The following is a 57,671-nucleotide window of genomic DNA, read 5'->3' as shown; positions in this document are numbered from 1 at the left end:
ATTTTGCTGATCTAACTCTGGTAGCTGTTTGAATTTTTGCCAAATATTAATCGTATTGTATTCCTCCATGTAGGCTAAAAATTCTTTTTTGTATTTTTTCTCAAATTCATCTAGCAAATAGGTTTTTTTACCCGTATGATAATCCTTTCCTGCTGCTTGCCAATACAAATGTTCTAGTGCATGCTCATATGGGGTATCTCTATCTATTGTTCCTCTAAATCTATTATCAATAAGGTTAATTAAATCAGTGGATGAAAACTCAATTAATCTATATTGCGCACTTTGAAAACCACTAGCAGGAGTTAATGTATTTCTAAATTTCATGTATTGGTCTACCTCCATACCGTCACCCATAATACTGAAAGAAGTTGTAAGCATGTCAAAATACCTGCTAATTCTCATGACTCTTTCAGTAAAAAACTCAGCATCAATAGCTGGCTGATAGGCAATTTGCTTGATTTCCCAAAGAATCATTTTAAAAATTAACTCATTGACCTGGTGATACATGATGAACACCATTTCATCAGGAAGGGTGGTGCGCTGTGTTTGCAGGCCCAGCAAAGCATCTGTTTGAATATAATCCCAATACGTTATGGGTTTAGACCAAAGCAAACCTTCAAGTTGGGTTTCTACTTTTTGATTAATAGCCTGATATTTTTGCTCAATTTCTTTTAAAATAGTTTCAGAAACCTCTGTATTACTCATTATTTTTTTAATTTAAATGGGCTTTTTAACCCTTTATAAGCATCTAGATCTGCTTTTATAGACCCTACAGCTAAACTAGCTTTTATGCGTAACGGCACTTTATTATTATCATCTGATATCCAGACCGTAACACTTTCTTGTTCCTTAAACACACGTCCTGATTGCACTAAGGGACGAAATATCATGGAGGGAACAACGCCAAATTTAGTGGTTATATTTTCACGACCTATAAATTTTAGCTTGAATTTTGTGGTTTCATCATCAAAAAACATGTCTACAGCTATAGATTCTCCAACATTTAACTTATCAATATTAGGATGATTCCTAAGGTAGTAAAATGTTGACAATATATCCTGAGTGTTTTTCGGAATGTAAAGTGCCTTTTCTGTTTTATGTTTATAATCTTTTACAACTACTTTATTTGAGGATTGATTAAAAAAACCTTCTTGATTTTTTGTGTATCCGCCTTCATCAATTTTTCTAACAAACTGGTATGGATTTCTTGTTTCTTTATCAATATAGCTTTCGTATAAATCATCTACTTTAAAGAAAAATCGTGACATACCTGTAGTGTAGCCTTTCCCAACAATATGAAACGTTTTTTTATTGTTTACATTGGCATCTTTTACTTCAAGAGTAGCATAACCCGCATTGACAATGCCGTAGTGAATTCTGAATTTAAAAAACTCTCCTACTGCGTAGGCATCCTCTTGGGGTGAGGAAAAACCAAAGGTGATACCAATGATACAGAGTACAAGTAATTTTTTCATTTCTTAGTTTATAAATTTATATACTCGTATTACAATTTTTATTCCAAATATATTAAAACAAAAAAACTCAGTCAAATAATGACTGAGTTTTTATGCTATTAACTAACCAAAAAACTATAAACTATGAAATTTATATGAAATTAGGAAGGAAACCACCCCTTCCCTTTTTGCGAGTGCAAAGGTAGCTAACAAATCCAGTTTTATTTACAAAAAATAAAGTTTAACACAACATTTAATAAAAAATAGGTCGATGAATGGTTATTTTTTCACAATATGTAAAAATAATTAACTTTTATAACGTTCCTCGTAATTGCTGTTCTCTTTCAATTGATTCAAATAAGGCTTTAAAGTTTCCAGCACCAAAACCTTTGGCTCCCATTCTTTGAATAATCTCAAAAAACAAGGTTGGCCTATCTTGAACAGGTTTAGTAAAAATTTGCAACAAATATCCATCTTCATCGGCATCGACCATGATGGCTAGTTTTTCGATTTCGTTGATATCTTCTTTCATCATATCCATGTGAGCGCCTAAACGCTCTGGAATAGCTTCATAATAGGCGTGTGGCGGCGCTGATAAGAACTCTACACCTCTTGCTTTTAATTGGCTTACTGTTTTAATAATATCATCTGTTGCAATAGCAATGTGCTGAATTCCTGGCCCACCATAAAAATCAAGGTATTCCTCAATTTGTGATTTTTTCTTTCCTTCGGCAGGCTCGTTGATAGGGAATTTAATTCTTCCGTTTCCGTTTGACATTACTTTACTCATCAAGGCTGAATATTCAGTATTAATTTGTTTGTCATCAAATGAAAGGAAATTAACAAATCCCATCACCTCTTCATAAAACTTTACCCAAGTATTCATTTCGTTCCAACCTACATTTCCTACCATGTGATCTATGTATTTTAATCCTGTTGGTTCTGGGTTGTAATCTGATTTCCATTCTTTGTATCCTGGCAAGAAAATCCCGTTGTAATTTTTTCTTTCTACAAAAATGTGAACCGTTTCACCGTAAGTATAAATCCCTGAGCGAACTACTTGACCAAACTCATCTTCTTCGACAGTTGGCTCCATAAAAGAGCGCGCACCGCGTTTCATGGTTTCTTCGTAAGCACTTGTAGCATCTTCAACCCATAGGGCAGCTACTTTTACACCATCACCATGTTTTTTTAAATGATCATGTAAAGGTGAATCTTGCGTTAATGGCGTAGTTAAAACAATGCGGATTTTATCTTGTTTTAATACATAAGATGTTCTGTCTTTTACACCCGTTTCTAAACCAGCGTAAGCTAATGATTGATATCCAAAAGCTGTCTTGTAATAATGAGCAGATTGTTTTGCATTACCTACATAAAACTCTACGTAATCTGTTCCTAAAAGCGGCAAGAAATCTTGTGCTCCTTCAAATATTTTTTCTAGTCCGTATTCTACTGATTTTACTTCTTTTGACATGGTATTTATTTGTTTTTGAATTCTTTTTTAGATGTTATCAAATAAAAGAATCTGTTTGTTATTTTATTAAAATGGTTTTGAATGTTGTACTCCTAGCCCTGATGGAAGCGGCATCCTTTTTCTGGTCTCGTTTTTTTTACGAGACCAGAAAAAGATATAGCGTACAGCAGGAAATAGCTCCTGAAATCCAAGGTGAAAACTTATTTATTCGACCCAAGATTTATAATATTGACCATCGTCTAATCCCATGGCTTCCTCAGTAACCATCAACGGTCGGAAAGTATCTACCATTACGGCTAACTCTTCGGTTCCGGTATGACCAATACTGCGCTCCATAGCGCCTGGTGCTGGACCGTGCGGAATGCCTTTTGGGTGCAGCGTTATGTGTCCTTGCTCTATGTTATTACGGCTCATGAAATCACCATCTACATAATACAAGACCTCATCACTATCAATATTACTGTGATTGTAAGGTGCCGGAATTGATTTTGGGTGGTAATCATACAATCTTGGTACGAATGAACACACTACAAAAGTGGCAGTTTCAAAAGTTTGATGTACTGGTGGCGGTTGATGTACTCGTCCTGTAATGGGCTCGAAATTGTGAATGCTAAAGCCATACGGAAAATTATAACCGTCCCAACCTACTACGTCAAAAGGATGTGTGGCATACACTACTTCGTGCATCATACCTTCTTTTTTGATTTTGATAAGGAAATCTCCTTTTTCGTCATGCGTTTCTAACTCGTTAGGCAAAATAAAATCACGCTCGCAAAAAGGAGAATGCTCTAAGTGCTGACCCGATTCGTTTTTATAACGTTTTGGAGTATAAAATGGAGCAAATGATTCTACGTAGAACAAACGGTTATCATCGGTATCAAACTCAATTTGATATATAATTCCGCGTGGAATAATTAGATAATCTCCATACTCAAAAGGAATGTTTCCTAACATCGTACGCAATTTTCCTTTTCCTTTGTGGATGAAAATCATTTCATCGGCATCGGCATTTTTATAGAAATACGTTGTTAAAGATTTTTTGGGCGCTGCTAAACCGATGGTGCAATCTTTATTGACTAATAACGCTTTGCGGCTATCTAAAAAGTCATCTTCGGGTTTCAGTTCAAATCCTTTTAGCAACAACGATTTGATGTTTTTACCAATGGCTATTTTAGGTTCAACCGAATATGATTTGAGAATTTCTTTGACTTGTGTTGGACGGTGCACATGGTAAGATAAAGAGGCATGTCCATGAAAACCTTCGGTTCCAAACAATTGTTCGTAATAAAAACCTCCATTCGGTTTTTCGAATTGTATGTGTCTTTTTTGCGGGAAAGTCCCTAGTTTATGATATAGTGGCATAATTTTTTGTTTAAAAAAGGTGTAATTAATTACAGCGGTAACGCTTTGTTTTTTTTTCTAAATCAAAAATTGATTCGCTACTCCGGATTTCTCTTGATTAGGAATTGTAAATGCGCTAATAAACCTGTCCAATTTGCTTTCATTATCACAAATATCGTAATTATTTTTGAATTAATTTAAGTTTAAAATAAAAAGCCTATGCTAAACCAGGTAAAACCTTTAGCAAGCTCAGGAGACCATGTATACTTGATTTCTGCAGGACCTATGATTGTTTCCATACCATATCCAACTGCATATCCTGAATATTTTGGAATCGAAATCCAGTTGCCTGTTTCAAAGATACGATCACTAATATTAGCAAAATTTGCCGAAAAATTAAGGTGATTCTTTTTCAAGAACTCATAATCAATAGTAGCTGTAGATTTGATGTAACTATTTCCAGCAACACTCAAATGGTCGTACCCATACAAATATTTAAAATTATTTATCATATTGAAACCATAACCACCTAAAATAAAATTGAAAAAAGTAACGCTTTGTTGACCAAAAGAGAAACCAGCATCTGTTTGGAACTTTACAGTAGTGTTTTTAAACAAAGTCGCTGCTACTCCAAAATCACCTTTTGTAATAGAATAAGGTTGGAAATCCCCCGTATAGTTTGACGAAGCTACATAGGTTTGAATATCACCTGAAAAATACCAACCTTTTTTAGGGAAATATTTATTATCAAAAGAATCCGCTTTTAAATACCCAAAAAGACTTACGTAATTGCTATTGTCTATAATAGGGTCTACGTTAGCCAGTGTTTCTGATTTTATTTTTAAATATTTCAATTCTACACCACCACCAATCAAAAATTTTTGAACAAACAAAGATTGAAAATACACTTGATTTGTCAAGTCAGTAAAATCAACGTTGATGGAATTGAGACTAGGATTGTTTGCCGTAATTGGGCTTATTTCATTAGACACATTTCTACTAAATTGATTGTAAAAAGACTTAAATCCAAGACTTAAATTAAAACCATTCTCTATGTAGTAATCAAAATTATATCTAATATTATCTCCTAAAACAATGTCTAAAGATGCTACATCATTTTTTAAGAGGGCTTTTTTACGTGTTAAATTTATCAAGACACCACTCTTGAATAGATCATCATAATGCAAGCCGAACTTTAAATAGGTTTTAGTTGGATTTTCCTTTAGATCTAAATTCAAGTTTACTTTATCTTCATTAGCCTCTAAGGAATAGGATATCGCACTAAAATTTTGTGTGGCATTGATATTATTGATACCGCGTAACAAATCATTATAACACGTTTTTGCTCCTGGCTTAAAACGCAATTTTCCAATGACATACTCTTTTGTATAATTATCCAATTTACCGCTATTGATTTTGCCTATATACAAACTATCTGATTGTGGTACTAGCTTTGGTTTATAATAAGGCTTAGCTGGATTTACAAGTTTTTTAATTTGATCCAATACCACAATTGCAGCTTCTTCTCCTTTTCGAATAATCTCTTTTCCTTTATCAAAGGAGACTACTCCATATTGCGAAATATCCGGTTTTATATAAATATCTGTATCAGAAACACTTCTTTTCATCCTTTCAATAGACTGTAAACCTGTAATTTGAACCAGAATTTTTGTTGCGTCTTTAAGTTGGTTACGGTCCAGTAATCCATCCTGCACATCAACACCTATGACAATATCAGCACCTAATTTGCGTACTTCCTCAATAGGGTAATTATTAACCACACCACCATCTACAAGAATTTTTCCGTCAATTTCAACAGGAGCAAATAAGGATGGAAAAGCCGAGCTAGCGATCATGGCTTGCGCCAAATTGCCTTTGTTTAAGAGTACCTCTTCGCCAGTTTCAATGTTGGTCCCAATACATAAAAAAGGAATTGGCAGTTTGTTGAAATCTTGCACGTGTCGGACGTTTCTTGTGATTCTGCTCAATAAATTGTAATTGTACATTCCCTTTGACAAAGCTTCAGGAATTCCAATTTTCAATTTATTAAATGGCAAGATCAAAGCATATAATTCATTGTTTCGTCGTTCGTAAAAATTCTTTGAAGATCTGGGTATAAAATCATTGATCAGCTCATTGAAGTTTGTCGCCTGGAAGATAGAATCAATTTGAGTTGCCGTATATCCTGATGCATAAAGACCGCCTATTACTGCACCCATGCTGGTACCGCCAATGTAATCAATCTTAACCCCTGCTTCTTCGAGCACTTTTAAAACCCCAATATGAGCAAAACCTTTAGCGCCACCTCCACTTAAAACCAAACCTATTTTAGGTCTTTTTTGTTCTTGTGCAACTGTAGTTTGCGATCCTAATAAAAAAGAAAATAAACAAAAGAGTACTGCTGGAAGAACTGTTGCAGGTATTTCTTTAAAGCCCCAGATAGCAGTGAAAAGCCGAGATGCAAAAAAAGCTATTTTTTCATGAAAGGAAAGAGCGACCGCAGGAGCTCCTTTGCTTTTATTAGAAAAAAAGCTTTTTTGCGGAGCGCTTGAAACGGATAGCTGGAATTGGCTCATAGAAAAACACTATTTGTTGTTGTAAAATTCGGAAATTTTTTTGGCTTTTGAACTACCTACAACGTCTGAAATTTCTTTTTCTGTGGCTAATTTTAATCTTTTAACACTTTTAAAATGCTGAATCAAGGACAACATTGTTTTTTCGCCAATACCTGGTATGGATTCTATAGATGAATTGAGCGCTGCTTTACTGCGTTTGTCTCTATGATGCGTAATCCCAAAACGGTGGGCTTCGTTACGTAATTGTTGAATAACTTTGAGCGTTTCAGATTTTTTGTCTAGGTATAACGGAATAGAATCTCCGGGATAGAACAATTCTTCCAGCCTTTTGGCAATGCCAATAATAGCAATTTTACCGCGTAAACCCAACTCATCAATACTCTTTAAAGCTGATGACAACTGCCCTTTTCCACCATCAATAATGATTAAGTTAGGTAAGGGTTGATTTTCATCCAATAGTCGTTTGTAGCGTCTGTAAACCACCTCAGTCATAGAGGCAAAATCGTCAGGCCCTTCGACAGTTTTGATGTTAAAATGGCGGTAATCTTTTTTGCTAGGTTTACCATCTTTGAAAACTACGCATGCTGATACTGGATTTGTACCTTGAATATTAGAATTATCAAAACACTCAACATGCCTAGGTTCTACGGGCAAGCGTAAATCTTTTTGCATTTGTGCCATGATCCTATTGGTATGCCTGTCTGGATCTACAATTTGTAGTTGTTTGAGTTGTTCTATTCGATAAAACTTAGCGTTACGGATGGATAAATCTAAAATTTGCTTTTTATCCCCAAGTTGTGGAACGGTTATTTTTATGTTTTCACCCAGATCTACTGGAAACGGCACAATTATTTCACGAGATAACAACTGAAAACGCTCTCTTAATTCGATTATAGCCAATTCGAGTAGCTCTTCGTCAGGCTCATCTAATTTTTTCTTGATTTCCATGGTGTGTGACCTAATAATGGAGCCATGTGAAATTTGTAAAAAGTTGACATAAGCAGCCGCCTCATCAGACACAATAGAAAAAACATCAATATTGGTGATTTTAGGATTTACAACAGTAGAACGCGATTGATAATTTTCTAAAACCTCTATTTTTTCTTTGATTTTTTGCGCCTCTTCAAAATGCATTTCGGCAGCTAATTTTGTCATGACACGCTTGAAATCCTTCATGCTCTCCTTAAAATTTCCTTTCAGAATTTCACGAATGGCATCTACTTGTTTCTGGTAGTTTTCAATAGTTTCATGACCTTCACATGGCCCCATACAGTTGCCAATATGATACTCTAGACATACCTTAAATTTTCCACTCTCAATATTGTTCTTGCTTAAATCATAATTACAAGTACGCAGCGGATACAATTCTTTAATAAGCTCTAAAATCGTACTTACTGTTTTGAAACTGGTATATGGTCCAAAATATTCCGATCCATCTTTAACCATCCTACGTGTAGCAAAAATGCGTGAAAATGGTTCTTTCTTGATACACAACCACGGATAACTTTTATCATCACGAAGCAACACATTATAACGAGGTTGCAACGTTTTTATCAAATTATTTTCTAACAAAAGTGCATCCGTTTCAGTAGGAACCACAATATGTTTTATGGTCACAATCTTCTTTACCAACACATTGGTTTTAGCAGTATCGTGAATTTTATAAAAATAGGAAGAAACTCTTTTCTTTAGATTTTTGGCTTTGCCCACATACAAAATTTTTCCCTCTTTGTCGTAATATTGGTATACGCCGGGATTGTCTGGTAAGGTTTGTATTTGTAGGGCTAGAGCTGTTGGATTCATGTAACAAAGTTAACTTCTAAAATTACGAAATACAAATCAATGCTAGCGAATTGTTTCTTGCAAAATATTTAGCCTAATTCTTGGTTGTAATTCGTTATTATGCTTATTTTTATCTTTTCAAGAACTTATGATAAAAAGCAATACTACTCCTATTGTGCTTTTTGGCGAAAGCATATATCCTGGCGAAAGCAAAACAATAAATGTTGAAATTGCCCGACTGCACACCACTACAAAATTAACCATCCCTGTAATTGTAAGGCGTTCAAAAATAGAGGGTCCAGTAGTTTTATTCTCTGCTGGTATTCATGGTGACGAAATAAATGGTGTTGAAATCGTACGACAACTTATTCATAAAAAAATAAACAAACCAAAAAGAGGCACTATAATTTGTATTCCTATCATTAACGTGTACGGATTTGTTAATAAATCTAGAGAATTTCCAGATGGCAGGGATTTGAACCGTGTTTTTCCTGGAAGTAAAACGGGTTCTTTGGCCAGCCGATTTGCCTTTCATATTCTATCCCAAATCATGCCTGTTGTACAATATGCCGTTGATTTTCATGCTGGTGGAGCTAGTCGATTCAACGCACCACAAATTAGAATAGCACACAACAATGCTGATTTAAAAATTCTTGCCGATGTTTTTAATGCCCCTTTCACCTTATATTCCAGAAATATAATGGGATCTTTTAGGAGTTCCAGCGAAAGGATGGACGTAAAAATGTTACTATTTGAAGGTGGAAAATCACTAGATATTAATAATGATATTGCTGAAGAAGGCATCAATGGAGCGAAGAGACTGCTTAAACATCTCGACATGCTAGATTTAAAACATACAGCAATACAACAAAAAACCAACACGATTTATATTGAAAAATCGGGCTGGATACGTGCCAAATGTTCTGGTTTGTTGCATGATTATAATTCAATAGGTAAATTTGTAACAAAAGGAACCATTCTTGCCACAATAACTGATCCCTACGGAAAGTTTGAACGAAAAGTAAAAGCACCTAACGACGGTTATATTATCAATGCAAATCATTCCCCGATAGTTTACGAGGGCGATGCCATTTATCATTTGTCGAATGCTCTTGGCGAAGAAGGAGAATAAAATTATTAAAATGAATAAAACAGAGTTACGACAAAAATACAAAGCCTTACGAAATTCTTTATCTGAAAATGAAATAGAGGAAATGAGTTTGGCTGTTGCCAATAAAATAATCAAACTTCCTATTTGGGAGAAAAACTACTTCCATATTTTTTTACCCATAACTGAACAAAAAGAAATCAATACCGAATTCATTCTTCATATATTATCTGGAAAAGATAAGGAAATTATTGTGTCCAAAGCTGATTTCGAAACCCGCAAAATGACTCATTTTTTGCTTACTGACAATACAAAAATTAAGAAAAACAAATACAACATTCCAGAACCTGTAGATGGAATTGAAGTTCCCTCAACTAAAATTGATGTTGTTTTTGTACCGCTATTAGCTTTTGATAAAAGCGGGCATCGCGTAGGCTACGGAAAAGGATTTTATGATAAATTTCTCTCTGAATGCAAACCAGATGTAATCAAGATTGGACTGTCTTTTTTTGAACCTGAAGAAAGTATAGAAGGTGTTTTTGAAGGCGACATACAACTGGATTATTGTGTCACCCCAAATGAGGTGCACTCGTTTTAATTTTTAAATCGTTACTTTGCCAATAGATAAAAATCATAAATAAGTTATGAGAACATTTAAAAATTCAAGATTTGCCGTAAGCGTAATGGTTATTCTATTTGCAGTTTCATTTTCAAACTGTAGCATCCATACTGGAACCAGCAGATCAACATATAAAGCGAAAACCCTTCCACCAGGACAAGCTAAAAAAATATATGGCGGAAAAAGTGCTAAACGTTACGCACCCGGACAAAATAAAAATTAATAAAAAAGACCTGTTCAAAATTGAACAGGTCTTTTTTTATAGTGTGAATAACATTAAATCTAACTGTTATGAAATGCTTTTTTATTGAAAAAAATCAAGATTCCAACTCCTGTTGAAATTGCCATATCAGCAACATTGAATATAGCGTTGAAAAAAGTAAATTCTTTTCCGCCCCAAATTGGCAACCAATCAGGCAAATTTCCATGCCAAAAAGGGAAATAAAGCATGTCTACTACTTTTCCGTGAAACCAAGTTCCATAAGGTTGATCCGAAAACATAGTAGCCAATTGTTGTTGACTGTCATTGAAAATTACGCCATAAAAAACAGAGTCGATAATGTTTCCAAAAGCACCAACAAGAATTAAAGAAATGGCAACAATCAGATAATCTGAACTCTTCTTTTTTACAGAATCCCACAACCAATAGCCTATACCACCAACAGCACCAATTCTAAAAAGAGTTAAAAACAATTTTCCATACGCTCCTGGAATTTGAACTCCCCAAGCCATCCCTTCATTTTCAATGAATAGAATTTTGAACCAATTGAACACTTCCACTTCTTCCCCTAAAACAAAATTAGTTTTAATGTAAATTTTAGAAACTTGATCAACAATCAATAAGATAAAAATAAGGAGATACGCTTTTCGTAATGTCATTTTATAAATTTTAATGGCGCAAAAATAACAATTTAATCAAAAAAAACGCTCCCAATGGAGCGTTAAATCTTGTTTAACAAGAGGTTTATCGTTGCAAGTTCTTTGCTTCAATACTCATTGTTGCATGAGGAACGATTTTTAATCTTTCTTTCCCGATTAATTTACCAGTTACTTTACAAACTCCGTAAGTCTTATTTTCAACACGGAAAAGTGCGTTTTTTAAATCTCGAATAAATTTCTCTTGACGAATTGCCAATTGTGAATTTGCTTCTTTAGACATGGTTTCGCTTCCTTCTTCAAAAGCTTTGAATGTAGGCGAAGTATCATCTGTTCCGTTATTTAAATCATTCATGTAAGCACTTTTGATCAAATCTAAATCAGCTTGTGCTTTTTGAATTTTATTGAGTATTAACTCTTTGAACTCTGCTAAATCAGCGTCAGAGTATCGTGTAGCTTCATCTACCATCGTATTTTATTTTGAAATTAATATCATTGTTTTTATCTCGTCAAATTCTATTTCTGTACCTTCTTTTAAATCATCTACAAAAACTAAATCGTGTGTTAATGTTTCTGATTTTATGTATGCTTCATTTTTCAAGATAGCCTCTTCTAAAATTCCATTTCGCTTTAATTGCACTTTAATCGTATCCGTTACTTCAAATCCTGAATCTTTACGGATGTTTTGAATTCTGTTTACTAATTCTCTTGCAATCCCCTCTTGTCTTAATTCGTCTGATATTGTAATGTCAAGTGCAACAGTAATTCCATTTGAATTTGCTACTAACCAGCCCTCAATATCTTGTGAAGTAATCTCCACATCTTCTAAGGTTAAAGTTACGGAATTTCCTGCAATTACAATATCCAAGCTTCCTTCTTTATCTAACTGGGCAATTTGCTCTTTAGAAAAACCCTGTATCTCTTTGGAAATCAATCCCATATCTTTACCAAAACGAGGTCCAAGTGCCTTAAAATTTGGTTTAATTTGCTTCACCAAAACTCCTGAGGCATCATCAAGAAGTACAATTTCTTTCACGTTTACCTCTGCTTTTATTAGGTCAGATACGGCCTCAATTTCAGCTCTTTGATTATCGTCAAGTACTGGAATCATTACCTTTTGCAAAGGTTGACGCACCTTAATCATTTCCTTTTTACGTAGTGATAAAACTAAGGATGAAATGGTTTGTGCCTTCTGCATTTTACTCTCTAACGACTTATTAACAAAGTTTTCAACGTATTTTGGAAACTCCGCCAAATGTACACTCTCGAACGTTTCAGATTGTGTTGCCTGCGTTAAATCTCTGTAAAGTTTATCCATGAAAAATGGAGCAATAGCCGCACCTAATTTACTTACCGTTAACAAACAAGTGTATAATGTTTGGTAAGCAGCAATTTTATCTTGCGCGTACTCGCCTTTCCAGAAACGTCTTCTGCACAAACGAACGTACCAGTTACTCAAGTTTTCCTGAACAAATTCAGATATGGCTCTTGCTGCTTTAGTAGGCTCATAATCTGCATAAAAGCCATCCACTTCCTTAATTAAAGTATTCAGTTCCGATATAATCCATTGATCAATTTCAGGTCTTTCTTGTACTGGAATTTCCGCTTCAGCGTATGTAAAACCATCAATATTAGCATATAAACTAAAGAATGAATAGGTATTGTATAAAGTACCAAAGAATTTTCTTCGCACCTCAGCAATTCCTTCCAAGTCAAACTTCAAGTTATCCCAAGGATTAGCATTTGAGATCATGTACCAGCGCGTAGCATCTGGTCCGTACTCTTTTAAAGTTTCAAAAGGGTCTGCAGCATTGCCCAAACGTTTGGACATTTTTTGTCCGTTTTTGTCTAAAACCAATCCGTTTGAAACTACATTTTTATAGGCCACTTTATCAAAAACTAAAGTACCAATAGCGTGCAAAGTATAAAACCATCCACGGGTTTGATCCACACCTTCAGCAATAAAATCAGCTGGGAAATCTTGGTTTTGATCTATTTTTTCTTTGTTTTCAAAAGGATAATGCCATTGTGCATACGGCATAGAACCTGAATCGAACCAAACATCAATTAAGTCGGTTTCGCGTGTCATTGGTTTACCCGATGCCGAAACCAACGTAATTTCATCGACTACATTTTTATGTAAATCAATCAAATCATAGTTTTCCTCGCTCATGTTTCCAATTTCAAAACCTTTAAAAGGATTTTCTTTTTGAAAACCAGCAGCGATTGATTTTTCTATTTCGTTGTACAATTCTTCAACAGAACCGATTAAAACTTCCTCTAGTTTATCCTCAGTTCTCCAAATTGGTAATGGGATTCCCCAATATCTAGAACGGGATAAATTCCAGTCGTTAGCGTTTTTCAACCAGTTCCCAAAACGACCTTCTCCAGTTGCTTTTGGCTTCCAGTTGATGGTTTCGTTTAGGTCAAACATTCTGTCTTTAACCTCTGATATTTTGATAAACCAAGAATCCAAAGGATAGTACAAAATAGGCTTGTCGGTTCTCCAGCAATGTGGGTAACTGTGCACGTATTTCTCTACTTTGAACGCTTTGTTTTCTTCTTTTAATTGAATCGCAATTTCTACATCAACGGAACGCTCTGGAGCTTCACCTTCGTTGTAATATTCGTTTTTTACATACTTGCCTGAGTAACCACCAAGTCCTTGTACAAAACGTCCTTGCAAGTCTACTAATGGAACCGGAATTCCGTTTTCATCAAGCACTAATAATGGTGGCACTTCTGGTGTAGCTTCTTTGGCTACTTTAGCATCATCAGCACCAAAAGTTGGCGAAGTATGAACAATTCCAGTACCATCTTCGGTAGTAACAAAATCTCCTAAAATCACTCTAAAAGCGTTTTCAGCATTTTGATACGGCAATACCAATGGCATTAATTGTTCGTATTGAATGTTGACTAAATCAGCTCCTTTACACGTTGCAGTTATAAAGAATGGGATTTTTTTATCGTCTTCTTTGTAATTCAGTAATTCGCTTTCCTCTTGTACTTCTGTATATTTTCCAGCAAATTGTTTGTTTACCAATGCCTTTGCTAAAATTACATTGACAGGTTTAAACGTATATTGATTGTAGGTGCTTACTACAACATAGTCAATTTTAGGACCAACGGTAAGCGCGGTGTTACTTGGTAAAGTCCACGGTGTAGTGGTCCAAGCTAGGAAAAAAGTATCTTCAAAAAGATGCCCTATTTCAAAAATGCGTTGCAAGTCTGACAGGCTTTCTTCAAGAACTTTAAATTGTGCCACAACTGTAGTATCCGTTACATCACGGTAACTTCCTGGCTGATTGACCTCGTGTGAGGACAATCCTGTTCCTGCTTTTGGAGAATACGGCTGAATAGTATAGCCTTTGTACATCAAATCCTTGTTGTAGATTTGTTTTAAAATCCACCAAACGGTTTCCATGTATTTTGGTTTGTAGGTCACATACGGATCTTCCATATCTACCCAGTACCCCATTTTTTCGGTCAAATCATTCCATACATCCGTATAGCGCATAACAGTTCTTTTACACGCTTCGTTGTATTCTTCGATAGAAATGGTTTTTCCAATATCTTCTTTGGTAATTCCTAGTTCTTTCTCGGTACCTAATTCTACAGGTAAACCGTGCGTATCCCAACCGGCTTTACGCTTTACTTGGAACCCTTTTTGAGTTTTATAACGGCAAAAAATATCTTTAATAGCACGCGCCATCACGTGGTGAATTCCTGGTAATCCATTTGCTGAAGGCGGACCTTCAAAAAATACGAACGGTTGATTGCCTTCGCGAGTGGTTACACTCTTTTCAAATATAGTTTCTTTCTTCCAAAAAGCAAGTACTTCTGACGCCACTGTTGGCAAGTCAAGTCCTTTGTATTCAGTAAATTTTGTGCTCATTTTATCCTTTTCTTTAATCGAAATGCGAAAGTAGTAAATTAAAGTTGAAAGTTGAAAGTCGTAGGTCGAAAGTTACGCTTTAAGCCAAAATCGATTTACTAGCATTTTGTCAAAGAGATAAAAACACTTTTATTCATCTCCTTCTAATTCAAAAAAATCATTGACTGGTTTGCCAAACAATTTTGATAATTTCAGCGCTAAAACGGTTGAAGGCACAAACCGATTGGTCTCGATAGAATTGATAGTTTGCCTAGAAACGCCTATTCTTTCTGCTAATTCTTCTTGCGTAATATTCAGAATGGCTCGCTCTATTTTTAGTCTATTCTTCACTACAGCCCTTTTTTAAATTGTTACAATTCAACAATATGACAACGAAGAAAATTTCTAGAAAAGTGTTATTTTCTTGTGTTATTTATCAAGTTACGATATTCTAAAAATAACAGCATGACAAGAATTATGTATCCTACTGCTTTAATCCACTTGCTAATATTGTAATCCGTAAATAATTGTAACGAAAAAATAGTTATAGAGATCAAAATTAAAATTAGTTTCAGATACTTCATTTTTTTGTTTTTATATAGTTTAACACCTTCATTTTTATCATTTATTTTATGTCGCCTTACTGTTTCGTTTGTAGTACCATAAAATTTAGCGGTTATGTCTAGATTTACATAAAGAACAACAAACTATAATAAAAGTCAAATCTATTCGCATTTTGCAAAAGAGATAGAAACGCTTTTATTCATCTCCTTCTAATTCTAATTTTAGTAACTTTTTTAGCTTGTTTAAGTCAATTTCGTTACTGTTTCCAATTTCTACGAAATATTTTGTTTGCCACTTTTGAGTTTTTTGCGCTTGTTTATTTTCTGTTACGCTCCAATTTGGATAAACTCTAATTCCAAGTTTTCCTTTCCCTTTGGGGCTTGTCAAAATTCTATTTTCGCTCAAAACTGTTTTGTTGAAAATAAAAACTCCAAACCTTTCTGCTTGTCGCGTAGCAATGAAGTAAAATTCGAAATAATCGTCAACATTATGCGGTTCTGTTATACCCTTTTCATTTCGTTTCCAAATTGATACAAATTGCCCCGTTTTGGTTGGTGTAATTTTCGCCATTCTGAATTTCACTTTTTGTTTATTAAGTTCAAAATTATGAGCGAAATACTCTTGACTTTCTTTTTCAATTTCTAGGTTTTCAAGTTGGATTCCGCAAACTTTAAATATGGAATTATTTAAAAGTTGTATTTCAGAAAATATGTTACTGGAATTTGTCAATTTTGGTACTATTAATTTTCTATTAAGTTTTATTTTTCTTCGTAAAGAGGCAATGACAGTAATTTTCCTGGCACTGCAGCTGGCTGCAAATCATTGCTAATGGGCAAAGTAATCTCAACTGCACTCGATTGTACAAAGTAGCTAATTTTTGCGGGCACGGATTACAAATCCGCGCTAGCGGATCGATGCCTTTAAGCCTTTATTAATGGATAAATTGTCTTTAACTTTTTTATGTTTAGCTCTTTAAAATTTACTTCTAATACTTTATCAATTTTTGTAGAGAAAAAAGAACTTATAAAAATAACTTTTTTCTCTGTCGTTATGATTTCGGCATAGTAATAATCTTCAAATGGAAAGCTTCTAGTTGCACTATCTACGAACCTGTTAGGAGTCATAAAAAATGTTATTTCTTTTATGTTAGTTGTTGGTATAAACTCCTCTTCATTTTTAACAATCTTTGTTATTCCGGTTTCATCAATTTTATAAATAATTCCTTTGCTCTTGATATAATGGTTCAAATGGATAATAGCTATGGGAATAAAAAATAAAATTAAATATGGTAATGAGAATATTAATATCTCTCTTTTTTCGAGTGGTATTTCGGCATATATTAATAAACCAATATATAAAAAAGTTACTACTAGTAATGAAGACAATAACTTCAATTGATTCCAAAATGTTATCTTTAGGATCATATTTCTTCTTAGATTATTTCTTCTATTTCCTGAAAGTTTTTAGCGGTTTGGTTTTTTTTCTATCCAATCCTTTTTATAACAGTTACCAGTTGTTTCGTGTCTTTGTTTCAGTTATATGAGCAAGATGATGGTTGCAATGCCACGCATAAACCCCAATATTCTCGTCTATCCTGAACTCTTTTCCGTGTTCGGGATGAATAAATATTTTTGAATAGTCGCTTTCTGCTAAATTGTTTAATAAAACGGTCCATCTTTCGTGAATACCTTCAATCATTTTTAATGACGGTTCTATTTGCATCTTTTTGCTATCAAACAGTTCTGCCCAACGATCTTCATAATATGGTTTTATTGTTGGTTTATCCTCTGTCAATGCAAGTTTTAAACGAATTAAACTGTTCATATGACTGTCAGCACAGTGATGAATTACTTGCCTAATTGTCCAGCCATCAGGTCTGTAGGGAGTGTCAAGTTGCTCGTCAGTTAAATTTATGACTTCACTTGATAGTCTCTCTGGAAAGGTGGAAATATCAGAAATCCATTTTTTTAAAATGTCATTCGTTATTAATGTTGGTTTGATAAACTTACCTGTAGGGTATTTTAATAGCTCAATATTCATAAAGTTAATTTGTGTCTTTTTTTTAGTCTGAACGCCAAAGTTGCTGCGCTTCACGCGGTTTGGGTCTATATTATGCCCATTGTCCAAATTGATTGTAGTAAGTTTTGTAAGCAGTACTTATAATAAATTATTATAATCAATTTTTGCAAACTTTTCGGTTTCTGTTTTCAATTTCGACCAATCAAACTCATACAATTCTTCTTCTTTCCAATCGTCAGGCCAGTCAACTATTAAATTTCCAAATCCAAAACCTCCACCAAAATAGCAATCTGTATTTGCTCCTATACTTTTACTGCCTGGTTTAAAATCTTCAGTCCTAAATTGCGAAGAAAGAATAACGCATAACCCCGAATATGCATCCATTAAATTAGCAAAATTAGCTAACTCAAAATTATGGACTCTATCATGCTTGGATTGATTATATGCTTGATACCAAGATAATGGAAGATTATTTTTCCACGCTTCAAATGGTTTTCTTTCATTTAATTTACCTTTCCAAAAAGGTAATTGTATGGAATAATCATCCAAATGGTGTGTTTTATTTACAATTTTAAAATCATTAATATTCCAATTCTTTTCAGAACGTGATTTTCCATCTTTATCTTTTGGATCAAAGCTATTTTCCCTTAGAATAGCTTTGAAATTAGCTTCAACTTCAATGCAAATACGAATTAGAAGTTCATGAATTCGAAACGAATAAGTAGCAGTATTTACGTCAGAAGGTTCAACGTATTCAAATAGTTTAGTCACATCTTCTTGAATTATTGAAAAAGCTCTTGTATAGTATTCTGGGTTTGTTGAATAACTGCGGTCAACAATATATGCCCACTCACTATATCCTGAATTATGACCATCAATTACTGGTCGATAGTTTCTGTGAAAAGGTTTGTCAAAACTCATAGTTTAATTTTTAGCACTTTAATCATAGTATTACTGACAACTCATAAATACACACAACTCTATTACGCATCTACACCCAAAAAAAGTTGCTTTAACTTGCAAACGGCATTATTTATTTTCGCTAATATACAAACAAATAGTACAAAATGAGCTACAAGGTTTTTGTTTTTGTATCATTTATCATGTGTTTTGCGTGAAGGATGGAAGCGGCATCCTTTTATGGAGTTTACGGAATAAAAGATATAGCGTACAGCCTGACCCGGAGTTTTTACGCAGGGGCACGCCCAAGATTTTAAGAGAAAACCTCTTTTAAAACATCAAGTGATTTTGGTTTTTTAAAGCCGTCTAAATGGAAACTGTAGTAATCAATCAGTATTTTTAAAAGGATTTGGCGTTCTATGACATGAAAGATTTTTTGATTGTTATCAAATTTTAAATCAATCAGTTTTTTAAACAAATTACTTTCGTGCTCCGTAAGAGAACTGATGGCGTGAAAGGGTGTAAAAATACCTTCGTTCATTTCAAAAAAAGCCATGTCCATATCCGAAGTATCAGGATAAAAACCGAGATATTTGGTGGTTTCTAATAGTAGTATTAAATGGAAATTAGCTATTTCATCGTGGTTGTCTAACCAATGTAATGCCGTTTCTAGAAATGTAAAAAGGGGTTCGTTTTCTTCCTCTTCGTGAATGGAATGGTGCAGCATTTCTGAAATGAACATCACCATGGTGCTCTTATAAATATCGGAATGGATGGAATGAAAAGCAGAGCTGATTTTTATCTCCTTAAAATTCTCTAAAGTACCTTTGTTTTTATGAACGGCTTCTATTTCAAGAATGGTCAAAGGCTGAAAATAAGCTTTTTTTTGACTTGCTTTCCGACTCGAAAAAGCATCCCGAACAAAATATGATTTTAAACCGTGCGATAGGGTAAAACATTTTACGATCAAGCTTTTCTCCTGAAATTTTAGTGATGAAAGAACAATAGCTTTGGTTTTGACTTGCACAATTTTAATTTAAAGATTGAAAAATATAAAGATTGAAAAATTCATCTCTCTAAATTATCTAATTATCATTACTTTTTTAATGGTAGTTTCAACACCATCTTGTGCCGAAATAAAAATCATGTACACTCCAGATGCGACCTTGTATTTCCCAAAAGCGGTTGTGTCCCATTCTATTGTTCCACCTTCGGAGGTAGTTTCATATACTAAGTTTCCGCCCACATCGGTAATCTTAACATTTGCTTTGTCTAATAATCCTGCAATTTTTACAGTTCCTTGAAAATCTGGTCGAACAGGATTAGGATATACATAAGCCTTACTCAAATCTTCATTTGCCTTGGTAGCAACTCCTTTGAATGATATCATGCCCTTACTGGTGGCAATAAATACTTCGCCAGTTATCCCATTAATATCAATGTCATTAATAGTATTGCTGGGTAGCGGAGAATTGCTAGTTGTAAAATGGTATTTGGTTTCCTGACCGTTTGGTGATACAAGAAAAAGTCCCGCATCAGCGGTTCCTATCCACTTATTATTAGCGCCATCTACAACAATGGATGTGATAAATTGCTCAAACAACAATTCTTGAGGCAGATTGTCATCAATGATAATAACAGGATTTGCTTTTAAGGGCGTATCTGAGAGGAAATTATTCACGCTATTTAAAACCCTCAACCCTTTTGATGTTCCTATCCAGAGTTGGTTTCTAGTATCTATAGCTACAGTTCTTACGTTTGAAATGGGTAAATTTCCAGTATCGGCACCCACAGTCATTTTTTTAAAAGTGGTTCCGTTTTCATTGAATCCTACCACACCGTCTTCACTTGTAGCCAGCCATTTTGTACCGTTTTTATCTATTACAATGGCGCCATAATTATTCTCTTCGGGCACATCTAGAATTTTATCCATGGCATAGCTTTGCCATTGCCCATTGGTACGCAAAACTTTAAGCCCGTTATTAATTCTACTATTGGTCACCCATAAATTCCCCGACTTATCAAATGCGGTTGCATTGATTCTTATATCAACATTATTAGGTCCTCCAAAAGTAAGCGACTCTAATCCGCTGTTGGTTTGATTGAATAAAATGATTGGAACATCATTCTCAATTTTGAGAAGCCCTGAAAAAAAAGAACTCGCATACACTTGATTTTCGTTTATTGGATTCACAATCACTTTACCTATAGTTTGCGCTCCTAATACCGATTCATAAGGAATATTAAGCCAGCCTTCTTTATTATATTTGCTAATGCCATAGCTATCTAACGGAAATGGATTATAATCCCCTGCAAATTCTCCGTACACTGCCCAAAGCACAGATGGCGTGAGATCTAAAGCGAAAATATTATTTCTTAATGGTCCCGAGGGTGTACTGTTTTCAAATACGGATGATCCATTAAGAGCGGTTGTAAATAATCCGTTTTCTAGTGTACCAATATAAACCGTATCACCAATTACGGTAGCGCACGTAAAAGTGATGTTGGCCTCAGGAATCTGATTGGCGTTTAGTTCCCGAAGCAAAATCATTTGACTGTTATACAAATATAGTGTGCTTGGAGTACTTACAACCATAATACCTGCTCCAACTCTCATATCTATTGCTGGATTTGGCAATTGTGAAAATAATACAAAAGTATTTGTAACTGAATTATACTTTTGGATTGCTCCTGTAGCATTGACAGCATACAATTCTTGATTAAGAGTTGTAACTCCTATCCAAGAGGCTGATGCTAGCGTTTCCCACTGATTATAATCAATTAAATTAGGGTTTGTTGCTAAGGCTCTTCTTATCCCACTGGAAGTAGCAGCATAAAAATATCCATTAAAAAATGCCATTTGATGTACCTGCATTTCCGTCCCGCCGTCGCCAATGAAATACGTATCTCCAAATTGCATGGCCGATAAGTTAAACTGTACAATCCCAAAATCACAAGAGACGTAAAGTGTTCCTTGGTGTTCTAAGAAATGGTTGATTTTTTTTATAGTAGGAGACAGTTTTTTATTGATAATATCTACTATTCTCAATATACTCCCGTCCTGCTCATTAATCACTATGATAAGTCCGTTTTCATAACCCACTACAGTCTTGTTGAGCGCTGTGCTATGATATAACGTTGAAATAGTTTCTCCCGAGAGGCCATCAACCGTAGTAGTTGTTTTTATAATATTTGTAAGTGAACTTTTAGAGAATAAAGCGTTTTCTGAAGCTGCAAAAACAGCATTTGAGGCTTGTGAAAGGTCTTTGATTTCAGAATACGAAAAATACCCTTGCCAGGATAAGTCACTTTGGGCAAAACCCAAAAACATCCCTGTAAAAAGTAAAATAAGCGAAAAAAACTTTTTCATCTTTTGTATCACTATTGATTTACAAATATAAACAAACGAAAGTTAAGGCTATTTGTTACATAAAAAAACCTTCTACCGCATACACGATAGAAGGTTTATTATAATTTAAGCAGTGTATTATACCACTCCTTGTGCTAGCATTGCATCGGCAACTTTAACAAATCCAGCTATGTTTGCTCCTTTTACGTAGTTTACATATCCTTCTTCATCTGTACCATACTGCTTACACTGATTGTGAATTCCAACCATGATTTCTTTAAGTCTTGAATCAACCTCTTCACTAGTCCAGTTTAAACGGATTGAGTTTTGTGTCATTTCAAGTCCTGAAGCAGCTACTCCTCCAGCATTTGCAGCTTTTCCAGGTGCAAAAAGTACTTTAGCTTTCAAGAATTCTTTTATTGCTTCAAGAGTACATGGCATGTTTGCAGCTTCTGTTACACACATTACTCCGTTTGCAATTAATTTTTTTGCATCTTCTTCGTTCAACTCATTTTGAGTAGCACATGGGATTGCAACATCCACTTTCACTTCCCATACGCTTTTTCCTTTGTGGAATTCAGCATTTGGATATTTTTCTAAATACGCTTCAGCTCTGTTATCACCTCTTGCTCTCATTTCAAGCATAAAGTCAATTTTATCTCCTGAAATTCCTTCTTCATCATAAATATATCCATCAGGACCAGAAATAGTAACTACTTTTCCACCTAGATCATTTACTTTTAAGGCAACACCCCAAGCTACATTTCCAAATCCAGAAATAGATACTCTTTTTCCTTTGATGTTTTGTCCGATAGTGTTTAACATTTGCTCCGCAAAATATACCACACCGTAACCAGTAGCTTCTGGTCTAATCAAAGATCCACCGTATGCTAATCCTTTACCAGTTAAAACACCAGTAAACTCATTTCTGATTCTTTTATATTGACCAAATAAATACCCTATTTCTCTAGCACCTACACCTATATCACCAGCTGGTACATCCAGTTGTGGTCCTATGTGTCTGCACAATTCTGTCATAAACGATTGGCAAAAACGCATTACTTCACCGTCTGATTTTCCTTGTGGATCAAAGTCAGATCCTCCTTTTCCACCACCCATAGGTAATGTAGTCAAACTGTTTTTAAAAACTTGTTCGAATGCTAAAAACTTAAGTACTGATAAATTTACAGTATGGTGAAAACGAATTCCTCCTTTGTATGGACCAATGGCAGAGTTCATTTGAATTCTAAATCCTCTGTTTACTTGAATCCCTCCTTTATCATCAACCCAAGGAACTCTAAAAATAATAGAACGCTCTGGCTCAGTAATTCTAAGCAATAAATTTTTTCCATCGTATTTTTTTTGCTCTGCAATAAATGGAATTACAGTTTCTGCAAATTCCCTAACAGCTTGAATAAATTCAGGTTCATTTGGATTCTTGGCCTCAACTTGAGCCATAAAATCATTTATTTTTAGTAACATAGTATATAAGTAATTAATTAAGAAAACGATTTCGTTATAATATACAAATATACATCTTATAAAAATATTCGGACTCAGTTTTTAAAATTTATCAATAGAATTATCTTTTTATTATGCATTAACAAACAATTATGTTCAAGATATGTTGTTTTGAAGCTAATGTTTAACACTTTCGTAAGTAAATAAGATTTTGTCTGCTTATTTTTAATTCGTTTTTCTACTTCTTAATACTCGATGTTTTTATATATTTGTGAAGATTTGAAAACACTAGCTCCTAATGGCCAGACACATAATACCACTTTTAGTACTGATATTTGGATTTTCTAACAATTCAAATGCTCAATTCGACGGTTTTTCGCACGAAGTAGGTGTTGTTGTGGGTCCAATAGCATTTCAATCGGATTATGGTGAGCGATATGATTTTTCAACAAATGCTGGTAACACAGGTATCGGTATTGGGTTAGTTCATTACCTGAACTTTACTTACGACTCTGATTTTAATTATACTTCAAGAACTTTTTTCAACCAGCACTTCAAGCTAAGGACTGAGTTGTCTTATAACAAAACAAATCTAAAGCATTTTGGTGAATATGTTGACCCGAGTAAAAATTCACTTGGAGCACAACAATTACGCGCCATGACCGGAAGTACTGCGGTGGCAAACCTTGGAATGCAACTTGAATTTTACCCTTGGAACATCCGAGATTTTACAGCTGAAACTGGCAGTTTTGCTCCTTTTGTCAGTTTAGGTGGCCAGTTTAGTGCCTACAACGCCAAAGCTGAATCTTCACTAGGACCGCTAGGAAATGCTGCAACTACATTCCCTAAATACCTAACACCATCTGAAGGGCGTCCATACGGGTTTTCATCAGAACAAGGTACCGTTTGGTCTGTTGTCTCAAGCGTTGGATCTCGATATAAATTAACCGATTCTGGTGATTTGATGGTCGATTTACGATTTCAATATTTTTTTTCCAACTGGGTTGACGGGCTTAATCCCAACCCAAAAATTTATAAAGAAAACAAAGCTAATGATTGGCTGGTTTGGTTTAATGTAGGATACATTCATTATTTAAATTAGTTAAACCACCTTACCTATAAAACAAACCCCAAAACATTATTTTCTGTTTTGGGGTTTGTTTTTTATTTTAAGCCAATGCTTGTTTCAAGTCTTCGATTAAATCATCGGCATCCTCGATACCTACGCTCAAACGAACCAAATCATCCGTAATTCCAATTTCCTTACGTTTATCTTCAGGGATAGATGCGTGTGTCATCAACGCTGGATGATTGGCTAAAGACTCTACGCCACCAAGAGATTCGGCGAGAGTAAATACCTTAACTTTTTCAAGAAAGTCAATTGCATCCTCTTTTTTACCAGATACAAATGTAAAAGATACCATTCCGCCAAAACCACTCATTTGTTTTTTGGCAATTTCATGATAGGGATGGCTTGGCAATCCAGGATAATATACTGTTTTTACTTTTGGATGATTGTTTAAAAACTCAACCACCTTAGCTCCATTTTCGCAATGTCTTTGTACGCGCAAGTGTAACGTTTTTATCCCTCTAAGTACTAAGAAGCTATCCATGGGTCCAAGTGTAGCTCCGGTAGCAAATTGTTGAAAATGCAATTGTGCTCCTAGCGCTTCATCTTTTACAATCAAAGCTCCCGCAATAACATCAGAGTGTCCGCCTAAATATTTGGTAGCAGAATGCATTACAATATCAGCTCCTAAGTCTAATGGTTTTTGCAAATATGGTGTTGCAAAGGTGTTATCAACAGCAAAAAGAATGTTGTTTTCCTTCGTGATTTTTGCAATTTCCTGAATATCGGCTAGTTTCATTAAAGGATTGGTTGGCGTTTCTACCCAAACCATCTTTGTATTTTCATTGATTAACGACTTGAATTTTTCCAAGTCATTCATATCAACAAAATGGAATTTTATTCCTGAATCTTTATAAATACGCGTAAACATGCGGTACGTTCCTCCATATAAATCATCCATAGCAATGATTTCGTCTCCTGCTTTGAAAGATCGCAACACACAATCAGTAGCCGCTAATCCTGATGAAAAAGCCAATCCACGAGTTCCGTTCTCAATACTTGCCAAAGCGTTTTCAAGAGCGCTTCTGGTAGGATTTGCAGCCCTACTGTATTCATAATCTGGATTTAATGGCTGACCTGGACTGGTTTGTACAAATGTTGATGTTTGATATACTGGCGGCATAACTGCTCCTGTACTTGGATCATGGTGTTGCCCACCGTGGATTACCTTTGTATTGAATTTCATATCGTTTGATTTTATTACCTAAATGTTTCACAAATTTACCCTTTAATTTATTTTAACCAAGCTACAAGTTGATACCTTTGTATATAATTAACAAATTACAAATGAAACCTTATTTCGTTTTTGGAGTACTATTCCTTTTTTTAACTAGTTGTACAAAGGAGCTTCACTTTACTTCTGTTTCTTTCGAAAAAAAATCGAAGATTGCTTGCAGAGAAAACTGTACTAAAATCAGTATCAAAATTCCAGTTGCACAAGACAATTTTGTGGTAGCCGATAGTATTAACCAAAAAGTATTTTCGGTTTTAAAAGAGATTGTTTATTTTGGTGAAAAGCCATATGACGCAACAAATTATAAAGATTTAACCACCGCTTTTATTGACTCCTACGAGAAATTACATCAAGATTTTCCTAGCGAAACTACTGGCTGGGAGGCTACTGTAACGGGAAAAGTAGGGTATCAATCAGAAGGGATTTTGAATTTAGAAATCAATCATTACACCGATACGGGAGGCGCTCATGGCTATCAAGGTTTGCGTTCTTTATTGTTTGACCCATCAACAGGTAAGACCATTTCAAATGAAGCTATTTTTAAGAACAAGGCTGCCTTTGTGGCTTTCGCCGAAAAGAAATTTAGAGCCAAATACAAAATCCCAAGTACAGCATCTATAAACGCTACAGGACTGATGTTTGAAGAGGATAAATTTGCGCTTCCTCAAAATATTTTTTACACAGATAAAGGATTACTGCTTTATTACAACTCCTACGAAGCAGCATCCTATGCCGATGGCCCAAAAGAATTATTGCTATCGTACGCAACAATAGAATCCTATTTGAAATTGAAGTAAAAAAAGATCAGTCTGCTTTACAAAACATCTTTATCAACAAAGCGCTATTCCCTAGCCCCGACAGTAGTGAAAATACTCTGGCCCAAAATCCTATTTTTTCTTGGTAGAAAAGAGCGACCGCAGGAAGCTCCTTTTATGCCTTAGAAAAAAAGGATTTTGGGCCAGAGATGAAACGGATGGCGGGATATGGCTCCTAAATAAACTTTCGGATCATGAGCATATTGCCTATATGTAAGCCTTCATGGAAATTACTGAAAGCCATAGCATCTTCGGCATTTTGCAGGACGTGATCACCGGTAGAAGTGGTATACTCCATGTAAGTAACAAACTTTTTCTGGTCATAATCTAGTTGGGTTTGCGCTATAGTTGCAAACAATAAGGCCTTCATTTCGTCTACTTCGGCTTGTGTAACATCAACTTCTGGGCGGGTTCCTTTTTTATACTTCTCCACCAATTCCTCTGAAACTAACATAGGTAAACCCGAAAGTTTATACACTAGCATTTGTTGGGAGACAACAATGTGCCCAATGTTCCAGATTAAATTATTGTTGAATCCTTGTGGTATGGCATTCAATTGATCCAGCGTATAGCTATCTAAGAATTTCGAAATCATTTTTCTACTGGTGGTAGCTACCTCAAATAATTGCTTCATGATTTTTTAAATTTTCTATAAAAATAATCATTTTTTGACTTATACAAACTTTCTAATACTCATAATGATGCCCATGTGTAGCGCCTCATGATAGTTATTAAAAGATAATGCATCTTCAATGTTTTTAATAGTCAGGCCTATTGAGGTGGTATACTCCTGATAGTCTTTAAAGAATTTATTATTAAAATCAGCTTCGGTTTGATTAATAGTTTCAAAAAGCAATGAGCGGATTTCTTCAACCTCAGCTTTTGCAACATCTTGAAGTGGCTTGGTTCCACCTTTGTATTTTTCGAATAATTCGTCTGATATAATCATAGGCATTCCCGAAAATTTATAAACTAACCTTTGTTGTGTAACCACAATGTGGGCGATATTCCAAATCAAATTGTTGTTAAATCCCGGAGCTATTTTATTAAGTTGTTCCAAAGTATAGTTTTCCAGAAATTGTGACAACACTTTTCTACTTGCTTTGGCAATATCAAATGTTTGATGCATTTTTTTATTTTTTCTATAAAAATAATCATTTTCAGTGTCAAATGAATTTTCTTTGCACAAAGAAATTATGATATCCATGGACAAAATATACTATCTCGCATCATGCGACACGTGCAGAAAAATTATAAAATCATTACCTAAAGAACATGATTTTAAATTTCACGATATCAAACAAGACCCCATTACGCTGGAAGAATTAGAGCAAATGCGCGAACTTGCAGGCAGTTACGAAGCACTTTTTAGTAAAAAAGCACAGCTTTACAAATCAATGGATTTGAAAAATAAATCCTTAACCGAAGACGATTACAAAAAATACATTTTGGAACATTATACGTTTTTGAGTCGTCCAGTATTTATTATCAAAGACAAAATCTACATTGGCAACAGCCAGCAAAACATGCATCAAGTAAATCTTGCTCTTGCCCATGTCTAAAAGAAATCTCGCGCTCATTGGCGCTACACTGGTCTCCATTATTTATGGTGTAACCTTTACCATTGCAAAGGATGTTATGCCGGCTTACATTGATGCGTATGGGTTTATTTTGCTGCGTGTAGGAGGTTCGGTGATTTTGTTTTGGTTGGTTTGGCTTTTTATGCCAAAGGAAAAAATTGAGATTGGTGATTTTCCTCGAATTATAGCGGCTGCTTTTTTTGGTGTGGCCTTTAATATGCTTACTTTTTTTAAAGGATTAAGCTTGACTTCGCCCATAAGTGCAGCAGTAATTATGGTGTCTACTCCCATGATTGTATTGACACTTTCGGCCATTATCATGAAAGAACGTATGCAAAAAAGAAAAGTTTTTGGAATCATCCTAGGACTTATAGGAACTGCGTTTTTAATTTTATACGGCAAGTCTATTGGCAATGCTACCAATGCTGGATTGGGGAATTTCCTCGTTTTGGTCAATGCCATTTCGTATGGATTCTATCTTATTGTAGTCAAAAAATTGATGGATAAATACAATGCCTTCACGTTTGTAAAATGGATTTATTTGTTTGGTTTTTTAATGGTTTTGCCTTTTGGCTGGAGCCAATTTCAAGCCGTTGATTGGTCTGTAGTACCCGCAGCTATTGGATGGAAAATAGGATTTGTAGTGATTTTTTCGACTTTCTTCACGTATTTATTGAATTTGCTTTCGATGAAAGAATTAAAACCAACAACCGTGGCCGTTTTTATCTATTTACAACCTTTATTTGCAACCATTTTTGCCATCAGTTTGGGTAAAGATGAGTTGAGTTTGGTAAAAATAGGTTCGGCAGTTTTGATTTTTATTGGCGTTTATTTGGTGACGATGAAAAAGAATTAGTTTACAGTGGGCAGTTGTAAAAAGGAAATTAAAAATTGAGTTTAGATTACGAATTTGGTCGCTGAAAACTGAGAATGAAGAATGAAGACCACACACTAAAAACTGAGACTGAGACTGAAAAAGTTTTTCCTTATCTTTGAGCTCTTTTTATAAAATGATATGATACAATCAATGACCGGTTTTGGTAAAGCGACTTTGCAACTACCAACCAAAAAAATAACAGTCGAAGTAAAATCCTTGAATAGTAAAGGTTTGGATTTAAATGTTCGCATGCCTTCGCTGTACCGCGAAATGGAACTGGGTTTGCGCAACCAAATTGCTTTAAAACTAGAACGAGGCAAAGTTGATTTTTCTATCTTTATGGAAAGCACTGCTGAACAAACTTCTACCAAAGTCAATGTACCGATTGTGAAAGCATACATCAGTCAATTGCGTGAAGTATACCCACAAGCTGATGAAACCGAATTGATGAAAATGGCGGTTCGCATGCCAGATACCATGAAAATAGAACGCGAAGAAATTGATGAAAACGATTGGATTCAAATCCAGACGGTTATCGAAGAAGCGTTGCAAAACATCTTGAATTTTAGAAGAGATGAAGGTATGTCACTTGAAAAAGAATTCCAATTGCGTATTGGAAATATTCGTCAATACATGACCGAGGCACTCGCGCTTGACCCTGAGCGTGTTCAAGCCATAAAAGATCGTTTGCAAACTGCTATTGCCGAATTGAAAGTCAATGTAGATGAAAATCGATTTGAACAAGAATTGATTTACTACTTAGAGAAACTAGACATCACCGAAGAAAAAGTACGTTTGACGAATCACCTCGATTATTTCTTGGAAACTATCAACGGAACCGAAGCTAACGGTAGAAAATTAGGTTTTATAACTCAAGAAATGGGACGTGAAATTAATACAATGGGTTCCAAATCAAATCACGCACAAATGCAAAAATTAGTCGTTCAGATGAAAGACGAATTGGAAAAAATTAAGGAGCAGGTATTGAATGTACTATAAAAGTCATTAGAACTTAGTCATTAGTCCATAAATACTAAGTACTACTGGCCTGATATTTTAAAATAATGAAAAAAGGAAAATTAATCGTATTCTCTGCACCCTCAGGTTCAGGAAAAACTACTATAGTTAGGCATTTATTAAAACAAGAAGACTTGAATTTAGAGTTTTCTATATCAGCAGCTACGCGCGAGGCTCGTGGCGAAGAAGTAAGTGGCAAGGATTACTATTTTATGTCGCTTAAAGATTTTAAAACACACATTAAAAACGAGGATTTCGTAGAATGGGAAGAAGTTTATAGAGACAATTTTTACGGAACTTTAAAAAGCGAAGTAGAACGCATTTGGGCACTCGGTAAAAATGTAATTTTTGATATTGATGTAGCCGGCGGATTGCGCATCAAACATAAATTTCCAGAGGAAACTCTTGCTGTTTTTGTAAAACCACCAAGCGTGGATGAACTCAAAAGACGATTGAAGGAACGCTCCACTGAAAGTGATGATAAAATCAATATGCGTATCGCTAAGGCATCAGTAGAACTTGCAACTGCGCCACAATTTGATGTGATTATTAAAAACTATGATTTGCCTGTTGCACTTGAAGAAGCATATCAATTGGTGAAGGATTTTGTTGAGGATTAAAAGATTTAAAAATTAAAGAATTGAAAAATTCAAAAATTATTTCTAATCTTTAAATCATTAAATTTTTAAATCTTTAAATTAATGAAAATCGGACTTTATTTCGGAACGTTTAATCCCATTCATGTTGGGCATCTTATCATTGCCAATCACATGGCAGAGCATTCTGATTTAGATCAAATTTGGATGGTCGTTACCCCACATAATCCTTTAAAGAAAAAAAGTACGTTACTCGATGATTACCATCGTTTGCAAATGGTCCATCTAGCCACAGAAGATTTTCCTAAAATCAAGCCTTCGGATATAGAATTTAAACTACCACAACCTAATTATACGGTAAATACTCTTGTCCACTTAGAGGAAAAATATCCTAACTACGAATTCTCCTTAATCATGGGAGAAGACAATTTGAAGTCGTTACATAAATGGAAAAACTACGAAGTAATCCTTGAGCGTCATGACATTTATGTGTATCCACGAATCTCATCCGAAGAGGAAAATTTGGAGTTTAAAAACCACCCAAAAATTCACCTTATTGATGCGCCTGTTGTAGAGATTTCAGCAACTTTTATCCGTGACAACATCAAAAAAGGAAAAAACATTCAACCGCTGTTGCCTGCAAAAGTTTGGGAGTACATTGATCATAATAATTTTTATAAGAAATAAAATCAAAAAAAGCCTAAATGAAAATTTACATTTAGGCTTTCTATTTTTACAAAGTTGGCTACAACAAACTGTTCTTTACTTGACTCCGAATCTCCGATAAACTTAAGTCAATTAAAAGTTTTCCATCTCTAAAAACTTCTTTCAATTCCCCTTTTTGTTCTTCTTCCCAAGACACTTCATCTGTTAAAGTATATTGCCCATCAACCAATTCTATTTTCATTAATCCTTTGGCTGATTTTTTGGTACCATCATCCGTAATCGGGTCTTTAAAAATAGCTCTTCCTTCTCTGTTTACTTCTCCATAAGTCGCTTTCATTGCAAAGCCAAAAGTATCTCTTGTATTGTATTGATAGGTAAATGACCCAATTCCAAGAACCACATTAGTAGAAGCAAACCCTTTAGCTTTTAATCGTTCACAAATGGCCGTTGCTCTAGTTACGGTAATACTGTCTCCATAAATAGCTCCTATTTGAGGAACTAATTCTTTAAATCCTTTTGCATTTACTGTGCCACCAAAAACATCCCAAAGCAATTCTATTACCCCTTTCTTTTCTTGTTCAGTTTTACCATTTGGATTACCGCAAATAATGTCAACTGGATCTCCACTGTCTGGACGCACCACTACTTTTCCTTCTCTTGAAACAATTTCATCTTTCAATCGAGGTAAATAATCTGTTAACACTTTCCATAAATCCCAAGTATCTGAAACGATAGAAACGATTCCTTTTGGATAGACCTCACAAATTAATCTTTTGAACGTTTCATATTCTCCTTCGGTAGTACCCATACACATTACAGAATGTTCAGTTGCAGCAACAGAACCAGCTATTAATTCAGTGTCAGAATTGGCATTGTAATACTCTTCAAAAAAATCAATGGCAGGAATCGTATCCGAACCTGTAAAACTCAATAAATGCCCCGCGGCAGATGTTACCGCTGCTTCGATACCGCCCATTCCTCGCATGGAGAAATCATGTCCTTGCCAATCAACAAACTCTGGCATTGAAGACGTTTCTTCGGCATATTTGTCTAAAACAATACGATATTGCTTTGCTATTGTAGCCGAATTACAAGGCAACCAAATTACCGCAGAAAGCAATGTTTCAAAATAATTGGTTAACCAGAAAAACTCAGGAATCGTATTGTACATTGTGAACATAGGTATGCGAATAGGCACGCTGGCTCCTTCTGGCAAGGCTTTGAAAACCATCGGGATATATCCCAAATCGTGCAAATCTTCAATATGTTTGGTACCGACTTGGTTTTCGCCCAAATAATTGTTGATTCTGCGGGCATATTTTTTTACCACTTCTTCTTTTGGCTGTTTGAAAAAATGCAAATCAAAATCTTGAATGATGTATTTTTTTAGGAAATATTGCAATCCAAAAAACACAACTTTATCAATACCCTCAATTCTCGATTTTCTTGGAGTCCAATTAGAATATACTAATGTCGTTCCGTCAGGATATTGCCTTTTGTGGTCAACTTTGTAACCGTCTGTTAATAATAGTGGGTTCATGTTTTTTAATTTATTTTTTTTGATAATCGTTCTGCTAAATCTTTAATATCATTTGTTCTGACTAAATTTTCAATCCATTTTTTTGGAATATTTTCAATTCCATAATAAATACCGGCTAGACCACCAGAAATAGTTCCTGTTGTGTCTGTATCACCTCCAAAATTAACTGCTTTCAAAACTGTTTCTTCATAGGAATTAGAATTTAAAAAACAGTACAAACTCGCTTCTAAACTATGAAGAACATAACCAGATGAGTGAATTTCATTTTCAGGATATTCAGCAATATTATTTTTTAAAACTCTATCGAACAATTGAATTTCAATGGGATTAAATTTCTTGTCTATTAAAAATACTGCAATGATTTTTTGCATTTCCTTATATGCTTCTGTTTTGTCTTTTCCATCCAAGATTTCTAAGCAATAAATTACATAAATAAAGCAAGCAAATACCGAACGAAAATGGGCATGTGTAATTGATGAAACTGCTTTTACTTTTTTGTAAATAATTTCGATATCTGTTTCTTTATGAAGATGAAAAACTAAAGGCAGTATTCTCATTAAAGATCCGTTACCGTTATCTTCTTCAAAAAAATTACCCGAAAATCTGGCCGATTCACCTTTTACGACTCTTGCCAAAGAATATCTTGTAGTACCTCCTATATCAAATACTTTATGATGCGCTCCCCAGTATCCGTCCTGCATCCATTTAATAAAAGTTGTTGCCATATCTTCGATATCATAACCTTTGCATAAACTTTCAGCTGTACAAAAAGCCAATGAACTATCGTCACTAAATGTTCCAGGAGGTTGATTCCAACACATAAACCCCATCATATCCTGAACTGGATTGTTTCTTAAAAAATCTCTGGTTTTAAACTCTACTGGAACTCCTAATGCATCTCCTATTGCTAATCCGAATAAACCTGATTTGATTTTGTTATCCATTGTATTGCTTTTTAAGTCAATTTTTTATTTATTTCTTCCGTTTTCTTTTGGATATAATGACTGCACAACATCGCTTTGCCAGAATGTTTTAGTTTCAATATCAAGACATGACAGTTTTCCATAAAAACCAGCTCCTGTGTCGATATTCCAGACATTACATCCTTGCATTGGTACCTCAATATTATAATTTAGTGTAGGTGTATGTCCAATATAAATTTCATTATAAATCAATAACCTTTTTGGATAGGAAAGAGAATCTTTCTTAATTCTTTTATCCATTGTCAAAGCCATTTCCCAGAGCGTCCTATCCCAAGTATAATTAGTAGTATAATGCTCTTTTTCTGGCCCATGCATAGATGAAAAACCCGCATGAATAAATAAATTATTATTTTCATCAACATAATAATCTTTCATCTTCGCAAAAAAATCAAGGTGCTTCTCTTTTGTTGAAAGATCAACATTTTGATAACTGTCAATAGTCGATTTTCCACCATGTAAAAACCAAATATCATTTATTTCTTGATTGATCAACCAATCTTGACACCACACATCATGATTTCCTTTAATAAAAACACAAGAATACTTTTGAGACAATTCTATTAAAAAATTGATCACTTGAGCAGATTCTGACCATCCGTCTACATAGTCCCCAAGAAAAATTAATTTATCCGTTTTGGACACTTTTACAAGTTCTAATAACTGGATCAATCCTTTTAATCCTCCATGAATATCACCAATAACTAATGTTCTTTTCATGATCCAAAATCAATATATGTTGCAGGTACTTCATCAATTAACCAAACATTGTTTTCGGAGAGATAGAATTTATATCCATCTAAAAACATTTTTGGAGCATTAATTTTTAAAACAATTGGCTCTCCTCTTCTGCTTCCTACTTTTATTGCGGTCTCTTTATCTTTACTTAAATGAACATACTGTCTACTCATTTTTTGTAAACCTTCTTTTTTTATGGAATCAATAAATTTTTCGACTGTCCCGTGGTACAAGAAATCTTTAGGTTCTGACTCTTTTAAGTTCAGTTCAACGTCAATCGAATGTCCTTGGTTAGCTCTTATCTTAGTTAAATCCACGTTGAACGTAAATCTCTTTTTATCATTAGTTTCAACAACCTCTTCTAACAAACCAAAATCAAATTCTTTTCCAAATTGGTGGGACTGAATTATTAATTCATCCACGTTTGCCCAACCATTTTTATCCAATTGCAATTGAATAGTTTCTGGAGCGTGGCGCAGAACCAAACTCAAGAATTTACTTATAGTATTTATTTTTTTTTCTTTCATAATGTTTGATTTTTAGATCAAAATCTTTTTATACAAATCATAATTCTCATCATCAAAACAAACAAATACCACTTCTTCAATTGAATTAAATTGAAATGACTTTACCGTTTCAATGGCGATTTCTGCCGCTTTATCTTTTGGAAAATGATAAATTCCTGTACTTATATTTGGAAAAGCGATTGATTTTAAATTTTGATTTTCGGCAATTGTTAAACAGCTTTTATAACAATTTGCTAATAACATTTTCTTTTCTTCTTTGTCTCCATTCCAAACAGGTCCAACAGTATGAATTACATATTTTGATGGCAAATTACCTGCTGTTGTAATTACAGCTTCGCCTACTTTACAACCGCCTTGTTTGTTGCGAATTTTGACACATTCGTCCAAAATTGCTTTTCCTCCTTTTCTGTGAATTGCTCCGTCAACTCCGCCTCATCCTAGCAGTGAAGTGTTTGCTGCATTGACAATTGCATCGACTTTGACAGTTGTAATATCACCTTTAATTAAAGTAATTTTCATTTCTAAATATTTATTCCGATCAATTCATCTCTAACTTCCATCAATGCAAAACCTAATAAATTTAATCCTCGCCATTTCTCAGGATTCAAAACATCTTTATGATCACCTGCCATCCCTATTCCCCAAATAGCATCAACTGGACTCGCCTCTACCAAAATTCTTTCTTTAGTATTTATAAGAAATTCTTTTACATCTGAATGTTGACTGAACTTATGAAAATTGCCTTGTTTTACAATTTCGTATCTGTTAGCTAACCAAAGTACATCATCATAATTCTTCACTTCTCGTCCTAATTTTTTGGCCTCGGCAGGAGAATTCGCTTGAATTATTTTTTCTAAAACTTCATTGTCGTTAAACAGTTCCGCTTTTTTTGCCATCATCCAATGTTCTGCTGTTTTATAGGTAATTCCGTCCACTATAAATGGGCTGACCCACCATTGACTAAAACAGGTTTTGGTTATAATTCCATCTTTTGAAGGTTGATGCCCCCAGAAAAACAAAAATTTACTTTCGGGAGCTATATCTTTTATATCGTATTTCATATCAATTGATTTAATCCTATCACTTCAACACGTTCTCCTTCAAAATCTTTAAATGAATTGGTAGTAAATATTTTCTCAAAACAATCCAAAACAGCAAATCCTTTATTAAAAATCCCGTGGCTTACCGCCAAATATAACTTACCGGCATTCTTGTTTTTCAGCTCTTCAGCAAGACCCACAAAAGTTCCGCCACCGTCACAAATGTCATCTACGATCAGACAATCCATTCCCTGCAAATCGTCATTATAGACTTTAAAACCAGATAATCTTCCAGTTTTTACATCTCGGCTTTTACTGCATTCCACTACTTCAACTCCGCCTAGAAATTCTGAAACTTTATAAATTTTCTTCAAAGCACCTCCATCTGGAGAAATTAATTTGACTTCGTTTCCAATTGCTTTTACAACCGTTTCAATAAAAGTATGATTCGGAATCACTTCACAGTTGTTTACTAATGCAGGGGTGACTTCAGAATGTGCATCAAATACAAACACTTTATCGAATTGCATTCCATTAATAATATCGGCATACACTTTTACCGATAATGGCTCTCCTTTAATCATAACTCTATCTTGTCTTGCAGCAGGGAAATAGGGGATAAAAAGATCTATATTCCTTACATCCATTCTGCGCAAAGCATCAACTGCAATACACAATAATCCTAAATCGTTGAAAGAATTTAAGCGATGTGTAATGGTGATTTTTTGGGTTACATCAAAATCAGGATTAATTTTGATATGTGGCTCTCCTCCTGAAAAAGTAAAATTTTGAAAATTGATTTCTTGCCGTGCAGCAAATGGTTTAAAGTTTTGGTCTAAATTGAGTATCATAGTTTTTAAATTTTGCGTTAATTATACGCAAATATAAATAGTATTTTTTAATAAACAATTTTATTTGTGTAAAAATTACGCAAACTTTATTTCGAAGTGAAAACCTTTCTTCAATAAAGCATTATATTTCTGTTTGTTAAACTTGAATAGTTTTGCAGGTCTTCCGCTTTTTATAGGAGAAAAATGATCTGTTTCTTCAATAATTTCAAAGCTTAGTATTTTTTTTCTAAAGTTTCTACGATCTATTTCTTTTTCCAAAATAGTGCAGTATAAATTTTCGAGCTCTGAGAATAAGAACTCTTTTGGTAACAGATCAAATCCTATAGGCTCATACGTAAGTTTTGCCTTTAATCGCTGCATTGCCTTCCTTAAAATGATAATATGATCAAAAGCTAAAGCTGGCACATTATCAATTTTAAACCATTGTGCATTTTCGGCATCCGAATCGGCCTTGACCTTAAGTTTTGAGGAATCCACTAAGGCAAAATAAGCCACTGAAATTACACGATTTCTAGGATCACGAAACACATCATCACCAAAAGTAAAAAGCTGTTCAAAATAATTAACGCTAATGTTCGTTTCCTCTTTCAACTCTCTTTTCACAGCATTTTCCAAGGATTCATCATTTTGTACTAATCCACCAGGCAATGCCCAATAAGAATCGTTTGTTCCAAATTTTTGCTGTATTAATAATACATAAAGCTGATTGTTTTGGTAACCAAAAACAATGGCATCAACGGCAACTTTTATATTTTGATTTTCACTCATATTCTAAATGCGTAAGATTTACACAAATATAGAAATAGTTTTATACTTCTAATCTTATTAATTTGCTCTCTAAGTTATGATAAATGAATAATTTAAATAATAATCAAAAAACCTTTTTCAATTCCACTTGAATATTCTCAAAAATAGTACTCAAATTGTCATTTTTACCTGATAAGACATAAACAGCTGTACTGGGCATTTGCTTGCTGTTCCACAACATCTGGATCTTGTTTTCGGCTAGTAATTTTTTTGCATTGATATCCCAAACTACTCCTATTCCTGTATTTCTAGAAATGATTTCAATCATCTCATATTCAGACGGAATGATATAGTTAGGAACCATCGACGGTCTTTTTTTGTTAAAGACATGCAACCAAAATAATTTGATATGCGGAATTTGAGCATTATGACTGTACCATTTTTGGTCGTTTAACCAATGTTCAATGGCCGCAAAATCTTTAAGTTTTATACTTGCTTTTAATGGCGCCACATCAATTTGTGGCGATCCTACAATGACCTGCTTGATCTCACCAACTTTTTTCTGGATGGTATCAAAGGTGTCATATTGCTGAGTAACTACCGCAAAATCTAATTTTTTTTCGTTCACCAATTCAAACAACGTGTCATTGTCATAGAAACTAAAGTCAATATACTCGAACTTTGATACCAAGGCGCTACCCAAACTACTCATCAAATGTTTAGAAATTCCTATTGAAATTAAACGATTGGCGTTGAATGCTTTGGCTCGAAAACCATTTTCTACATTTTCCAATCGGTCTAATGCTTCAATGATTAAATTATTGAGTAACTTAGCGTATTCTGTAGGTTCTACACCTTTTGACTTTCTATTGAAAAGCTTGTACCCCACGTGCGCTTCTAGCATGGATATTTGCTGACTCACAGCGGGCTGACTGATAAACAACTCTTTGGCAGCCGCAGAAAAATTTCCGTTTTTATACACTGACTTAAAGGTTCGGTACCATTCTAGATTGACCATGATATAAATATATTTATCACAAACATAATTTAAATTATTTTTACTGATAGCATAATCGCCGTAAATTTGTACAAAGAAATTACAAGATGAAAAAAATCGCATTATTTGCATTACTAGTATTAACAATGGGTTGCTTATCAGCAACAGCACAAAAAACAAAAAAAACTAAGATGAAAAAAGTATTATTCGTTCTAACTAGTCATTCTGAACTAGGGAACACAGGAGAAAAAACAGGATTTTGGATTGAAGAATTCGCTGCACCTTATTATGAGTTAGCAGATAAAGGAGTGATCATTGATATTGCATCACCACTAGGAGGACAGCCACCAATTGACCCAAAAAGTTCAGATCCATCTTCGGCAACTGAAGACACTAAAAGATTTGATAAAGATACTGAACTACAAGCTAAACTAGCTAAAACACACAAATTAGCTGAGGTTAAACAAGCTGACTATGATGCTGTTTTTTATCCAGGAGGTCATGGTCCATTATGGGATTTAGCAACTGATGCGAACTCTAGTGCATTGATTGAATCTTTTTATACCAATAACAAACCTGTTGCTTTTGTATGTCACTCACCAGCAGTGTTGAAAAACGTAAAAGTAAATGGAGAATTTTTAGTTAAAGGTAAAAATGTAACCGGATTTTCTAATACCGAGGAAGAAGCAGTGGGATTAACTAATGTTGTTCCATTTTTATTAGAAGATGCCTTGAAAGCTAACGGTGCTACTTATTCAAAAATAGGAGATTGGCAGCCTTATGCTGTAGAAGATGGTTTGCTAATCACAGGTCAAAATCCAGCTTCGTCAAAATTAGTAGCCGAAAAATTATTGAACCAATTGAATTCAAAAAAATAAAAGAAAGTCACTAAGATGCTGAGAAGCTAAGTTACTAAGGTTTAAATATGCTTTAAAAACTTAGAATCTAAGGATCTTAGTAACTCTTTTTAAAATAAAATATCATGTTAAACTTCGAATTATACAATCCTACCAATTTAGTTTTTGGAAAAGGACAAATAGAAAAACTATCTACACTAGTGCCTCAAGGAGCTAAAATTCTTTTGGCTTATGGTGGTGGAAGTATTTTCAAAAATGGTGTTCACGAGCAAGTAATTAACAATCTAAAAGATTTTACAATTGTTGAATTTGGTGGAATCGAACCAAATCCGCATTTTGAAACTTTGATGAAAGCGGTTGACGTAATTAAGGAACAAAACATTGATTTTATCCTTGCCGTTGGTGGAGGTTCAGTAATTGATGGAGTAAAATTCATTTCGGCAGCCGTACATTTTGAAGGAAATCCAATGGAAATTCTACAAAAAAGATTGTTGATTAAGGATTTATCTAAAGTAATACCTTTTGGAACAGTTCTTACTTTGCCAGCAACAGGAAGCGAGATGAACTCTGGCTCTGTGGTAACTATCAAAGCTACTCAAGAGAAATTGGCGTTTGGAGGTTCAGCATTGTTTCCAAAATTTTCTATATGTGATCCAACAGTCATTCAATCGCTTCCAAAAAGACAATTGCAAAATGGTGTCGTTGATGCTTACACTCATGTTTTAGAGCAATATTTAACTTATCCGCACGAAGGTTTTTTACAAGATCGTATTGCCGAAAGTATTTTGCAAACCTTAATTCAAGTAGGTCCTGAAGTAGTTGAAAACCCAATAGATTATGCCTTGGCTTCTAACTTTATGTGGAGTTGTACGATGGCCTTAAACGGATTAATTCAAAAAGGAGTTCCATCGGATTGGGCTACACACATGATTGGTCACGAGCTTACGGCTTTGTACGGAATTGATCATGCTAGAACATTAGCAGTGGTAGGTCCAAATTTGTACCGCGTCATGTTTGAAACCAAAAAAGGAAAATTAGCACAATACGGAAAACGTATTTTCAATTTAACGGGTTCTGAGGATGAAATTGCAAACGAAGCGATCAACAAAACAGTAGCCTTTTTTCATACCATGGGAATGGACACTAAATTGTCAGACTACACTAAAGAGTATGATAAAACTGCTGATTTCATAGTAGACCGCTTTAAAGAAAGAGGTTGGTTAGGATTAGGAGAAAAACAAAACATCACTTTAGAAAAAGTAAAATCAATTGTTGAAATGAGTTATTAAACTTCAAACTCACTTTTATAGCATAAAAAAAGGCGTTCTCTAAAATAGGGAACGCCTTTTAACATTCTAAAATATAACTAACTCACTCAATTCAAATAACTGTTAAAATACTGCTTACTAATTAACTATAACGTCTTAAAATTAAAAATAGTATACCATAACTAAAAAAAATATAATTATATTTTACTTTTTTAAGACAAATTTTCAAAAAACTTAGTATACACAATACCTCTGACAATAATTAAATTTGCTTCATTAGACCTTTTTTAAGTACTTTTGATTAAATTCAGTAAACAATGACCGATAATAAAAAATTTGCAGTAATTGGTGGTGGGAGTTGGGCTACAGCAATAGCTAAGATGCTTTGTGTAAATCTTGACGAAATAGCTTGGTACATGCGTAATGAAGCTGCAATAGAACATCTTAAAACCTATAAGCACAATCCTAACTATTTGAGTTCGGTTGAGTTTGACGTTAAAAAATTAAAACTTACAAGCGATATTAACGAGGCAATAGCCTATGCTGATTATATTATTTTTGCTATTCCATCTGCCTTTCTTGGTGCAGAATTAGAAAAACTTACCGTTTCATTAGAAGATAAAATTATTTTTTCAGCCATAAAAGGAATTGTTCCAGAAACAAGCCTCATAGTGGGCGAACATTTTCATGTAAAATATGATATTCCGTATTACAACATTGGTGTCATAACAGGTCCTTGTCATGCCGAAGAGGTAGCTATGGAGCGCCTATCTTACCTTACCATTGCTTGCGGCGATCCTGATAAAGCCAAAACCGTGGCTAAAAATTTGTCTGGAAACTACATTAAGACAAAAATTACAGATGACATTATAGGTACTGAGTATGCTGCTATGCTCAAAAACATTTATGCTATTGCAGCAGGAATTGCACACGGTTTGGGATATGGCGATAATTTTCAGTCTGTATTGATGAGTAATGGGATTCGCGAGATGAAAAAATTCATCAAAAAAGTACATCGCATGAAACGCAACATCAATGATTCAGCATATTTAGGTGATTTATTGGTGACCGGCTACTCTGTTTTTTCTAGAAATAGAATGTTTGGCAATATGATAGGTAAAGGATATACCGTAAAATCAGCCATGATGGAAATGAGTATGGTTTCCGAAGGCTACTATGCAGCGAAAAGCGCTTATAAACTCAATCAAGCTTATGGTGCCAAAACGCCAATAATAGATGCTGTTCATAGTATTTTGTATGAAGGTCAAGATGCTAAGGCGGTATTTAAAAAACTAACCGACAAACTCGACTAATAAAACACCCGAATTCAAAATTTAAAAAACACCTTATGAGCGAAAGATGGAAATATCAAATTAAAATGGGTGGTATTTGGGGCGTATTTATGACCGTTTTCAATGTGCTATTTGACATTAAAGAAACTCCATTCGCAGCACAAGTTGCCGCTCCTGCTTTTTATTTTAAAGCCGTAGCTTATATTTTAGTAGGGATATTTGTTTTGGGTTATTTTACCTGGAAATCCAAACAAAAGCAAAACCTATAATTTTTAATTTCTGACCGAAAGATTGAAATATCAACTTAAAACAGGCTTGATTTTAGGATTTGTATTTCTACTAATTCTTGCCGCAATTTAGATATTCAAAATAATGTAAAAAGAGTTTTTATATAAAAAAAGCAGTCTCTCGACTGCTTTTTTTGTAGAACTAAATTTTATTTAGTCTTGTATGTTTTTTTTTGTAAAAAAGTAAATTATCTAACAATAACACCGTCAACAAATAAAATAGGTACTTCTTCTACCTCTGTTTCGTTGATGGCTTTAGCTTTGAAAATGAATTTTTTATCGTACAATTTCCCATCCATGAAAAACGTAAGCATGAATTCATTGTTAAGCGCTAAAACACTTTTTTCGATCATTTCAACCTTAACTACAGAAACCGCTGGGACTTCAATAAAGGCATGGCGCAAAAGTGATGTTTTTTTCATTTCACCATCTATTGTTCCAAAGGCTTTGGAAACAACCATCACACTTTCGATCAAGTAATCGCTATCGTTTACTAGATAAGCGTACCATACTTTTTCCATAAAATCGTCGCTCCATTCTTGCACTGCTGCAAAAAAAACGTTTTCTACTTCGGGTATAATGATATCTTTTTTCATAAGTTACTTGTAATGTCTAAAGTCGTAAAATCATAAAGTCGAATGAAAAACTATAACTGCTATTTCTATCGACTTTATAACTTTTGACTATATTGAGGATTTAAATTGCTCTAAGAAACGAACATCATTTTCATAAAACATACGGATATCACCTATTTGATACAACAACATCGCAATTCGTTCGATTCCCATTCCGAATGCAAAACCTGTGTGCTCTTCTGGATTGATGTTGCAGTTCTTTAATACATTAGGATCTACCATACCGCAACCACCTATCTCTAGCCAGCCGGTTCCTTTGGTAATTCTATAATCTGTTTCAGTTTTTAAACCCCAGTAAATATCAATTTCGGCACTTGGTTCTGTAAATGGAAAATAAGAAGGACGCAAACGTATTTTTGATTTCCCAAACATTTCTTTGGTGAAATACAACAAGGTTTGTTTTAAGTCGGCAAATGACACGTCTTTGTCAATGTACAACCCTTCCACTTGATGAAAAATACAGTGGGAACGAGACGAAACAGCCTCATTACGAAAAACGCGCCCTGGTGAAATGGTACGAATAGGCGGCTTGTTGTTCTCCATGTAGCGCACTTGCACAGATGAAGTGTGTGTACGCAACAAAATATCTGGATTAGTTTGAATGAAAAACGTGTCTTGCATATCACGTGCCGGATGGTATTCTGGCAAGTTCAACGCAGTAAAATTATGCCAATCGTCTTCAATTTCTGGACCTTCAGAAACGTTAAAACCTATGGTAGAAAAGATGTCTATTATTTGGTTTTTAACCAATGAAATAGGGTGACGAGAACCGATGATAACCGGTTCAGCAGAGCGAGTCAAATCACCATAAAACCCTTGACTTTCTTCTTTACTTTCTAAAGCTTCTTGTATGGATTTTACTTTTTCTTCGGCAGTAGTTTTTAGCAAATTCATGATTTGTCCAAACTCCTTTTTTTGATCGTTTGGTACATTTTTGAACTCAGCAAACAAATCTTTCAAAAGACCTTTGCTTCCTAAAAATTTAATTCGAAACGCTTCTAATTCAGTTGCATTTTGAGTTGAAAAAGCTTGAGCTTCGCCGATATATTCTTTTATCTTATCTATCATTTTCCTTCCGTAATTGAGAGTGCAAATTTATGAAAAAGTTTTCAGTTTTCAGTCGCAGTTTCTAGTAGATTCATTCTGAAAACGGTGACTGAAACGGTAAATTATGAAATTACTTCGCGTTCCAAGAAATAATTCACGATGGCTTCTTTCATCAAAACCGATTGTTCTCCTGCCTTTAACGCTGGCAATTGCTCTTTAACTTTGTAGTGTGGCCAACCGTCTTTATCAAAAAACTCGAATTCATAGTAACCATAAGGCTCTAACAAACGGCAAATGGCAATATGCATCAAATTGAGTTTTTCGTCTTTTTTAAATTCTTGGTGTACCTTACCTAATTCTTGCACGCCAATTAAATAAATAATGGCGTCTAGATCTAAATCCTCGCCTTGCGAAAATTGATCAGAAAGTAGTTGAACCAACTGTTCCCAGCGTTCTTTTAGTTGTATATCTCTGGACATTGTTTAAAGTATGAATGATGGATTATGAATTATTGATGTACAACTCATAAAATTATTTGCACAAAGATAAGAACTTGAAAATTGGCAATTGATAGTCAACAATTCTTTTATCTTTGTTCTTTATTTAAATCACTATATTTTTGTTTTTATGAGTTTTCTAGATATTATTTTGGGTGCGTTATTAGCTTTTGCTGGATTTAAAGGTTTAAAAAATGGTCTTTTTGTTGAACTAGCTTCACTAGTTTCATTAGTATTAGGAATCTATTTAGCTATTAAATTTTCATTTTTTACAAAAGAAATCATTTCGGGATTTGTAAACTGGAATCCAAATACCATCCAAGTAATAGCGTTTATGATTACGTTTTTAATCGTTGTTGTAGCCGTGACATTTTTAGGTAAATTCCTCACTGGGATAGCAAGTTTCGCTTTCTTGGGATGGGCCAATTCTATAGGTGGTGGTTTTTTTAGAATATTAAAAACCGTTTTAATCTTAGGAATTGTATTTTCAATTTTTGAAAAAATAAATTACAATCATATCTTGGTCAAGAAGGAAACGCTTGACAAATCCATATTTTATAATCCCGTTCAAAAAACTGCTGCTTACCTCTACCCTTCCCTACAAGAATGGTATAGTAGTTTGAAGAAAAAAAGTAAAGAATAATCTATTTCAATTCCTTAATCGTACTACTTTCAATCCAGCCAGAAGTTCCATCTGTGAGTTGGATTTTTTTCCATTTTCCAATAGTTTCAAAAACGTAGACTTTGGCTCCTTCATGTATTGCTAGCAATGGTTTTCCGCCTTCTCTTGGTTCTTTTTTCACATCTGTTTTTTCGGCAAAAACGATCGCCGGTCGTTCAGAATAATAATACTTTTTCTCAAAAAACGCAGCCGAAAGTACAACCAGAAGCAATACAAAAGCTACACTCATTCCGGTAAAGAAAACTCTTTTTAAAAGTGGTTTTCGAGAAAAATAATATACCAAAAAGAACGTGAAAAATAAAAATGAAAAACCTATTGCAATCTTTCCCCAAACGTCATAGTCAAACTGTCCCGTAAAGTCTTGTATGAGTTTTGCAAAGCCTACTTTAGGAATCACCTTAAACTCATCAATGGTTCTTTTTTGGGCGAATTTTAAGTTCCCTGCCGCCTCAACGTTTTCTGGATTTAGTACAAGGGCTTTCTCATAATTGTAAATTGCTGGCGCAACTTGATTAAGCTTATAGTAGGCATTACCCAAATTAAAATATAACTCTGATGAGTGTTGGTTGTTTTTTAAAACACTTTCATAAGCCGCTGCAGCCTCAGTATACTTTCCTTTTGCATAGAATGCGTTGCCATTTTCAAAACCACTTTGGGCAAAGAAAAATTGGGTTGAAAATAAAAATAGGTATAATATGTTTTTCATTATAATATTTATTTGCCACAGAGGCACAAAGTCCTTTTACTTAAAAATTAATTTTAATACTCTTATTATGAAATCTGTTTTTCTAAATCCGAAATTATAACTACCGCTTTGTCAAAATCCTGTTGAATCGTGACACTTGACGAAGGTGCATAACGCGCTATTTCACAATTTTCAGTAAGTGTAATGAAATCTGTTACCGTTTCTGGATTTGCATTACGAGACAACAATAATTCCTGAATATTATCCTTACTCATTTCTGAGGTTTCAATATTTAGTTTGGCTTTCAAGAAATTATGCATCGCTTTTTCAAGTGCAATGTAAAAGAGTTCTTTGTTATTGATCTGTTTCTTGGCTTCTGATAAATATTTCTTGGCTAACTTGCTATTCATTCGAACTCTGTTTCCAGTAACATCATCATCCATAGCTTCTTTCTTCTTTTTGAACAACACAATCAGCGGTATCAATAAAAAAGGAATTAATAATAACCCTATAAACGTATTTGACCCTAAAAAATCTTTCTTATTTATTGGAACAAAATTGGTCTTTGACTTAATGTTTTTAAATTCTTCTACAGCTGCAATTTTATTTATATTACCCCTTGTAGCAGTAGAATCAACTGGTGAAGGCCCATCAAGTACATGTATCATGATTTCAGGTGAACGCAAGGTTTTATAGGTTCCAGAACTTAAATCAAAATAAGAAAACTGCATTGGTTTTACCGGATAATTCCCTTTATATTGCGGAATTATAGCATAACTATCTACTGATTTTCCTGCCATTCCAGTTAGCGGTGTGCTAATGTCTTCGCTGTGAACGGCATCATACATTTCAAGAGCATTTGGAACTACTGGTTTTGGCAAACTAAATAGTTTTAAATTTCCTTTTCCGGTAACGCTCAGAACCAAATCCAGGCTTTCTCCATGTTTTAAATTAGTCTTTGATGGAGCAACTTTAAAATCAAAATCACCCACTGCACCGGTAAAATCATCTGGTTTCCCTGCCTCAGGAAGTGGTTTTACGTTTATTGTTTTGGCTCCAGCCGAAACTCTTTTTGTCGTTTCGGTGAGTAGCATTCTACCAAACATATCCCTACGGTTAGTAGGCAATTGTACATCAACAGTTAAGGACAATGGCTCAATTTTAAGTCTGCCCGATTTTTGAGGATATAACACTACTTTCTTTAAAACAATATACCTGAAATTTTGACCTTTAAAAATGCCTTCTTCGGCAACCAGTTGTTTTATTTCAATGTTTTGACTCCAAAAGTCATTGTATTTGGGTTTACTTGTTTCCCCAAGATTTGTAATGCCAATGTTTGCAAAATACAATTTATACACCACCGTAACGGGCTCATTGAGATATGGATTAGTCTTAGAAACATCAGCAACTAAATACAAGTTTTCATCACCAGAAATTTGTGGATCGTTAGGATCTCTAGGCTGCTCTGTAGCTGCTGTAACCGTTATTTTTATGGGAGCTGTTTTGTAAATTTGCCCGTTGTACTCAATAGCAGCCGACTTGATTACAAAAGTCCCCTTTTGATTGGGAACTAAAAAATAAGAATATGCTTTTTCAAAAGAGCTTCGTCCGTTTACCCAAGACTGACTCACTTGCTGACTAGGTCCGGCAATGATTCTAAAACCATCAAAAGATGGCTGTACAAAATTATCACCATCTACATTCATCATAAAATCAATACGCAATCTTTCATTCAAGCCTAGCGTAGTTTTGCTTACTCTGGCCTCAAACTGAACCTGAGCGCTCAGCGTGCTGCACACTAATAAAACAATCGCTGCAATGTATTTTTTCATTTTCAAAATCTCTAATTGAATTACCAATCTTTTTCTGTTTTAACTGGTTTTCCTTTTACTTTTTGGGCATTAACCTTGTCTTGAATTTTCTTTTCTTCTTTGTTTACAGCGTCTAAAAGATTTTCTAAACGGTCTTTAGAAATTCCTCCTGGTGCCGGTTTAGGCTCTCCTTTTTCATTTGGTTTCGGATTTTTATTTTGCTTATCCTGATCGCCTTTGTCGTCCTTTTTATCTTTATCGCCGTCTTTTTTGTCGTCCTTTTTATCGTCTTTTTTATCTTTATCCTTATCTTTCTTATCGTCTTTTTTCTTGTCGTCCTTCGGCGGGTTGTCTTTTAGCATTTTTTTAGCCAAGGCATAATTATAACGTGTTTCCTCATCCGTTGGGTCATTACGCAACGCATTTTTATAGGCTTCTACGGCTTGCGCATAATCCTTTTCATTCATGAATACATTTCCTAAATTGTGAAAAGCACGGTGTTTTTCGGGTCTTGTTTTCGAATTTTTTAAGGCTTTCGCAAAAGCAAATTTAGCTTCACTAGACTGTTTTTGTTTGTAGATACTGTTTCCAAGATTAAAAGGCGCAGCAGCTTTATTAGGGAATTTTGAATCCGAAATTCGATAATTGGCTTCAGCATCCGCAAACTTATTGTCCGCATATTCTTGGTTTGCTTTGGACAAAATTCGGTCTTTTTGTTGCGCAAGCAATCCAGCTGTACCACAAAAAGCACTGATTAAAAAAGCAACTATAATTATTTTAAATCTTTTCATTTATTGTAGCTCTATGTCCAAAGGTTTTTGAAACCTTTTGGAAATAATTATTTATTCTCGTTAAATAAATCCAATTTCTTAACCCAACTTGTTTTTCTTTCCAATAGAAAAACATCTGCAAATAACAACAAAAAGGCAAAACCCAAAAACCATTGAAATTGCGATTGAAAATCCGCCATTTCTGTAGCTTCAAATTCGGTTTTTTGAATATTATTTAGTGCATTTTTGACATACTCTAAAACTTCTTTTGTGTTATTTCCGTTTACATACCCACCTTTTGTGGTTTTTGCAATCAATGTTAAACTTTCAGGCACCAACTTTGTAATTACAACTTCATTATTGCTGTCTTTTTTAAAACCTTCAACAACACCGTTTCGTTTTAGTGGAATTGTACCTCCTTTTTCGGTTCCTACACCTATTGTGATAATTTTAATTCCTAGTTTAGCGGCTTCTTCTGCTGCAGCTTCTGCACCCTCATTATGATCTTCTCCATCTGAAATCATAATTAAAAGCTTGCTCGTTTTCTTATCATCAAAATAAGTAGCTGATAACTTGATAGCCTCATTAAATGATGTCCCTACAGAGGAAACCATATCCGTATTCATGCTTTGTAAAAACATTTTAGCCACACTATAATCAGTAGTGATGGGCAATACTGGAAAAGCACTCCCGGCATAGGCAACAATTCCTATACGGTCACTACCAAGCTGGTTTATAATTTGCGAAACAATTTGCTTGCTTTTGTCCAATCGATTTGGCGCTACATCTTCGGCCAGCATACTTTTGGAGACATCTATTGCAAAAACAATATCAATTCCCTCGCGTTTTACGGTCTCCATTTTAGTTCCAATCTTTGGGTTAACCAGACCAATAATAAGCCCTAGTAAAGCCAAAATAAGAATTACAATTTTTAGAACAGGTTTAAACATGGAGCTGTCTGGACTCAGTTTTTTCACCATTTCTAAATCACCAAATTCGCGTTGCTTTTTTCTTTTCCAATATAAATTGAATAAAAAAACCAACACTACTAGAGGCAGTATCAATAAGAGGTATAAATATTTTTTTTCGTCTAATTCCATTTTTTTACTTTTAGTCGCAGTATTCCGCTATAGTTTTGAACTGAAAACTGTGAGAGCGACTGTCATTATACAAAGCTTCTAAAAACCGTATTTCTTAATCCTACTTCCAGCAAAACTAAAAATCCAGCAAGCAATATAAAAGGTCTGAATTTTTCATCATAATCATAAAACTTAAGTTCTTCTATTTCTGTAGTTTCTAGCTTATTGATCGATGCGTAAATCTCAGCTAACTTATTATTACTGGTTGCTCTAAAATATTTTCCATCGGTTTTCTTGGCAATATTTTTCATTAATTGCTCATCAATCTCCACTTTCATCATTTGGAACAAAAATTTTCCATTAGGCGCAATAGCATATGGAAACATTGCCATACCATTAGTACCAATTCCTACCGTATACACTTTTATTCCGTATTGTTTAGCAATGTCAGATGCCGTTTCTGGCTCAATAAATCCGGCATTATTTACACCATCTGTCAACAAAATAACCACTTTACTTTTAGCTTGACTGTCTTTTAATCTGTTTACTGCAGTTGCTAGTCCCATACCAATTCCGGTTCCATCTTGCAAAACATTGTCATATTTAATGCTGTTAATGGCATTAAGAATAACGGCTTTATCACTGGTTACTGGTGTTTTTGTATACGCTTCAGAGGCATAAACTACAAGCCCAATTCGGTCATTTGGTCTTTCTTGAACAAAATCGGCTGCTACTCTCTTGAGGGCTTCCATTCTATTAGGTTTCAAATCTTTGGCAAGCATACTTCCTGATACGTCAATTGCCATTACAATATCAATCCCTTTTGTAGTTTTCGTTTTATTGCTAATGTCTACCGTTCTTGGTCGAGCCAATGCAACGATTAACGAACATAAGGAGAGCACTCGCAACACGTTTAACATGGGTTTTAACTTGGTCAAAAATGATTCTGAACCTTTGAATCCTTCCAATGAACTCATTTTTAAGGTAGCCGATTGCTGCTTGTTTTTTTGGAAAAACCAAAAAATAACAACTGGAATTAATACAAACAACCAAAAAAATTCTGGGTTTAAAAAAGTGATTTTGTCCATTATTTACTTGCTTGTTTTAATTCGACTGTATTTAAAACCCGTTCCGAAATTTCATTTCCATAAGAATCTCCTTCTTCATGAAAAATTAAAATTTGTTGCAAACCGCCTTCTTGACTAAACAATAGTGCCTCATAATACATTCGTGCTGTAGTTTTGTTTTGGCTGTCCAGTTGAGAAAAAGTTCCGTAGGCTTTTAATCCTTTTACACCCTCTGGCGTTTCAAATTCTTCTTGCTTGACAATCATGTTTTGTGCTCCTTGGGCTTCTAAAGATTGTAAAGCACCGTCCATTGATTTGGCCAAGTCAATTTGAGTTTCGGCCTTATATTTTAAAGTAGAAACCATCACATAGAAACGATCTACAATGCTACCATAACCAAAAGATTGCATTTCTTTGATTAATGCCATTCCGTTTTTAGGAAGCGTTTTGGTAAGATCTACACGTTTTAAAACCTTTGGAGTTTCAATGATAATACCTGGATTTCCGTATTCACTTTTCACCCATTCGCCCTCTAATAATTCCTTAGTAGGGTGACCCATAATGTTGTCTTTCACAAAATCAAAACCTCTAGTTGCAATAAAATAAGTGGTCACAGCCGTTACAAGAAAAACAACACTTGCAATAGCGGTTTGAATGCGTTTTTTTCTTTGCTTGCGTAATTGCAATTCAATTTGTTTTTGTTTTTGAGCTTCGTTTAAAAGTAATTCTTCTTCAAGCGGAACCTCAACTGGAATTGATTTATCTAATGTTAAAATAACTTTTTGAATTTTATTGCGATCCTCTGTTATTTCGAAATCAAGCGGTTTTGATTTGGCAAATTTTACTAAATCGGCTTGCTTTAAAACTCGCTCAAGGTTTTCAATAATTTCCTGTGAAAGTGTCATTTTCTTTTTGACAGAAGCCGCTCTTAATCCCTGAATCAACTCTGATGTTGTGCTTTCCATGGCTGGAATTTCAATCGCTTCTTCGATATAATTTCGGGCAATATCTGTTAATTCACTATAATAAGCCTTGACTTCTCCTTTTTGCCAAAGTTCTTTTCGCTCTAAGGTGTCTAATAATGTTGTTGCTTTTTCAATAGGAGTTTTAAAAACTTCTTCATTTAATTTTTTCTCCTGACGCTTTTTTAGAAACCAATAAACTAAAACAGCAATTCCGGCAAGTAATAGAATTGCCAAAACATATTTCCACCAGTTACCCATAGTCTCCTCTGCTGGAGCAATGTCTTTAATGTCATACATTTTTTGTTTTAGCGTATCCACTTGCACATTGGCAACTTCTACTAAAAGTGAATCTGTAAGAAAGGCTTGGTTGTTGATGAAAATTTTAAACCTAGGAATAACATACCTCCCAGAATCAAACTGGGTAAGTCCGTATCTTTTTGTCAATTCATACCTACCGTCTATTTTTACCGTATCAATAGGATACGATTGAATAACTTCTAATGCGCCAAAGTTTCTTGATTTTGGAAAAAGTACTCGGCTTGACGAATCTACCGTTGTTTTTATAGTCAACTTAAACTCGGCACCAATTTTATTTTTAATTGTATCAATACTTGTAACCACTTGCTTTTGTTGTGCAAAAACAGCCGTAGAAAGCAGCAATAGTAGTAGATATAAATGTTTTTTCATGTTATATTTTTGAACCTCTTTTGATTTTTGATTGCTGGTAAACAATTTGTAATGCCCTATTTAAGCCCGAAACTTCTATTTATTTTTTATCAAAAATCTGAATTTATCATCTCGATTTAAAGTAACTCAGCAACTTAGTCACATAACTTTCATCAACTCTTGTGTTCACCACACCTGAACCTGATTTACTAAACGTTTCCTTAAAATAATTTACCTTATCATGGTAGTGTTTTTCATAACTAGTACGAACTGCTTTAGACCCTGTGTTGATCAACTCAATGACACCTGTTTCGGCATCAAGCATAGGAACCATTCCTAAATCTGGCATTTTTTCTTCCCGAATATCATACACTCGTATTCCAGTAACATCATGTTTTTTGGCAGCAATTTTTAGCGTTTGTTCATAACCGCTTGCCATAAAATCAGAAATAACAAATACTATTGCTTTCTTTTTTTGAGTTCCTGATAAAAACTTTAAGGCTTGCGCTAAATCTGTTTTCTTGCTCTTTGGCTCAAACTCTATCAACTCTCTAATGATTCTTAATACGTGCGACCTTCCTTTTTTTGGCGGAATATACAATTCTATTTGGTCAGAAAACAAAATTAAACCAATCTTATCATTGTTTTGAGTAGCTGAAAAAGCCATAGTTGCCGCAATCTCTGTAACAATATCTTTCTTAAATTGATTTTTAGAACCAAAACTTTCTGATCCCGAGATATCTACCATTAGCATCATGGTCAGCTCTCGTTCTTCCTCAAAAACTTTTACGTGTGCTTCATTATACCTTGCGGTTACATTCCAGTCAATTGCTCGAATATCATCCCCATATTGGTACTGTCGCACTTCACTAAAGGTCATTCCGCGTCCTTTAAATGAAGTATGATATTCCCCCGAGAAGATGTGATCGCTCAATCTTCTGGTCTTAATTTCTATTTTTCTAACTTTTTTTAAGAGATCTTTTGTATCCATTTTTTTTAGTTTTCAGTCGCAGTTTTCAGTCGCAGTTGACAAGTCATATCTTATACACTGTGACTGAAAACTGAAAACTAATTTTTAAGGTACTTCTACTTCGTTTACAATTTTGTTAATGATGTCAACAGAGGTAATGTTTTCTGCTTCGGCCTCATACGTAATTCCTATACGGTGGCGTAATACATCATGCACAACTGCACGAACATCCTCAGGGATAACGTACCCACGGCGCTTGATAAAAGCATAACATTTTGCGGCATTCGCCAAATTGATACTTCCACGAGGAGAAGCTCCAAAACTGATTAAAGGTTTTAAGTCAGCTAGTTTATATTTTTCAGGATAACGCGTAGCAAACACAATATCCAAAATGTATTTTTCAATTTTTTCATCCATGTACACTTCTCTTACGGCTTCTTGAGCACGCAAAATTTGTTCAACAGATACTACAGCGTTCACTTTTTCATAGCTTCCTTTTAAATTTTGACGAATTACAAGGCGTTCATCTTCCATTTTAGGGTAATCGATAACTGTTTTCAACATAAAACGATCCACTTGAGCCTCAGGTAATTGATATGTCCCTTCCTGTTCTACTGGGTTTTGTGTTGCCAATACTAAGAAAGGTCTGTCTAGTTTAAAAGTAGTGTCACCAATGGTTACTTGCTTTTCCTGCATCGCCTCTAGTAATGCTGATTGAACTTTCGCTGGAGCACGGTTGATCTCATCTGCCAAAACAAAATTGGCAAAAATGGGACCTTTTTTTATAGAAAATTCATTTGCCTTGATGTTGTAAATCATAGTACCCACAACATCCGCAGGAAGCAAATCTGGAGTAAACTGGATTCTACTAAAAGATCCTTGAACGGCTTGCGCCAAAGTGTTTATGGCAAGAGTCTTTGCAAGTCCAGGTACACCTTCAAGTAAAATATGACCTTGCCCTAAAAGCCCAATCAACAATCGCTCAACCATGTGTTTTTGACCCACAATGACTTTGTTCATTTCCATAGTCAAAAGATCTATGAATGCACTCTCTCTTTCTATTTTTTCATTGATAGCTCTTATGTCTAAAGTCCCCGTATTTTCTTCCATTATATCTTTTTTAAAACCTTGTATTTAATGCCTTCGTTTTGAAGCTGCAAATTGAATTTTTTTTTAGAAGTAAGATGTTAAAAAATGGTTAAAACTTCAATAAAATAGGTAATTTTAAGGACATATTGTGATACAATTTTTATATTTTTAAGAACTTTGAATATTATACTTTGATTTCAAAGTTTTGTACCTTTAAACAAAAAAAATCAACCATGAGCAAAACAAAAATATCACCCATAATAGCAGGGGTCATGAATTGGGGAATTTGGGATAAAAAACTCAATACCAAAGAAATGGAAAACATGATCAATGTGTGTCTTGAAAATAAAATAAGCACTTTTGACCATGCTGATATTTATGGAGATTACACCACCGAATTTGAATTTGGTAAAGCATTAGCCGCAAGTAAAATAGATAGAGATAGAATTCAATTAATCTCTAAATGTGGCATTCAAATGGTAACTGAAAACAGAAATAACACCGTCAAAAATTACCAATATTCACAAGAATACATCATTAACTCCGTTGATAATTCCTTGAAAAACCTGCAAACAGATTACCTAGATGTACTGTTATTGCACAGACCTAGTCCATTAATGCAAGCCGATGAAATTGCTGAAGCGGTTTTAAAACTAAAAACGTCTGGAAAAATTAATGATTTCGGATTATCAAATTTTACCACCTCGCAAACAGAACTCATCCGTGCCAAGACCGAAGTTTCATTCAATCAAATTCAGTTTTCGGCTACGCATCATGAGCCCATGCTCGATGGCAGCCTTGACTATATGCAAATTCACGGCATCCGACCTATGTCATGGAATCCACTCGGATCCGTTTTTAGAGAGGATATTCCGCAAACTAGAAGACTAAAAAAATTACTAGCTACGCTGGTTTCAAAATATCATTTAGGATCTGATTCTATTTTATTGGCTTGGATTTTAAAACATCCAGCTCAAGTAATTCCTATTGCAGGAACCGTAAATGTCGCACGCATACAATCACTACAAAAAGCAGTTGAATTAGAGCTAGAACACGAAGATTGGTTTGCCATCTGGACCGAAAGTATGGGAAACAAAGTACCTTAGTATCTTTAAAACTTTTTAAATAAAATTATCCTAATAATGACAAAAACTGCCTTAATAACTGGAGCTACAAGCGGAATAGGAAAAGCAACCGCACAGCTTTTAGCCAAAAACAACTATAAAATTATCCTTTGCGGAAGACGAGAAGATCGACTAAATGATTTAAAAAAAGAACTATCAAAACTCACTGAAGTTCACACTTTAAACTTTGATGTTCGTGACAAGAAAGCGGTTTTTGATAGTATTAACTCCATCCCTGAGAGCTTTGCAACCATAGATATTTTGATTAATAATGCAGGAAACGCGCATGGACTTGACCCGATTCAAAACGGAAATTTAGACGATTGGGACGCTATGATCGATATTAATGTCAAGGGACTTTTATACGTTTCAAAGGCTGTGATTCCTGGAATGATAGAACGAAAATCAGGTCATATCATTAACATAGGCTCAATAGCTGGGAAAGAAGTGTATCCAAATGGAAATGTATATTGCGCCTCTAAACACGCCGTTGATGCACTCAACCAAGCTATGAGAATGGACTTAAATCCCTATGGCATACGCGTGGGAGGCATACATCCTGGTGCAGTAGAGACTGAGTTTAGCGAAGTACGATTTAAAGGCGATACAGAAAAAGCCGCAAATGTATATAAAGGATTTGAACCCTTGCGTGCCGAGGATATTGCCGATATTATTCATTTTGTGGTGTCAAGACCATATCACGTAAACATTGCCGACTTGATGGTGCTACCAACAGCCCAAGCAGCGGCTACTATTTTAAAAAAAGAAATTGTTTAGAAATAATTTGAAAAATTAACCGCTAATTAGAATTTTATCTAATAAATTTAAAATTTGATGATTAGCGGTTCCTTTTTCTATATTCTGAGACAAAAATTTAAAATAGGATTGAAAAAACACCTTAACAAAAATAAAAATAGTCTCTCGCAATGATCAACAAACGTCTTCTTATTAAAAACCTTCTCGCTCATAATGACGAGAGTAGTTTTTATGATAAAAAAAGACAGTTGAACTTGCATTCTCGTGAGGGAAAAGCAAAATTTTTAAAACACATTTGTGCCCTTTCTAACTCTAACCCTACTAATAATTCATACATTGTTGTAGGCGTTGAAGATCAGGAAAATACAATTGTAGGTGATGATTTTTTTGACGATAGCCGTATCCAAAATCTTGTAAACGCCTATCTTGAAAATCCACCCAAAATTCAATACGAGAATGTTCCTTTTCCTAATTTGCCAAAAGACAAGGTTGTTGGTCTAGTGACTATAAAACCAAAAAACAAAATTTCGTGCTTTAAAAAAGGAATTCATACCATCCCCATAGCATCTATTTTTATTAGACGCGGCAGCAATACCATACCACTTGACGGAGACTTTGAAAAAAATTATCAAAACACTGAAACCGTAATTGGTATAGAAAACAACTCTAGAAACAGCATTGCAAATACGCTTGATGGAGTAATGGATTTTATGAACCTTCGGCACAAGGATATGTCTCCAAAATACAAAGTCTTCAAAGAACTATTTGTTATTTGCTGGGCAGGTATTGTTAAAAAATCTCGGGACAAAACCTATCTTTCTCGCGTAGATATTGAATTGATTAATGAGCAAATTAAACTCTTTTATTCTGCTCAAGATGTGGTTGAAATCACTTTTGACGAAGATACTTTTACTATTATTGAATATGTTCCATTGGGTTTAAATGACAAAACAAGCTATTACCCACTTGAAAAACAAACCATCCATTTTCAAGATAATGGATACTATAAAATTGAACGAGAGTTTTTATTTCAACCACCAGAATTCAATAAAAAATTACTATTTCACATTTATAATGTGAACCTTAGTATCTTAAAAAAGCTAGAAAAGGGATTTGAATTGAGTGGTAGAGAAAACAAAGATTTAGAAAACTTACCCTCTACCTTAATGATTTGTTACCTCAACGGTTTTGAAGATGCTAAACAAAAACTGATTGATGCTAAACTAGTATTAAAACCTTTTAAACAAGTGTATTTATCGTTTAAAGAAGCTTTGCGAGTTTTGAGAAAAATGAAATATGACATGCAATAAAATGATTAGATTTTATTGTTCATCCCAAATTTTTAAAAAACAGAATACTAAACACGTTTTTTTTATTCAGACCAACACTAAAC

57 protein-coding genes and 1 pseudogene (1 of these 58 running past the window's edge) are annotated in these 57,671 nt (G+C 34.5%); 18 read left to right on the top strand and 40 right to left on the bottom strand.

Going from position 1 to position 57,671, the window contains the following annotated elements; genetic code table 11:
* From DNC80_RS08710 to uvrC, 6 genes are all read right to left on the bottom strand, one after another.
* Positions 1 to 705, bottom strand: partial view of a tryptophan 2,3-dioxygenase family protein gene (locus DNC80_RS08710; protein WP_182650875.1) — the 5' portion only. The gene continues 231 nt to the left of window position 1, outside the view; 705 of the gene's 936 nt are visible here — the first part of the coding sequence; the start codon lies at positions 703 to 705; its stop codon lies beyond the left edge, outside the window.
* Positions 705 to 1,475 carry a DUF3108 domain-containing protein gene (locus tag DNC80_RS08705; protein ID WP_144890336.1) on the bottom strand — a complete coding sequence of 257 codons (771 nt, stop codon included), beginning with the start codon at positions 1,473 to 1,475 and terminating at the stop codon, positions 705 to 707. The genes DNC80_RS08710 and DNC80_RS08705 overlap by 1 nt, the downstream gene beginning before the upstream one ends.
* Before the next feature lie 292 nt (positions 1,476 to 1,767).
* Positions 1,768 to 2,928 carry a 4-hydroxyphenylpyruvate dioxygenase gene (gene hppD / locus DNC80_RS08700; RefSeq protein WP_182650873.1) on the bottom strand — a complete coding sequence of 387 codons (1,161 nt, stop codon included), beginning with the start codon at positions 2,926 to 2,928 and terminating at the stop codon, positions 1,768 to 1,770.
* A gap of 204 nt (positions 2,929 to 3,132) precedes the next feature.
* A complete protein-coding gene (locus tag DNC80_RS08695) occupies positions 3,133 to 4,290 on the bottom strand; it encodes a homogentisate 1,2-dioxygenase (protein ID WP_182650871.1) in 1,158 nt (385 codons plus the stop codon).
* A 182-nt stretch (positions 4,291 to 4,472) separates the two neighbouring features.
* Positions 4,473 to 6,845, bottom strand: coding sequence for a patatin-like phospholipase family protein (locus DNC80_RS08690; RefSeq protein ID WP_182650869.1), 2,373 nt, complete (start codon positions 6,843 to 6,845; stop codon positions 4,473 to 4,475).
* Positions 6,846 to 6,854: 9 nt separating this feature from the next.
* Complete coding sequence (uvrC, locus tag DNC80_RS08685) at positions 6,855 to 8,648, bottom strand: excinuclease ABC subunit UvrC (RefSeq protein ID WP_182650867.1); 1,794 nt, start codon at positions 8,646 to 8,648, stop codon at positions 6,855 to 6,857.
* Positions 8,649 to 8,775: 127 nt separating this feature from the next.
* Here uvrC and DNC80_RS08680 point away from each other — a divergent pair, with 127 nt between their 5' ends.
* The 3 genes from DNC80_RS08680 to DNC80_RS08670 are packed head-to-tail and all read left to right on the top strand — an operon-like array spanning position 8,776 to position 10,577.
* Positions 8,776 to 9,759, top strand: coding sequence for a succinylglutamate desuccinylase/aspartoacylase family protein (locus DNC80_RS08680; RefSeq protein WP_182650865.1), 984 nt, complete (start codon positions 8,776 to 8,778; stop codon positions 9,757 to 9,759).
* A gap of 10 nt (positions 9,760 to 9,769) precedes the next feature.
* On the top strand, positions 9,770 to 10,333 hold the full coding sequence (locus DNC80_RS08675) for a 5-formyltetrahydrofolate cyclo-ligase (protein ID WP_182650864.1): 564 nt from the start codon (positions 9,770 to 9,772) through the stop codon (positions 10,331 to 10,333).
* Positions 10,334 to 10,379: 46 nt separating this feature from the next.
* Positions 10,380 to 10,577 (top strand): hypothetical protein, encoded by a 198-nt coding sequence (locus tag DNC80_RS08670; protein WP_144890316.1) that lies wholly within the window; start codon positions 10,380 to 10,382, stop codon positions 10,575 to 10,577.
* Between the two features lie 59 nt (positions 10,578 to 10,636).
* Here DNC80_RS08670 and DNC80_RS08665 read toward each other — a convergent pair whose 3' ends face one another.
* From DNC80_RS08665 to gdhA, 11 genes are all read right to left on the bottom strand, one after another.
* The gene (locus tag DNC80_RS08665; protein WP_144890313.1) at positions 10,637 to 11,233 is read right to left on the bottom strand and encodes a lipoprotein signal peptidase; all 597 of its coding nucleotides are present in this window, start codon (positions 11,231 to 11,233) and stop codon (positions 10,637 to 10,639) included.
* Positions 11,234 to 11,318: 85 nt separating this feature from the next.
* Complete coding sequence (locus DNC80_RS08660; protein WP_086453962.1) at positions 11,319 to 11,699, bottom strand: TraR/DksA C4-type zinc finger protein; 381 nt, start codon at positions 11,697 to 11,699, stop codon at positions 11,319 to 11,321.
* A gap of 6 nt (positions 11,700 to 11,705) precedes the next feature.
* The gene (gene ileS / locus DNC80_RS08655; protein ID WP_182650862.1) at positions 11,706 to 15,125 is read right to left on the bottom strand and encodes an isoleucine--tRNA ligase; all 3,420 of its coding nucleotides are present in this window, start codon (positions 15,123 to 15,125) and stop codon (positions 11,706 to 11,708) included.
* Between the two features lie 129 nt (positions 15,126 to 15,254).
* The gene (locus DNC80_RS08650; RefSeq protein ID WP_086453960.1) at positions 15,255 to 15,455 is read right to left on the bottom strand and encodes a helix-turn-helix transcriptional regulator; all 201 of its coding nucleotides are present in this window, start codon (positions 15,453 to 15,455) and stop codon (positions 15,255 to 15,257) included.
* A gap of 408 nt (positions 15,456 to 15,863) precedes the next feature.
* On the bottom strand, positions 15,864 to 16,397 hold the full coding sequence (locus tag DNC80_RS08645; protein ID WP_182650860.1) for a MepB family protein: 534 nt from the start codon (positions 16,395 to 16,397) through the stop codon (positions 15,864 to 15,866).
* Between the two features lie 191 nt (positions 16,398 to 16,588).
* Entirely contained in the window at positions 16,589 to 17,092 is a 504-nt protein-coding gene (locus DNC80_RS08640) for a hypothetical protein (RefSeq protein ID WP_182650858.1), read from the bottom strand.
* 82 nt (positions 17,093 to 17,174) lie between these two features.
* On the bottom strand, positions 17,175 to 17,762 hold the full coding sequence (locus DNC80_RS08635; RefSeq protein WP_370628728.1) for a YfiT family bacillithiol transferase: 588 nt from the start codon (positions 17,760 to 17,762) through the stop codon (positions 17,175 to 17,177).
* A 63-nt stretch (positions 17,763 to 17,825) separates the two neighbouring features.
* Positions 17,826 to 18,608 (bottom strand): hypothetical protein, encoded by a 783-nt coding sequence (locus DNC80_RS08630; RefSeq protein WP_182650856.1) that lies wholly within the window; start codon positions 18,606 to 18,608, stop codon positions 17,826 to 17,828.
* 292 nt (positions 18,609 to 18,900) lie between these two features.
* On the bottom strand, positions 18,901 to 19,614 hold the full coding sequence (gene recO / locus DNC80_RS08625) for a DNA repair protein RecO (RefSeq protein ID WP_182650854.1): 714 nt from the start codon (positions 19,612 to 19,614) through the stop codon (positions 18,901 to 18,903).
* Positions 19,615 to 19,668: 54 nt separating this feature from the next.
* The gene (locus DNC80_RS08620; protein ID WP_182650852.1) at positions 19,669 to 21,957 is read right to left on the bottom strand and encodes a T9SS type A sorting domain-containing protein; all 2,289 of its coding nucleotides are present in this window, start codon (positions 21,955 to 21,957) and stop codon (positions 19,669 to 19,671) included.
* Between the two features lie 117 nt (positions 21,958 to 22,074).
* The gene (gdhA, locus tag DNC80_RS08615; protein WP_182650851.1) at positions 22,075 to 23,418 is read right to left on the bottom strand and encodes an NADP-specific glutamate dehydrogenase; all 1,344 of its coding nucleotides are present in this window, start codon (positions 23,416 to 23,418) and stop codon (positions 22,075 to 22,077) included.
* Positions 23,419 to 23,695: 277 nt separating this feature from the next.
* On the opposite strand from gdhA, the gene DNC80_RS08610 reads away from it, so the two are divergent.
* Positions 23,696 to 24,499: a glutamate dehydrogenase gene (locus DNC80_RS08610; protein ID WP_182650849.1), complete on the top strand. Its 804-nt coding sequence runs from the start codon at positions 23,696 to 23,698 to the stop codon at positions 24,497 to 24,499.
* 67 nt (positions 24,500 to 24,566) lie between these two features.
* Here the strand turns inward: DNC80_RS08610 and DNC80_RS08605 are convergent, their stop codons facing one another.
* The gene (locus DNC80_RS08605) at positions 24,567 to 25,712 is read right to left on the bottom strand and encodes a cystathionine gamma-synthase (RefSeq protein ID WP_144890282.1); all 1,146 of its coding nucleotides are present in this window, start codon (positions 25,710 to 25,712) and stop codon (positions 24,567 to 24,569) included.
* 101 nt (positions 25,713 to 25,813) lie between these two features.
* Between DNC80_RS08605 and DNC80_RS08600 the strand changes: the two genes are divergently transcribed.
* Positions 25,814 to 26,557, top strand: a complete 744-nt coding sequence (locus DNC80_RS08600) for a DUF3298 and DUF4163 domain-containing protein (protein WP_182650847.1) — start codon at positions 25,814 to 25,816, stop codon at positions 26,555 to 26,557.
* Between the two features lie 193 nt (positions 26,558 to 26,750).
* On the opposite strand, the gene DNC80_RS08595 is transcribed toward DNC80_RS08600, so the two are convergent.
* Together DNC80_RS08595 and DNC80_RS08590 are read right to left on the bottom strand one after the other, a co-directional pair.
* Positions 26,751 to 27,209 carry a DinB family protein gene (locus tag DNC80_RS08595; protein ID WP_182650845.1) on the bottom strand — a complete coding sequence of 153 codons (459 nt, stop codon included), beginning with the start codon at positions 27,207 to 27,209 and terminating at the stop codon, positions 26,751 to 26,753.
* A gap of 39 nt (positions 27,210 to 27,248) precedes the next feature.
* The gene (locus DNC80_RS08590; RefSeq protein WP_182650881.1) at positions 27,249 to 27,704 is read right to left on the bottom strand and encodes a DinB family protein; all 456 of its coding nucleotides are present in this window, start codon (positions 27,702 to 27,704) and stop codon (positions 27,249 to 27,251) included.
* A 76-nt stretch (positions 27,705 to 27,780) separates the two neighbouring features.
* On the opposite strand from DNC80_RS08590, the gene DNC80_RS08585 reads away from it, so the two are divergent.
* The 5 genes from DNC80_RS08585 to nadD all read left to right on the top strand — a co-directional run bounded on the left by DNC80_RS08585 (position 27,781) and on the right by nadD (position 31,332).
* Entirely contained in the window at positions 27,781 to 28,137 is a 357-nt protein-coding gene (locus tag DNC80_RS08585) for an arsenate reductase family protein (protein WP_158730335.1), read from the top strand.
* The gene (locus tag DNC80_RS08580; RefSeq protein ID WP_182650843.1) at positions 28,130 to 29,011 is read left to right on the top strand and encodes a DMT family transporter; all 882 of its coding nucleotides are present in this window, start codon (positions 28,130 to 28,132) and stop codon (positions 29,009 to 29,011) included. The genes DNC80_RS08585 and DNC80_RS08580 overlap by 8 nt, the downstream gene beginning before the upstream one ends.
* Positions 29,012 to 29,170: 159 nt before the next feature.
* Complete coding sequence (locus DNC80_RS08575) at positions 29,171 to 30,031, top strand: YicC/YloC family endoribonuclease (protein ID WP_182650841.1); 861 nt, start codon at positions 29,171 to 29,173, stop codon at positions 30,029 to 30,031.
* A 65-nt stretch (positions 30,032 to 30,096) separates the two neighbouring features.
* Complete coding sequence (gene gmk, locus DNC80_RS08570; protein WP_086453268.1) at positions 30,097 to 30,669, top strand: guanylate kinase; 573 nt, start codon at positions 30,097 to 30,099, stop codon at positions 30,667 to 30,669.
* Positions 30,670 to 30,750: 81 nt separating this feature from the next.
* Entirely contained in the window at positions 30,751 to 31,332 is a 582-nt protein-coding gene (gene nadD / locus DNC80_RS08565) for a nicotinate (nicotinamide) nucleotide adenylyltransferase (protein WP_182650839.1), read from the top strand.
* A gap of 58 nt (positions 31,333 to 31,390) precedes the next feature.
* Here nadD and DNC80_RS08560 read toward each other — a convergent pair whose 3' ends face one another.
* The 9 genes and pseudogenes from DNC80_RS08560 to DNC80_RS08520 form a co-directional block, all read right to left on the bottom strand.
* A complete protein-coding gene (locus tag DNC80_RS08560; protein WP_182650837.1) occupies positions 31,391 to 32,851 on the bottom strand; it encodes a nicotinate phosphoribosyltransferase in 1,461 nt (486 codons plus the stop codon).
* Between the two features lie 5 nt (positions 32,852 to 32,856).
* A complete protein-coding gene (locus DNC80_RS08555) occupies positions 32,857 to 33,795 on the bottom strand; it encodes an ADP-ribosylglycohydrolase family protein (protein ID WP_182650835.1) in 939 nt (312 codons plus the stop codon).
* A 24-nt stretch (positions 33,796 to 33,819) separates the two neighbouring features.
* On the bottom strand, positions 33,820 to 34,551 hold the full coding sequence (locus DNC80_RS08550) for a metallophosphoesterase family protein (protein ID WP_182650833.1): 732 nt from the start codon (positions 34,549 to 34,551) through the stop codon (positions 33,820 to 33,822).
* Positions 34,548 to 35,096 (bottom strand): RNA 2'-phosphotransferase, encoded by a 549-nt coding sequence (locus DNC80_RS08545; protein WP_182650831.1) that lies wholly within the window; start codon positions 35,094 to 35,096, stop codon positions 34,548 to 34,550. The genes DNC80_RS08550 and DNC80_RS08545 overlap by 4 nt, the downstream gene beginning before the upstream one ends.
* Before the next feature lie 12 nt (positions 35,097 to 35,108).
* Positions 35,109 to 35,516: pseudogene (locus tag DNC80_RS08540) on the bottom strand (macro domain-containing protein); the annotation flags it as partial.
* 101 nt (positions 35,517 to 35,617) lie between these two features.
* Complete coding sequence (locus DNC80_RS08535) at positions 35,618 to 36,157, bottom strand: NADAR family protein (protein ID WP_182650829.1); 540 nt, start codon at positions 36,155 to 36,157, stop codon at positions 35,618 to 35,620.
* Positions 36,154 to 36,987, bottom strand: coding sequence for a ribose-phosphate diphosphokinase (gene prs / locus DNC80_RS08530; RefSeq protein ID WP_182650827.1), 834 nt, complete (start codon positions 36,985 to 36,987; stop codon positions 36,154 to 36,156). The genes DNC80_RS08535 and prs overlap by 4 nt, the downstream gene beginning before the upstream one ends.
* Positions 36,988 to 37,062: 75 nt before the next feature.
* Positions 37,063 to 37,755, bottom strand: coding sequence for an NUDIX domain-containing protein (locus DNC80_RS08525; protein WP_182650826.1), 693 nt, complete (start codon positions 37,753 to 37,755; stop codon positions 37,063 to 37,065).
* A 103-nt stretch (positions 37,756 to 37,858) separates the two neighbouring features.
* Positions 37,859 to 38,752 (bottom strand): LysR family transcriptional regulator, encoded by an 894-nt coding sequence (locus DNC80_RS08520; RefSeq protein ID WP_182650824.1) that lies wholly within the window; start codon positions 38,750 to 38,752, stop codon positions 37,859 to 37,861.
* 86 nt (positions 38,753 to 38,838) lie between these two features.
* Here DNC80_RS08520 and DNC80_RS08515 point away from each other — a divergent pair, with 86 nt between their 5' ends.
* The 4 genes from DNC80_RS08515 to DNC80_RS08500 all read left to right on the top strand — a co-directional run bounded on the left by DNC80_RS08515 (position 38,839) and on the right by DNC80_RS08500 (position 42,417).
* Positions 38,839 to 39,609 (top strand): type 1 glutamine amidotransferase domain-containing protein, encoded by a 771-nt coding sequence (locus tag DNC80_RS08515; RefSeq protein ID WP_182650822.1) that lies wholly within the window; start codon positions 38,839 to 38,841, stop codon positions 39,607 to 39,609.
* Positions 39,610 to 39,713: 104 nt separating this feature from the next.
* On the top strand, positions 39,714 to 40,877 hold the full coding sequence (locus DNC80_RS08510; protein WP_182650821.1) for an iron-containing alcohol dehydrogenase: 1,164 nt from the start codon (positions 39,714 to 39,716) through the stop codon (positions 40,875 to 40,877).
* 296 nt (positions 40,878 to 41,173) lie between these two features.
* Entirely contained in the window at positions 41,174 to 42,169 is a 996-nt protein-coding gene (locus DNC80_RS08505) for an NAD(P)H-dependent glycerol-3-phosphate dehydrogenase (protein WP_144890235.1), read from the top strand.
* A gap of 35 nt (positions 42,170 to 42,204) precedes the next feature.
* Positions 42,205 to 42,417 (top strand): hypothetical protein, encoded by a 213-nt coding sequence (locus DNC80_RS08500; RefSeq protein WP_144890232.1) that lies wholly within the window; start codon positions 42,205 to 42,207, stop codon positions 42,415 to 42,417.
* Between the two features lie 206 nt (positions 42,418 to 42,623).
* On the opposite strand, the gene DNC80_RS08495 is transcribed toward DNC80_RS08500, so the two are convergent.
* The 3 genes from DNC80_RS08495 to DNC80_RS08485 form a co-directional block, all read right to left on the bottom strand.
* The gene (locus DNC80_RS08495; RefSeq protein ID WP_144890229.1) at positions 42,624 to 43,031 is read right to left on the bottom strand and encodes a hypothetical protein; all 408 of its coding nucleotides are present in this window, start codon (positions 43,029 to 43,031) and stop codon (positions 42,624 to 42,626) included.
* An 87-nt stretch (positions 43,032 to 43,118) separates the two neighbouring features.
* A complete protein-coding gene (gene pheS / locus DNC80_RS08490; protein ID WP_182650819.1) occupies positions 43,119 to 44,138 on the bottom strand; it encodes a phenylalanine--tRNA ligase subunit alpha in 1,020 nt (339 codons plus the stop codon).
* Between the two features lie 101 nt (positions 44,139 to 44,239).
* Complete coding sequence (locus DNC80_RS08485) at positions 44,240 to 44,596, bottom strand: hypothetical protein (RefSeq protein ID WP_086453259.1); 357 nt, start codon at positions 44,594 to 44,596, stop codon at positions 44,240 to 44,242.
* Positions 44,597 to 44,744: 148 nt separating this feature from the next.
* Here DNC80_RS08485 and DNC80_RS08480 point away from each other — a divergent pair, with 148 nt between their 5' ends.
* Positions 44,745 to 45,257 carry a CvpA family protein gene (locus DNC80_RS08480; protein WP_144890224.1) on the top strand — a complete coding sequence of 171 codons (513 nt, stop codon included), beginning with the start codon at positions 44,745 to 44,747 and terminating at the stop codon, positions 45,255 to 45,257.
* Between the two features lies 1 nt (position 45,258).
* Here DNC80_RS08480 and DNC80_RS08475 read toward each other — a convergent pair whose 3' ends face one another.
* From DNC80_RS08475 to DNC80_RS08440, 8 genes are all read right to left on the bottom strand, one after another.
* Positions 45,259 to 46,002 carry a tetratricopeptide repeat protein gene (locus DNC80_RS08475; RefSeq protein WP_182650817.1) on the bottom strand — a complete coding sequence of 248 codons (744 nt, stop codon included), beginning with the start codon at positions 46,000 to 46,002 and terminating at the stop codon, positions 45,259 to 45,261.
* Between the two features lie 65 nt (positions 46,003 to 46,067).
* Positions 46,068 to 47,813: a BatD family protein gene (locus DNC80_RS08470; RefSeq protein ID WP_182650815.1), complete on the bottom strand. Its 1,746-nt coding sequence runs from the start codon at positions 47,811 to 47,813 to the stop codon at positions 46,068 to 46,070.
* Positions 47,814 to 47,833: 20 nt separating this feature from the next.
* Complete coding sequence (locus DNC80_RS08465; protein ID WP_182650813.1) at positions 47,834 to 48,583, bottom strand: tetratricopeptide repeat protein; 750 nt, start codon at positions 48,581 to 48,583, stop codon at positions 47,834 to 47,836.
* A gap of 47 nt (positions 48,584 to 48,630) precedes the next feature.
* Positions 48,631 to 49,662, bottom strand: coding sequence for a VWA domain-containing protein (locus DNC80_RS08460; RefSeq protein WP_182650811.1), 1,032 nt, complete (start codon positions 49,660 to 49,662; stop codon positions 48,631 to 48,633).
* A 65-nt stretch (positions 49,663 to 49,727) separates the two neighbouring features.
* Entirely contained in the window at positions 49,728 to 50,729 is a 1,002-nt protein-coding gene (locus DNC80_RS08455) for a VWA domain-containing protein (RefSeq protein WP_182650809.1), read from the bottom strand.
* Positions 50,729 to 52,360, bottom strand: coding sequence for a hypothetical protein (locus DNC80_RS08450; RefSeq protein ID WP_182650807.1), 1,632 nt, complete (start codon positions 52,358 to 52,360; stop codon positions 50,729 to 50,731). Before DNC80_RS08450 ends, DNC80_RS08455 begins: the two co-directional genes overlap by 1 nt.
* 106 nt (positions 52,361 to 52,466) lie before the next feature.
* Positions 52,467 to 53,330, bottom strand: a complete 864-nt coding sequence (locus DNC80_RS08445; protein WP_182650806.1) for a DUF58 domain-containing protein — start codon at positions 53,328 to 53,330, stop codon at positions 52,467 to 52,469.
* 84 nt (positions 53,331 to 53,414) lie between these two features.
* Complete coding sequence (locus tag DNC80_RS08440; RefSeq protein ID WP_144890199.1) at positions 53,415 to 54,419, bottom strand: MoxR family ATPase; 1,005 nt, start codon at positions 54,417 to 54,419, stop codon at positions 53,415 to 53,417.
* Between the two features lie 212 nt (positions 54,420 to 54,631).
* On the opposite strand from DNC80_RS08440, the gene DNC80_RS08435 reads away from it, so the two are divergent.
* From DNC80_RS08435 to DNC80_RS08425, 3 genes are all read left to right on the top strand, one after another.
* Positions 54,632 to 55,504, top strand: a complete 873-nt coding sequence (locus tag DNC80_RS08435; protein ID WP_182650805.1) for an aldo/keto reductase family oxidoreductase — start codon at positions 54,632 to 54,634, stop codon at positions 55,502 to 55,504.
* Between the two features lie 36 nt (positions 55,505 to 55,540).
* Positions 55,541 to 56,299, top strand: a complete 759-nt coding sequence (locus DNC80_RS08430; protein WP_182650803.1) for an SDR family NAD(P)-dependent oxidoreductase — start codon at positions 55,541 to 55,543, stop codon at positions 56,297 to 56,299.
* 149 nt (positions 56,300 to 56,448) lie between these two features.
* Entirely contained in the window at positions 56,449 to 57,588 is a 1,140-nt protein-coding gene (locus DNC80_RS08425; protein WP_182650801.1) for an ATP-binding protein, read from the top strand.
* The last annotated feature ends 83 nt before the right edge of the window (positions 57,589 to 57,671 follow it).

The organism is Flavobacterium sp. SOK18b (genome assembly GCF_014156605.1).
Lineage (GTDB): Bacteria > Bacteroidota > Bacteroidia > Flavobacteriales > Flavobacteriaceae > Flavobacterium > Flavobacterium tiangeerense.
Note: the sequence above shows the minus strand (reverse complement) of the source record. Positions and strands in the feature narration are given on the sequence as shown.

Bases quoted from the DNA above. Each gene is read 5' to 3' on its own strand.
- DNC80_RS08460 (WP_182650811.1), bottom strand. From the start codon at position 49,662: ATGGAATTAGACGAAAAAAAATATTTATACCTCTTATTGATACTGCCT.
- DNC80_RS08445 (WP_182650806.1), bottom strand. From the start codon at position 53,330: ATGGATACAAAAGATCTCTTAAAAAAAGTTAGAAAAATAGAAATTAAG.
- DNC80_RS08670 (WP_144890316.1), top strand. From the start codon at position 10,380: ATGAGAACATTTAAAAATTCAAGATTTGCCGTAAGCGTAATGGTTATT.
- DNC80_RS08495 (WP_144890229.1), bottom strand. From the start codon at position 43,031: ATGAAAAAAGATATCATTATACCCGAAGTAGAAAACGTTTTTTTTGCA.
- DNC80_RS08470 (WP_182650815.1), bottom strand. From the start codon at position 47,813: ATGAAAAAATACATTGCAGCGATTGTTTTATTAGTGTGCAGCACGCTG.
- nadD (WP_182650839.1), top strand. From the start codon at position 30,751: ATGAAAATCGGACTTTATTTCGGAACGTTTAATCCCATTCATGTTGGG.
- gdhA (WP_182650851.1), bottom strand. From the start codon at position 23,418: ATGTTACTAAAAATAAATGATTTTATGGCTCAAGTTGAGGCCAAGAAT.
- DNC80_RS08665 (WP_144890313.1), bottom strand. From the start codon at position 11,233: ATGACATTACGAAAAGCGTATCTCCTTATTTTTATCTTATTGATTGTT.
- DNC80_RS08425 (WP_182650801.1), top strand. From the start codon at position 56,449: ATGATCAACAAACGTCTTCTTATTAAAAACCTTCTCGCTCATAATGAC.
- DNC80_RS08515 (WP_182650822.1), top strand. From the start codon at position 38,839: ATGAAAAAAATCGCATTATTTGCATTACTAGTATTAACAATGGGTTGC.
- DNC80_RS08430 (WP_182650803.1), top strand. From the start codon at position 55,541: ATGACAAAAACTGCCTTAATAACTGGAGCTACAAGCGGAATAGGAAAA.
- DNC80_RS08610 (WP_182650849.1), top strand. From the start codon at position 23,696: ATGGCCAGACACATAATACCACTTTTAGTACTGATATTTGGATTTTCT.
- DNC80_RS08475 (WP_182650817.1), bottom strand. From the start codon at position 46,002: ATGAAAAACATATTATACCTATTTTTATTTTCAACCCAATTTTTCTTT.
- DNC80_RS08585 (WP_158730335.1), top strand. From the start codon at position 27,781: ATGGACAAAATATACTATCTCGCATCATGCGACACGTGCAGAAAAATT.
- DNC80_RS08560 (WP_182650837.1), bottom strand. From the start codon at position 32,851: ATGAACCCACTATTATTAACAGACGGTTACAAAGTTGACCACAAAAGG.
- hppD (WP_182650873.1), bottom strand. From the start codon at position 2,928: ATGTCAAAAGAAGTAAAATCAGTAGAATACGGACTAGAAAAAATATTT.
- prs (WP_182650827.1), bottom strand. From the start codon at position 36,987: ATGATACTCAATTTAGACCAAAACTTTAAACCATTTGCTGCACGGCAA.
- DNC80_RS08660 (WP_086453962.1), bottom strand. From the start codon at position 11,699: ATGGTAGATGAAGCTACACGATACTCTGACGCTGATTTAGCAGAGTTC.
- uvrC (WP_182650867.1), bottom strand. From the start codon at position 8,648: ATGAATCCAACAGCTCTAGCCCTACAAATACAAACCTTACCAGACAAT.
- DNC80_RS08675 (WP_182650864.1), top strand. From the start codon at position 9,770: ATGAATAAAACAGAGTTACGACAAAAATACAAAGCCTTACGAAATTCT.
- DNC80_RS08640 (WP_182650858.1), bottom strand. From the start codon at position 17,092: ATGATCCTAAAGATAACATTTTGGAATCAATTGAAGTTATTGTCTTCA.
- DNC80_RS08455 (WP_182650809.1), bottom strand. From the start codon at position 50,729: ATGGACAAAATCACTTTTTTAAACCCAGAATTTTTTTGGTTGTTTGTA.
- DNC80_RS08435 (WP_182650805.1), top strand. From the start codon at position 54,632: ATGAGCAAAACAAAAATATCACCCATAATAGCAGGGGTCATGAATTGG.
- DNC80_RS08480 (WP_144890224.1), top strand. From the start codon at position 44,745: ATGAGTTTTCTAGATATTATTTTGGGTGCGTTATTAGCTTTTGCTGGA.
- DNC80_RS08500 (WP_144890232.1), top strand. From the start codon at position 42,205: ATGAGCGAAAGATGGAAATATCAAATTAAAATGGGTGGTATTTGGGGC.
- DNC80_RS08505 (WP_144890235.1), top strand. From the start codon at position 41,174: ATGACCGATAATAAAAAATTTGCAGTAATTGGTGGTGGGAGTTGGGCT.
- DNC80_RS08520 (WP_182650824.1), bottom strand. From the start codon at position 38,752: ATGGTCAATCTAGAATGGTACCGAACCTTTAAGTCAGTGTATAAAAAC.
- DNC80_RS08465 (WP_182650813.1), bottom strand. From the start codon at position 48,583: ATGAAAAGATTTAAAATAATTATAGTTGCTTTTTTAATCAGTGCTTTT.
- DNC80_RS08690 (WP_182650869.1), bottom strand. From the start codon at position 6,845: ATGAGCCAATTCCAGCTATCCGTTTCAAGCGCTCCGCAAAAAAGCTTT.
- DNC80_RS08535 (WP_182650829.1), bottom strand. From the start codon at position 36,157: ATGAAATACGATATAAAAGATATAGCTCCCGAAAGTAAATTTTTGTTT.
- DNC80_RS08680 (WP_182650865.1), top strand. From the start codon at position 8,776: ATGATAAAAAGCAATACTACTCCTATTGTGCTTTTTGGCGAAAGCATA.
- DNC80_RS08450 (WP_182650807.1), bottom strand. From the start codon at position 52,360: ATGAAAAAACATTTATATCTACTACTATTGCTGCTTTCTACGGCTGTT.
- DNC80_RS08510 (WP_182650821.1), top strand. From the start codon at position 39,714: ATGTTAAACTTCGAATTATACAATCCTACCAATTTAGTTTTTGGAAAA.
- DNC80_RS08545 (WP_182650831.1), bottom strand. From the start codon at position 35,096: ATGAAAGAAAAAAAAATAAATACTATAAGTAAATTCTTGAGTTTGGTT.
- DNC80_RS08630 (WP_182650856.1), bottom strand. From the start codon at position 18,608: ATGAGTTTTGACAAACCTTTTCACAGAAACTATCGACCAGTAATTGAT.
- DNC80_RS08550 (WP_182650833.1), bottom strand. From the start codon at position 34,551: ATGAAAAGAACATTAGTTATTGGTGATATTCATGGAGGATTAAAAGGA.
- DNC80_RS08575 (WP_182650841.1), top strand. From the start codon at position 29,171: ATGATACAATCAATGACCGGTTTTGGTAAAGCGACTTTGCAACTACCA.
- DNC80_RS08620 (WP_182650852.1), bottom strand. From the start codon at position 21,957: ATGAAAAAGTTTTTTTCGCTTATTTTACTTTTTACAGGGATGTTTTTG.
- DNC80_RS08705 (WP_144890336.1), bottom strand. From the start codon at position 1,475: ATGAAAAAATTACTTGTACTCTGTATCATTGGTATCACCTTTGGTTTT.
- DNC80_RS08605 (WP_144890282.1), bottom strand. From the start codon at position 25,712: ATGAAATTCAATACAAAGGTAATCCACGGTGGGCAACACCATGATCCA.
- DNC80_RS08595 (WP_182650845.1), bottom strand. From the start codon at position 27,209: ATGAAGCAATTATTTGAGGTAGCTACCACCAGTAGAAAAATGATTTCG.
- DNC80_RS08555 (WP_182650835.1), bottom strand. From the start codon at position 33,795: ATGGATAACAAAATCAAATCAGGTTTATTCGGATTAGCAATAGGAGAT.
- DNC80_RS08600 (WP_182650847.1), top strand. From the start codon at position 25,814: ATGAAACCTTATTTCGTTTTTGGAGTACTATTCCTTTTTTTAACTAGT.
- pheS (WP_182650819.1), bottom strand. From the start codon at position 44,138: ATGATAGATAAGATAAAAGAATATATCGGCGAAGCTCAAGCTTTTTCA.
- DNC80_RS08580 (WP_182650843.1), top strand. From the start codon at position 28,130: ATGTCTAAAAGAAATCTCGCGCTCATTGGCGCTACACTGGTCTCCATT.
- DNC80_RS08440 (WP_144890199.1), bottom strand. From the start codon at position 54,419: ATGGAAGAAAATACGGGGACTTTAGACATAAGAGCTATCAATGAAAAA.
- DNC80_RS08525 (WP_182650826.1), bottom strand. From the start codon at position 37,755: ATGAGTGAAAATCAAAATATAAAAGTTGCCGTTGATGCCATTGTTTTT.
- DNC80_RS08485 (WP_086453259.1), bottom strand. From the start codon at position 44,596: ATGTCCAGAGATATACAACTAAAAGAACGCTGGGAACAGTTGGTTCAA.
- ileS (WP_182650862.1), bottom strand. From the start codon at position 15,125: ATGAGCACAAAATTTACTGAATACAAAGGACTTGACTTGCCAACAGTG.
- DNC80_RS08695 (WP_182650871.1), bottom strand. From the start codon at position 4,290: ATGCCACTATATCATAAACTAGGGACTTTCCCGCAAAAAAGACACATA.
- DNC80_RS08590 (WP_182650881.1), bottom strand. From the start codon at position 27,704: ATGCATCAAACATTTGATATTGCCAAAGCAAGTAGAAAAGTGTTGTCA.
- gmk (WP_086453268.1), top strand. From the start codon at position 30,097: ATGAAAAAAGGAAAATTAATCGTATTCTCTGCACCCTCAGGTTCAGGA.